54 protein-coding genes (2 of these 54 cut by a window edge) are annotated in these 56,057 nt (G+C 72.8%); 32 read left to right on the forward strand and 22 right to left on the reverse strand.

What is annotated here, in order from left to right:
• The 7 genes from IW245_RS15110 to IW245_RS15140 all read left to right on the forward strand — a co-directional run.
• On the forward strand, positions 1-1,037 hold the 3' portion of the coding sequence (locus IW245_RS15110; RefSeq protein ID WP_197003810.1) for a sensor histidine kinase. It extends 52 nt beyond the left edge of the window; only the last 1,037 of its 1,089 coding nucleotides appear in the window; its start codon lies off the left edge, out of view; the stop codon is at positions 1,035-1,037.
• Positions 1,007-1,681, forward strand: coding sequence for a response regulator (locus IW245_RS15115; RefSeq protein WP_197003811.1), 675 nt, complete (start codon positions 1,007-1,009; stop codon positions 1,679-1,681). The genes IW245_RS15110 and IW245_RS15115 overlap by 31 nt, the downstream gene beginning before the upstream one ends.
• Before the next feature lie 40 nt (positions 1,682-1,721).
• The gene (locus IW245_RS15120) at positions 1,722-2,702 is read left to right on the forward strand and encodes a TolB family protein (RefSeq protein ID WP_197003812.1); all 981 of its coding nucleotides are present in this window, start codon (positions 1,722-1,724) and stop codon (positions 2,700-2,702) included.
• Positions 2,703-2,704: 2 nt separating this feature from the next.
• Positions 2,705-2,935: a class I SAM-dependent methyltransferase gene (locus IW245_RS15125; protein WP_197003813.1), complete on the forward strand. Its 231-nt coding sequence runs from the start codon at positions 2,705-2,707 to the stop codon at positions 2,933-2,935.
• Positions 2,936-3,057: 122 nt separating this feature from the next.
• Positions 3,058-3,648, forward strand: a complete 591-nt coding sequence (locus IW245_RS15130) for a TetR/AcrR family transcriptional regulator (protein WP_197003814.1) — start codon at positions 3,058-3,060, stop codon at positions 3,646-3,648.
• A 73-nt stretch (positions 3,649-3,721) separates the two neighbouring features.
• Positions 3,722-4,456: an SDR family NAD(P)-dependent oxidoreductase gene (locus IW245_RS15135; RefSeq protein WP_197003815.1), complete on the forward strand. Its 735-nt coding sequence runs from the start codon at positions 3,722-3,724 to the stop codon at positions 4,454-4,456.
• Positions 4,456-4,671, forward strand: coding sequence for a tautomerase family protein (locus IW245_RS15140; RefSeq protein ID WP_197003816.1), 216 nt, complete (start codon positions 4,456-4,458; stop codon positions 4,669-4,671). Before IW245_RS15135 ends, IW245_RS15140 begins: the two co-directional genes overlap by 1 nt.
• Positions 4,672-4,741: 70 nt before the next feature.
• Here the strand turns inward: IW245_RS15140 and IW245_RS15145 are convergent, their stop codons facing one another.
• The 3 genes from IW245_RS15145 to IW245_RS15155 all read right to left on the reverse strand — a co-directional run bounded on the left by IW245_RS15145 (position 4,742) and on the right by IW245_RS15155 (position 8,407).
• On the reverse strand, positions 4,742-6,745 hold the full coding sequence (locus IW245_RS15145) for an FtsX-like permease family protein (RefSeq protein WP_197003817.1): 2,004 nt from the start codon (positions 6,743-6,745) through the stop codon (positions 4,742-4,744).
• On the reverse strand, positions 6,745-7,470 hold the full coding sequence (locus tag IW245_RS15150; protein WP_231398812.1) for an ABC transporter ATP-binding protein: 726 nt from the start codon (positions 7,468-7,470) through the stop codon (positions 6,745-6,747). Before IW245_RS15150 ends, IW245_RS15145 begins: the two co-directional genes overlap by 1 nt.
• A 265-nt stretch (positions 7,471-7,735) precedes the next feature.
• On the reverse strand, positions 7,736-8,407 hold the full coding sequence (locus tag IW245_RS15155; protein ID WP_197003819.1) for a GDSL-type esterase/lipase family protein: 672 nt from the start codon (positions 8,405-8,407) through the stop codon (positions 7,736-7,738).
• 117 nt (positions 8,408-8,524) lie between these two features.
• On the opposite strand from IW245_RS15155, the gene IW245_RS15160 reads away from it, so the two are divergent.
• Both IW245_RS15160 and IW245_RS15165 read left to right on the forward strand, forming a co-directional pair.
• Positions 8,525-9,679: an OmpA family protein gene (locus IW245_RS15160; RefSeq protein ID WP_197003820.1), complete on the forward strand. Its 1,155-nt coding sequence runs from the start codon at positions 8,525-8,527 to the stop codon at positions 9,677-9,679.
• Positions 9,680-9,741: 62 nt separating this feature from the next.
• The gene (locus IW245_RS15165; RefSeq protein WP_197003821.1) at positions 9,742-10,944 is read left to right on the forward strand and encodes a hypothetical protein; all 1,203 of its coding nucleotides are present in this window, start codon (positions 9,742-9,744) and stop codon (positions 10,942-10,944) included.
• Between the two features lie 114 nt (positions 10,945-11,058).
• Here IW245_RS15165 and IW245_RS15170 read toward each other — a convergent pair whose 3' ends face one another.
• Positions 11,059-12,312: a hypothetical protein gene (locus tag IW245_RS15170; RefSeq protein WP_197003822.1), complete on the reverse strand. Its 1,254-nt coding sequence runs from the start codon at positions 12,310-12,312 to the stop codon at positions 11,059-11,061.
• 179 nt (positions 12,313-12,491) lie between these two features.
• Between IW245_RS15170 and IW245_RS15175 the strand changes: the two genes are divergently transcribed.
• From IW245_RS15175 to IW245_RS15185, 3 genes are all read left to right on the forward strand, one after another.
• Entirely contained in the window at positions 12,492-13,133 is a 642-nt protein-coding gene (locus IW245_RS15175) for a GmrSD restriction endonuclease domain-containing protein (RefSeq protein WP_233473024.1), read from the forward strand.
• A 57-nt stretch (positions 13,134-13,190) separates the two neighbouring features.
• Positions 13,191-13,514, forward strand: a complete 324-nt coding sequence (locus IW245_RS15180) for a hypothetical protein (protein ID WP_197003823.1) — start codon at positions 13,191-13,193, stop codon at positions 13,512-13,514.
• Between the two features lie 186 nt (positions 13,515-13,700).
• A complete protein-coding gene (locus tag IW245_RS15185) occupies positions 13,701-14,342 on the forward strand; it encodes a tetratricopeptide repeat protein (protein ID WP_197003824.1) in 642 nt (213 codons plus the stop codon).
• Between the two features lie 119 nt (positions 14,343-14,461).
• Here IW245_RS15185 and IW245_RS15190 read toward each other — a convergent pair whose 3' ends face one another.
• From IW245_RS15190 to IW245_RS15200, 3 genes are all read right to left on the reverse strand, one after another.
• Entirely contained in the window at positions 14,462-15,406 is a 945-nt protein-coding gene (locus IW245_RS15190) for a hypothetical protein (RefSeq protein WP_197003825.1), read from the reverse strand.
• A gap of 81 nt (positions 15,407-15,487) precedes the next feature.
• On the reverse strand, positions 15,488-17,002 hold the full coding sequence (locus IW245_RS15195) for a GGDEF domain-containing protein (RefSeq protein ID WP_197003826.1): 1,515 nt from the start codon (positions 17,000-17,002) through the stop codon (positions 15,488-15,490).
• A gap of 52 nt (positions 17,003-17,054) precedes the next feature.
• Complete coding sequence (locus tag IW245_RS15200) at positions 17,055-17,792, reverse strand: Clp protease N-terminal domain-containing protein (RefSeq protein WP_197003827.1); 738 nt, start codon at positions 17,790-17,792, stop codon at positions 17,055-17,057.
• A gap of 250 nt (positions 17,793-18,042) precedes the next feature.
• On the opposite strand from IW245_RS15200, the gene IW245_RS42215 reads away from it, so the two are divergent.
• Entirely contained in the window at positions 18,043-18,426 is a 384-nt protein-coding gene (locus IW245_RS42215) for a VOC family protein (RefSeq protein ID WP_197003828.1), read from the forward strand.
• Between the two features lie 69 nt (positions 18,427-18,495).
• On the opposite strand, the gene IW245_RS15210 is transcribed toward IW245_RS42215, so the two are convergent.
• The 5 genes from IW245_RS15210 to IW245_RS15230 are packed head-to-tail and all read right to left on the reverse strand — an operon-like array spanning position 18,496 to position 22,751.
• A complete protein-coding gene (locus tag IW245_RS15210) occupies positions 18,496-19,878 on the reverse strand; it encodes an ISNCY family transposase (protein WP_197008518.1) in 1,383 nt (460 codons plus the stop codon).
• A gap of 48 nt (positions 19,879-19,926) precedes the next feature.
• The gene (locus IW245_RS15215) at positions 19,927-20,658 is read right to left on the reverse strand and encodes a hypothetical protein (protein ID WP_197003829.1); all 732 of its coding nucleotides are present in this window, start codon (positions 20,656-20,658) and stop codon (positions 19,927-19,929) included.
• Positions 20,659-20,690: 32 nt separating this feature from the next.
• Positions 20,691-21,296: an alpha/beta fold hydrolase gene (locus IW245_RS15220; protein ID WP_197003830.1), complete on the reverse strand. Its 606-nt coding sequence runs from the start codon at positions 21,294-21,296 to the stop codon at positions 20,691-20,693.
• A gap of 46 nt (positions 21,297-21,342) precedes the next feature.
• Positions 21,343-21,726 (reverse strand): VOC family protein, encoded by a 384-nt coding sequence (locus tag IW245_RS15225; RefSeq protein ID WP_231398813.1) that lies wholly within the window; start codon positions 21,724-21,726, stop codon positions 21,343-21,345.
• Positions 21,727-21,761: 35 nt separating this feature from the next.
• Positions 21,762-22,751 carry a LacI family DNA-binding transcriptional regulator gene (locus IW245_RS15230; RefSeq protein WP_197003831.1) on the reverse strand — a complete coding sequence of 330 codons (990 nt, stop codon included), beginning with the start codon at positions 22,749-22,751 and terminating at the stop codon, positions 21,762-21,764.
• 137 nt (positions 22,752-22,888) lie between these two features.
• On the opposite strand from IW245_RS15230, the gene IW245_RS15235 reads away from it, so the two are divergent.
• A complete protein-coding gene (locus tag IW245_RS15235; RefSeq protein ID WP_197003832.1) occupies positions 22,889-26,137 on the forward strand; it encodes a PQQ-dependent sugar dehydrogenase in 3,249 nt (1,082 codons plus the stop codon).
• 131 nt (positions 26,138-26,268) lie between these two features.
• Here the strand turns inward: IW245_RS15235 and IW245_RS15240 are convergent, their stop codons facing one another.
• Positions 26,269-27,045 carry a phosphotransferase family protein gene (locus IW245_RS15240; RefSeq protein WP_197003833.1) on the reverse strand — a complete coding sequence of 259 codons (777 nt, stop codon included), beginning with the start codon at positions 27,043-27,045 and terminating at the stop codon, positions 26,269-26,271.
• Positions 27,046-27,170: 125 nt separating this feature from the next.
• On the opposite strand from IW245_RS15240, the gene IW245_RS15245 reads away from it, so the two are divergent.
• A complete protein-coding gene (locus IW245_RS15245) occupies positions 27,171-28,046 on the forward strand; it encodes a sigma-70 family RNA polymerase sigma factor (RefSeq protein WP_197003834.1) in 876 nt (291 codons plus the stop codon).
• 64 nt (positions 28,047-28,110) lie between these two features.
• Here the strand turns inward: IW245_RS15245 and IW245_RS15250 are convergent, their stop codons facing one another.
• Positions 28,111-28,485 (reverse strand): hypothetical protein, encoded by a 375-nt coding sequence (locus IW245_RS15250; protein WP_197003835.1) that lies wholly within the window; start codon positions 28,483-28,485, stop codon positions 28,111-28,113.
• Between the two features lie 295 nt (positions 28,486-28,780).
• Between IW245_RS15250 and IW245_RS15255 the strand changes: the two genes are divergently transcribed.
• Together IW245_RS15255 and IW245_RS15260 are read left to right on the forward strand one after the other, a co-directional pair.
• Entirely contained in the window at positions 28,781-31,621 is a 2,841-nt protein-coding gene (locus tag IW245_RS15255; RefSeq protein ID WP_233473113.1) for a M36 family metallopeptidase, read from the forward strand.
• Positions 31,622-31,738: 117 nt separating this feature from the next.
• Entirely contained in the window at positions 31,739-33,220 is a 1,482-nt protein-coding gene (locus IW245_RS15260; protein WP_197003836.1) for an amidase, read from the forward strand.
• A gap of 7 nt (positions 33,221-33,227) precedes the next feature.
• Here the strand turns inward: IW245_RS15260 and IW245_RS15265 are convergent, their stop codons facing one another.
• The gene (locus tag IW245_RS15265) at positions 33,228-33,872 is read right to left on the reverse strand and encodes a hypothetical protein (RefSeq protein WP_197003837.1); all 645 of its coding nucleotides are present in this window, start codon (positions 33,870-33,872) and stop codon (positions 33,228-33,230) included.
• 112 nt (positions 33,873-33,984) lie between these two features.
• Between IW245_RS15265 and IW245_RS15270 the strand changes: the two genes are divergently transcribed.
• Positions 33,985-34,365: a nuclear transport factor 2 family protein gene (locus IW245_RS15270; protein WP_197003838.1), complete on the forward strand. Its 381-nt coding sequence runs from the start codon at positions 33,985-33,987 to the stop codon at positions 34,363-34,365.
• Positions 34,366-34,368: 3 nt separating this feature from the next.
• Here IW245_RS15270 and IW245_RS15275 read toward each other — a convergent pair whose 3' ends face one another.
• Entirely contained in the window at positions 34,369-34,683 is a 315-nt protein-coding gene (locus IW245_RS15275) for a peptidoglycan-binding domain-containing protein (protein ID WP_197003839.1), read from the reverse strand.
• Between the two features lie 157 nt (positions 34,684-34,840).
• A complete protein-coding gene (locus IW245_RS15280; protein ID WP_197003840.1) occupies positions 34,841-35,716 on the reverse strand; it encodes an aldo/keto reductase in 876 nt (291 codons plus the stop codon).
• 192 nt (positions 35,717-35,908) lie between these two features.
• Between IW245_RS15280 and IW245_RS40685 the strand changes: the two genes are divergently transcribed.
• Both IW245_RS40685 and IW245_RS15290 read left to right on the forward strand, forming a co-directional pair.
• Entirely contained in the window at positions 35,909-36,718 is an 810-nt protein-coding gene (locus tag IW245_RS40685) for a M48 family metallopeptidase (protein WP_197003841.1), read from the forward strand.
• A gap of 74 nt (positions 36,719-36,792) precedes the next feature.
• On the forward strand, positions 36,793-37,485 hold the full coding sequence (locus tag IW245_RS15290; RefSeq protein ID WP_197003842.1) for a response regulator transcription factor: 693 nt from the start codon (positions 36,793-36,795) through the stop codon (positions 37,483-37,485).
• 36 nt (positions 37,486-37,521) lie between these two features.
• Here IW245_RS15290 and IW245_RS15295 read toward each other — a convergent pair whose 3' ends face one another.
• Positions 37,522-39,762 carry a M9 family metallopeptidase gene (locus tag IW245_RS15295; RefSeq protein ID WP_197003843.1) on the reverse strand — a complete coding sequence of 747 codons (2,241 nt, stop codon included), beginning with the start codon at positions 39,760-39,762 and terminating at the stop codon, positions 37,522-37,524.
• Positions 39,763-39,927: 165 nt separating this feature from the next.
• On the opposite strand from IW245_RS15295, the gene IW245_RS15300 reads away from it, so the two are divergent.
• Genes IW245_RS15300 through IW245_RS15310 form a run of 3 tightly spaced genes read left to right on the forward strand, consistent with a single transcriptional unit; the run spans position 39,928 to position 42,206 of the window.
• Positions 39,928-40,875 (forward strand): LysR family transcriptional regulator, encoded by a 948-nt coding sequence (locus IW245_RS15300; protein WP_197003844.1) that lies wholly within the window; start codon positions 39,928-39,930, stop codon positions 40,873-40,875.
• 60 nt (positions 40,876-40,935) lie between these two features.
• Positions 40,936-41,733, forward strand: a complete 798-nt coding sequence (locus tag IW245_RS15305; protein ID WP_197003845.1) for a thymidylate synthase — start codon at positions 40,936-40,938, stop codon at positions 41,731-41,733.
• The gene (locus IW245_RS15310; RefSeq protein ID WP_197003846.1) at positions 41,730-42,206 is read left to right on the forward strand and encodes a dihydrofolate reductase; all 477 of its coding nucleotides are present in this window, start codon (positions 41,730-41,732) and stop codon (positions 42,204-42,206) included. Before IW245_RS15305 ends, IW245_RS15310 begins: the two co-directional genes overlap by 4 nt.
• Positions 42,207-42,249: 43 nt before the next feature.
• Here IW245_RS15310 and IW245_RS15315 read toward each other — a convergent pair whose 3' ends face one another.
• Positions 42,250-43,614: an FAD-dependent oxidoreductase gene (locus IW245_RS15315; RefSeq protein ID WP_197003847.1), complete on the reverse strand. Its 1,365-nt coding sequence runs from the start codon at positions 43,612-43,614 to the stop codon at positions 42,250-42,252.
• Between the two features lie 212 nt (positions 43,615-43,826).
• Here IW245_RS15315 and IW245_RS15320 point away from each other — a divergent pair, with 212 nt between their 5' ends.
• Together IW245_RS15320 and IW245_RS15325 are read left to right on the forward strand one after the other, a co-directional pair.
• The gene (locus IW245_RS15320) at positions 43,827-45,101 is read left to right on the forward strand and encodes an acyltransferase family protein (protein ID WP_197003848.1); all 1,275 of its coding nucleotides are present in this window, start codon (positions 43,827-43,829) and stop codon (positions 45,099-45,101) included.
• A gap of 125 nt (positions 45,102-45,226) precedes the next feature.
• Entirely contained in the window at positions 45,227-46,015 is a 789-nt protein-coding gene (locus IW245_RS15325) for a COG4705 family protein (protein WP_197003849.1), read from the forward strand.
• A gap of 59 nt (positions 46,016-46,074) precedes the next feature.
• On the opposite strand, the gene IW245_RS15330 is transcribed toward IW245_RS15325, so the two are convergent.
• Complete coding sequence (locus tag IW245_RS15330) at positions 46,075-46,473, reverse strand: hypothetical protein (protein ID WP_197003850.1); 399 nt, start codon at positions 46,471-46,473, stop codon at positions 46,075-46,077.
• A gap of 304 nt (positions 46,474-46,777) precedes the next feature.
• Between IW245_RS15330 and IW245_RS15335 the strand changes: the two genes are divergently transcribed.
• Complete coding sequence (locus tag IW245_RS15335; protein ID WP_197003851.1) at positions 46,778-48,088, forward strand: HAMP domain-containing sensor histidine kinase; 1,311 nt, start codon at positions 46,778-46,780, stop codon at positions 48,086-48,088.
• Here the strand turns inward: IW245_RS15335 and IW245_RS15340 are convergent.
• Positions 48,060-48,746, reverse strand: a complete 687-nt coding sequence (locus IW245_RS15340; RefSeq protein ID WP_197003852.1) for a response regulator transcription factor — start codon at positions 48,744-48,746, stop codon at positions 48,060-48,062. The genes IW245_RS15335 and IW245_RS15340 overlap by 29 nt on opposite strands.
• A gap of 55 nt (positions 48,747-48,801) precedes the next feature.
• Here IW245_RS15340 and IW245_RS15345 point away from each other — a divergent pair, with 55 nt between their 5' ends.
• The 6 genes from IW245_RS15345 (at position 48,802) to IW245_RS15370 (ending at position 54,587) form a co-directional block, all read left to right on the forward strand.
• Positions 48,802-49,305: a hypothetical protein gene (locus IW245_RS15345; protein WP_197003853.1), complete on the forward strand. Its 504-nt coding sequence runs from the start codon at positions 48,802-48,804 to the stop codon at positions 49,303-49,305.
• A 125-nt stretch (positions 49,306-49,430) separates the two neighbouring features.
• Complete coding sequence (locus IW245_RS15350; RefSeq protein ID WP_197003854.1) at positions 49,431-51,920, forward strand: HAMP domain-containing protein; 2,490 nt, start codon at positions 49,431-49,433, stop codon at positions 51,918-51,920.
• Between the two features lies 1 nt (position 51,921).
• Positions 51,922-53,124, forward strand: a complete 1,203-nt coding sequence (pgsB, locus tag IW245_RS15355; protein WP_197003855.1) for a poly-gamma-glutamate synthase PgsB — start codon at positions 51,922-51,924, stop codon at positions 53,122-53,124.
• Positions 53,121-53,603 (forward strand): poly-gamma-glutamate biosynthesis protein PgsC/CapC, encoded by a 483-nt coding sequence (locus tag IW245_RS15360; RefSeq protein ID WP_197003856.1) that lies wholly within the window; start codon positions 53,121-53,123, stop codon positions 53,601-53,603. The genes pgsB and IW245_RS15360 overlap by 4 nt, the downstream gene beginning before the upstream one ends.
• A 112-nt stretch (positions 53,604-53,715) precedes the next feature.
• Positions 53,716-54,360 carry a DUF2975 domain-containing protein gene (locus IW245_RS41650; protein WP_197003857.1) on the forward strand — a complete coding sequence of 215 codons (645 nt, stop codon included), beginning with the start codon at positions 53,716-53,718 and terminating at the stop codon, positions 54,358-54,360.
• Positions 54,360-54,587: a helix-turn-helix domain-containing protein gene (locus tag IW245_RS15370; protein WP_197003858.1), complete on the forward strand. Its 228-nt coding sequence runs from the start codon at positions 54,360-54,362 to the stop codon at positions 54,585-54,587. The genes IW245_RS41650 and IW245_RS15370 overlap by 1 nt, the downstream gene beginning before the upstream one ends.
• On the opposite strand, the gene IW245_RS15375 is transcribed toward IW245_RS15370, so the two are convergent.
• Positions 54,565-56,057 carry the 3' portion of a S9 family peptidase gene (locus tag IW245_RS15375; protein ID WP_197003859.1) on the reverse strand. It continues 238 nt past the right edge of the window, so the window shows 1,493 of its 1,731 coding nt (coding positions 239-1,731); the start codon falls outside the window, past its right edge; its stop codon occupies positions 54,565-54,567. The two genes, IW245_RS15370 and IW245_RS15375, sit on opposite strands and share 23 nt — an antisense overlap.

Here is a 56,057-nt window from a genome sequence, read left to right on the forward strand (position 1 = left end):
TGTGGATGCTCGGCGCGTACGACCTGCGGCTCGGTCCTTCGTGGTCGCTGCTCGCGCCGCTGGCCGTGATGGCGGTGGCCGTCGGCCTCGGCCGGGTCGCGCCGGTCACGGCGGTGCTGCTCGGCACCGTCGCGGCGGCCGCAGACCAGGCACTCGGCCCGTCCCTGGCCACGGTCCTCGCCTTCACCCAGGTGCTGTACGACGCGACCGTGCACGGCCCCCGCCGCCTCCCCCGCCTCCTGCTGTGGACCGGGGCCGCCGTCGCCGCCGGGACCGCCGTGGTCGCCGTCGCGGTCACCGGCGACATCAGGGCCTCGCTGGTCGGGTTGACCTCGGCGCTGGTCCTGGTGTTGCCGGTCGAGTCGGGGGTGATCGTGCGCCAGCACCGCGACGAGGCCGCCGCCGAACGGGACCGCACCGCCCAGGTCGCGCGGCTCGCCGAACTCGACCACCGCCAGGCCGTGCACGCCGAGCGGTCCCGGATGGCACGTGAGCTGCACGACGTCGTCGCCAACCACCTGTCGGTCATCGCCCTGCACGCCACCGGTGGCCTGGCCCTGCCCGCCGCCGACCCGGAAGCGACCCGCCGGGTACTGGGCGTCGTGCGGGAGAACGCCGTCGCCGGGCTCGCGGAGATGCGACACCTCGTCGCGGTCCTGCGAGAGGAGCCCGGGGACCTGGTCGTGCCGGGACTCGGCGGGCTGCCGGCGCTGCTCGACCGGGCCGGGGCGACCCTGCGCACCTCCGGGACCGTCCGGCGGGTGCCGGTGGCGGTGGACTTCGCGGCGTACCGGATCGTGCAGGAGTCCCTCACCAACGCGCTCAAGCACGCCGGGACGCCGCCGACCGTGACCGTGACGTACGAACCCGACGCCGTGCGGGTCGAGGTGGACAACCCGCTCGGGGCGTCGTCCGGGGTACCGTCCGGCGGCGCGGGTCTGGTCGGCATGCGCGAACGGGCCACACTGTTGGGAGCGACGTTCGAGGCGGGACCGGAGGGGGGCGCATGGCGGGTACTGGTCCGGCTGCCGACCTGATCCGGGTGGTGCTCGCCGACGACCAGCCGGCCGTGCGCGCCGGCCTGGCTCTCGTGCTGTCCGCCGCGCCGGACATCGAGGTGGTCGGCGAGGCCGGTGACGGCGAGGAGGCCGTGGCGCTGGCCACCCGGCTGTCCCCGGACGTGGTGGTCATGGACGTGCGGATGCCCCGCCTCGACGGCATCGCCGCGACCGGACGCCTGGCCGGGATCGCCGACGTCCTGGTCCTGACGACCTTCGACCTCGACGAGTACGTGTTCGGCGCGCTCCGGGCCGGCGCCGCCGGGTTCCTGCTCAAGGACACCGACGCCGACGGACTGATCGGGGCCGTGCGGCTCGTCGCGCGCGGCGAGGGCCTGATCGACCCCCAGGTGACCCGCGCCCTGATCGCCGCCTTCGCCCGCCGGCCGGCCCCGCCGCCGTCCACGGCGCTGGACGCGCTGACGGTCCGGGAGCGCGAGGTGCTGTCCGGACTCGCCGGCGGGCTGTCCAACGCCGAGATCGGGGCGCGGCTCGCGATCGCCGAGGCGACGACGAAGGTGCACGTGAGCCGGGTACTGGCCAAACTCGCTCTGCGCAGCCGGGTCCAAGCCGCAGTGCTGGCCCGGGAACTCGGCGTGCCGCCGCTCGCAATTCACCCGTAACCGCCCTCAGGTCGCCGGTGGCCTGGGAGAATCTCGTCTCATGCTGACGGGTGGCGGGGCCACGGGAAAACGCGCGCGGGCGACGTCGCGCAGGGAGTCGGGCCGGGTCGTCCGCCCGTTGGTCGGCGCGGCGGTCGCCGTGCTGGCCGCCCTCGGCACGGCCGGCCCCGTGGCGGGAGCGTCGGTCCCGCCGCCGAGGCCGATGGTCTTCGCCCAGGACGGGGACGTCTTCCTCACCGACCGGACCGGCACGTTCCGGATCACCACCGGAGGCGGCAATACGTGGCCCCGGATCTCGCCCGACCACGGCCGGATCGCCTACACCCACGCCGGCGACGTGTGGATCGCCGACGTGTCCGACCCTGGCGGACACATCTCCTTCCTCCAGGTCTCGCACGACGGGCGGGCCGGTGGCGCGGCGTGGAGTCCGCGCGGCGACCGGCTGGCCTACCGGACCGGTACGGCGCACCAGGGGACCGTCGTCCTGGCGAACGTGCCGGCCCCGACCCGGCGGGAACGCGGCACCGGCGCGCCGCGCGAGCAGGTGGCGGCCCGGGCCGGGGCCAGCCGCGCGGACGGCTGGTCGGAACTCCGGGAGGCCAACACGGTGGCGTGGTCGCCGGACGGCACGTCCCTCGCGTACCCCGGCGGCGAGTGTTCGGTCACCTTCGACGACTGCCTCAGCGTGCTGGACCTCGGCACCGGGGCGGAGTCCACTGTCGTGGGCTTCGGCGGGGCCCGGCAGGGGTTCGCCACCACGCCGTCGTGGTCGGCCGACTCCCACCGGCTGTACTTCACCCGGCAGGTCCAGGCCGGACCGGTGACCTCGATGGCGTACGACCTGGTCGGGCGGACGACGTGGCAGATCGGCGCGGACGGGGACGCCACGCCGGTTCCCCTCGGCAACGGCCGCTTCCTCGTCACCTCCGGCGCGGGCACCGTCACCTACCTGCCCGGCGACGGCAGCCGCCAGGCGCTCGCCCCCGGCTCCCAACCCGACTGGCGACCCAAGAGCACCTGAGCATGCCTACTCAGGCACCCCCTCGGGGATCCAACGGCACGCTCGCCGCCGCGCGCCGCTGGTGCGAGGTCACGTCCACCGACTACGTGCCGCGGCTGCTGGCCGGGAGCTTGGGCCGCGCCCAGGCGGAGGGCCTCGACGTGCTCCTCCAGCAGGCGGACGCGAAGAACCTGTCGCTCCGGCGTTCGCCGCCCTGGACGCCGTCGGGCAGATCGCGTTCACCCGCGACCTGACCGCGATGCTGGAGGACGGCAACCGGTCCGGGGACGGCACGCTGGTACTGCCGAGCGGGTATCTGGAAGTCGTCGTCGAGATCCGTTGACATTTCAAGACGACCGGTCGTAGTGTTTCACCCATGGCGCGACCGAGGCTCAGTGACGGCACCCGCACGCGGCTGCTCGAGGCGAGCACGTCGGCGTTCCTGGAGAACGGATACCACGGCACGGGGATCAAGCAGATCCTCGACGAGGTCAACGTCCCCAAGGGCTCCTTCTACAACTACTTCGCCAGCAAGGAGGAGCTCGGGGTCGCCGTGATCCGGTACTACGCGGAGTGCTCCGCCCAGAAGTTGACCGACGCCCTCGCGGACTCCGGCGACCCTCTGACCGGGCTGCGCACGTTCTTCGAGCGCCAGATGGCGGAGTTCGAGGAGGCCGCGTTCGTCGGCGGCTGCCTGCTGGCCAACCTGGCCGGCGAGCTGGACGGCAGCGAGGCCTGCCGCCGGGCTCTGGCGACGGCGTTCCGCGAGTGGCGCGACGGCGTGCGCGACGCGCTAGGCGACGCGCAGTCGCAGGGCACGGTGCGCGGGGACATCGACGCCACGGAATTGGCGGACATGCTGATCGAGGCATGGGAGGGCGCGGTGATCCGGATGAAGATCGACCAGACCCTCGCCCCGCTGGAGCGCTGCCTGCGGCGCCAGTTCGACGGGTACCTGCTGGCGTGAGCCAGCGGTACCGCTCTCTTTTTTTGCCCTCATTCCAAGACGACCGGTCGTATATTTCACAGGAGAAGCAACCATGTCCAGAACAGTCATCGTCACCGGCTCCTCCAGCGGCATCGGGCACGACATCGCCCGGGCGTTCCTCGACCAGGGCGCCAACGTCGTCCTCAACGGCCGCGACCCCGACAAGCTCAAGGCCGTCGCCGCCGAGTTCGGCCAGCCCGACCGCACAGCGGTGGTGGCCGGCGACATCAGCCTGCGTGGCACCCAGGAAGCCCTGGTCCGGGCAGCCGTCGAACGGTTCGGCCGGGTCGACGTCCTCGTCAACAACGCCGGCGTCTTCGGCGCCAAGCCCTTCCTCGACGTCACCGAGGACGAGTTGGACGGCTACCTGACCGGCAACCTGAAGAGCACGTACTTCACCACCCAGGCCGTGGTGCGCCAGATGGTGGCCCAGGGGTCCGGCGGCGCGATCGTCAACATCGGCACGGTCCTCATCGACCACGCCCTGGCCGGCCTGCCGGCGTCGGCGCCCCTGGTCAGCAAAGGCGGCGTGCACGCGCTGACCACCAGCCTGTCGGCGGAACTGGCCCCCGTCGGCATCCGGGTCAACGCCGTCGCCGCCGGCATCATCCGCACCCCGCTGCACGCCGCCGCCCCGAACGTCGACGGCTTCGGCGGACTCGCCCTGATGGACCGGATCGGGGAGGTCGCCGAGACGTCGGCGGCGGTGCTGTACCTGGCCGACGCCACCTTCACGACCGGGCACATCCTCCGGGTCGACGGCGGCTACGTCACCGGGCGGTCCTGATGCCCTACGTCAACATCCGGATCACCCGGGAGGGCGGCACCACCGCCGAGCAGAAGGCCGCGCTGATCGGCGGGGTGACCGACCTGCTGCGCGACGTGCTCGACAAGAACCCCGCGACCACGTTCGTCGTCATCGACGAGGTGGAGTTGGAGAACTGGGGGGTCGGCGGGCTACCGGTGGCCGACTACCGCCGCACCCAGGCCCCACCGGCCTGAACCGGCCGGCGACGTGCGGACACGTTCCGCACGTCGCCGGTCGGCGCTCCTGGTCAGATCCGGGGGCGGGTCACTCCCGGGAGCCGGCCAGGCGGACCGCCGGGATCCGGGTCGCCATCCACGTGGACGCCACACTCGCGGTGGCGACGAGCAGCACCGCGACCCCGACCAGCGCGCCGCCCAACGCCCACGGCGGCTCGGCCTGCCAGTGTCCGGTGAGGACGGCCAGCGAACGGGTGACGCCGTACACCGTGCCGGCGGCCGACAGCCCGCCGAGCAGCAGTCCGATCCCGACCACGGCGAGGCTCTCCGTCAGGGCCGTACGCACCACCTGTGCCCGGGTGAGTCCGGTCAGCCGGGCGGCGGCGAACTCCGCGCGGCGGTCGGCGGCCCCGATCACCACGGCGTTGACGACGGCGATGGCCGCGTACAGCGCCCCGGCCCCGAGCAGGGCCAGCAGCGCGGCCGTGTTGTTGCGGCGCTGGTCGCGGTCGAAGTCCGCCAGCCAGTCCGCGCGGGTGGTGACCTCACCGAGCCGGGCGTTCCCGATCGCGGCGGTGACCTGGTCGGGGCGGTCGGTCCGCAGCCAGTAGCTGGTGGGCGGGGCGGTCCCGCCGCTCGCCTGGCCGCCGGTGCCCTCGCCGGGCTCCGAACTCCCGGCGGGCACCGGCTTGCCCGCGCCGGGCCCGAAGACCTCCCGGGACACCAGCAGGCCGGGACCGCTGATCGCCCGGCGCAGGACGGCCACGATCCGCAGGGTGCCCTTCGGGGTCACCAGGTCCTCCCCCACCCGGAAGGTGTGCCCGGGCAGCGCGTTGGCCCGCGCGGCCACGGTCCCGGCGTCCAGGTGGGACAGGTCCCCGGAGATGACCTCGACGCGATGGGTGGCCTGGTAGGCGGCCGGGTCCACGGCGAGGCCGTCCGGGAAGTCCTTGCCCAGGTCGACCGGCGTCTCGGCGGACACGGTCCGCACCCCCGGCAGGGCGGCCAGCGCGATGGCGACCGGATCCGACAGTGCCACCACACCACCCGGCTGACCGGCCGGCGCGGAGCCCGGCTGGACGCCAGCCGGCCGTTCCCCACTGACCCGCAACTCGCCGACGATCGTCTCGGACGTCTCACGCAGGATCGACGCCGCCAGGGTGTCCACGGAGCCGGCCAGCCCGCCGACGATGGCGACGAGGACGAGGACCGGCGCGGCCGTGGAGGCGGTCCGCCGCACCCCCGCGCGCAGGTTCGCCATGGCCAGTTCGCCGAGCGGACCCCGGGCGAGCAGGCCGAGCAGCCGGCCGACCAGGGGTACGACCAGGGGCGCGACGGCGTTGAGGGCCACGGCGAGGGTCATGCACATCATCAGGTACAGGCCGATGGCGTCGTCGGGGCCCACGTTGGGGCCGGCGGCGGCGAGCGCGGTGGTGAACCCGAAGAAGAGCACGCCGAGCACCCAGCGGGACGCGGTCATCACCCGCCCAGCTTTGCCGGTCTCGCGCAGCGCCTCGAGGGGTTCGACCTTCGCGGCCCGCTGCGACGCGCCGAACACCCCGAACAGTCCGACGCCGACGCCGACCCCGACGGACACCCACAGCACCCAGCCCCGCCAGGGCGCCTCGAACGAGTCGGGGACGAAGCCGTAGGACCGCAGGACGGCCAGTTGGGCACTCCCCACGGGGCCGCCGAGCGCCACCCCGGTGGCCGAGCCGAGCAGGCCGAGGATAAGGGCCTCGCCGAGGAGCAGGCGGCGCAGCTGCCACCGGCTGCCGCCGTTGAGTCGCAGGGTGGCCAGTTCGGCGCGGCGCTGGGCGACCGTGAACGCGAACGTGGAGCCGACGACGAAGATCGCGAGGAACCCGGCGATGAACAACACCATGCCCAGTAGTGAGCCTGCCGCGCCGTAGCCGTCGCGCAGTGCGGCCTCGCGTTCCGGGGACAGGCCGGCAGGCAGCAGCGGATCCACGGAGGCCACGAGGGCCAGCAGCGAGGACTGCACGAGCGCCACCCCGAGGGCGACGGCGACGAACGCTCCGGCGAACAGCTGCCACCGGTCGCGGAACGTCTGCCAGGACATCCGCAGCATCAGGCGACCTCGAGCCCGGCAAGGCGGTCGGCGACCTGGTGCACGGTGGGCGCGGTCAGGTGGTCGACGATCCGGCCGTCGGACAGAAACACGACCTGGTCGGCGCTGGCGGCGGCGGCCGGGTCGTGGGTGACCATCACGATCGTCTGTCCGTCGTCGACGAGTTGGCGGAGCAGGCCGAGGACGACCCTGGCCGACTTGGTGTCCAGCGCTCCGGTGGGCTCGTCGCCGAACAGCACGGCCGGCCGGGTGACCATGGCCCGGGCGAGGGCGACCCGCTGCTGCTGGCCGCCGGACAGTTCCCGGGGCCGGTGGCCGAGCCGGTCGCCGAGCCCGACCCTGGTGAGGATCTCGCGGATCTCCTGCCGGCGCGGCCGCTTTCCGGCCATCCGGAGCGGGAGGGCCACGTTCTGCTCGGCGGTGAGGGCGCCCATCAGGTTGAAACTCTGAAAGACGAATCCGATCTGGGTACGCCGCAGCCGCGTCAGGTCACTGTCCGTCGCCTTGGTGATGTCCTGGCCGGCCACGGTGACCGTGCCGGAGGTGACCCGTTCGAGCCCGGCCGCGCAGTGCAGGAGGGTCGACTTGCCGGAGCCGGACGGGCCCATCACCGCAGTCCACGTGCCGGCGGGAAAGGCCAGGTCGACGCCGTCCAGGGCGCGTACGGTGGTGTCGCCCCGCCCGTACACCCGGTGCACGGCGCGGAGTTCGACTGCGTGTGTCATGGCCGACAGGATGCCAGCCCCATGAGCTGACATGGATCAGGGATAGCCCTGAGTCCACCCCTGATTAGTTCACTGACAGTGTTGGATGACCCGCACGGGGGCCTCCCGACGCGGAGCTGGGACGATGGCCCCCTGGACTCCTCGACGCGCCGCCGGGGCCCGACCCGCCGGCCGCCGCCGGCCAGGCCGACACCACCGCCCTCGACCGTCCCGGCGCACACCACCGGCGGGAACCGTTAGCACACTGTTACCGGACCCTGGACAGTCAGACCTGGGCGAACAGGTCCGTGACCGCGCCGGCGACCAGGGCGGCCACCACCGGGTGCGCGTCCCGGCTCAGGTGCATGCCGTCGTCGCCGACGCCCGCCACCGTGCCCACGTCGGCGTACCCGACGCCCCGCTCGGCCGCCAGGGCGCGGACCGCCGCCCGCAGCTCCTCCGCCTTCGCCACCAGCCCGGGCGCGAACTCCGGCGGGACGAACGCGAAGAAGTCCGGCCGGGTCGGGTCGACCGGCGTCGGGCCGAGCAGGAGGATCCGGGTCGGCCGGTCGGGCCGATAGGTCACCGTGCTCTCGACGTCGTCGATCAGCCGGCCCAACGCGGCGGCGATGTCCGCGGCCGACCGCCCGAACTGGGGCTTGAGATCGTTGCCGCCGAGCCACAGCACGAGAACGTCGACCGGCTGGTGGCTCTCCAGGCACGGGACGAGGTAGGCGCGACCGTTGCGGCCGACCCGGTCGGGGTAGTCCAGGTCCGTGGTGCGGCCGTTGAGGCCCTCCTCGATGACGGAGTAGCCGTCGCCGAGCAGGTTCTGCAGCAGGCCGGTCCAGCGCACGTCGATCGGCCAGCGCCCCTTGTCGACGTCCTCGGCGCGCTGGCCGAACGTGTTGGAGTCTCCGAAGCAGAGCACCGTGACGGCGTCCGGGTGGGTGTGCACCGACCGAGCGTATCCATGCCGGCGTCCCCGGTACCGGTCCGAAGGGGCATGATCTTGTGTCCGGGGCGCTGCTCCGCCGCCGTCCGGGGACACGGACGGCCCTGTCAGGGTGGGGTCGTGACACTTTCGACCGAAACGCCGCAGGGGGAACGTGCCGCGCGGGCGACCGCTGCGGCCCGCGCCACGCGCGCCGCAGGGGACGGCCGGGCCCCGCACGGGCTGTGGGGGCCGCTCACCCCCGCCGCGCTGCACCACGTGCAGCGGGGCGCTGGCAACGCGGCGGCCATGCGGTTGGCCGCCGGTCACACGCCGGCCCCAGGCTCCCAGGCCCGGACCTCAGCGCAACGGGCGACGGCCCCGGCAGCGGTCCAGCGTGCCAAAGCCCCGGCGGACGCCGCAGTCCAGCGCGCACCCGCCACCGTCGGCTACGAGCCCGGCGAGAAGGCCGCGTCATTGCGGTCCCCCGGCCACGTCGAACGCGTCCCCGACGGCATCCTGCTCTACGGCTTCCCTGTCAACAAGCAGTTCATCAAGCCGGAACACCGGGCGGCGCTGCGCGCGATGGTCGGCGACTTCGGCCTGGCCGACCCGGCCACCGTCACGCCACTGAAGCTGGTCGTCGGCTTCAGTGACGACGTCCGGCGCACCGGCGGCAACGTCGCGCTCCGCGAGGACCGCGCCGACGCCGTGTCCAGCATGCTCGGTGCGTTCGGGGCGGTCCCGGAGGTCCTGGGCCGTGACGTCGGCGCGCCGTCCGGCCAGTTCCTCGCGGACAACACCAGCCGGGCTGGGCGGGAGCGCAACCGCGCCGTCCTGCTCACGTTCGACGCGCGGTTCCCGGAGCCTCCGGACCGGCCGACGCCGCCGCCCACCCCGGCCGCGACGAAGAAGTGGACGATCCGCACCGCCCTGTCCGCCGCCACGCCCAAGCCGGGGATCGGCGTCAGCGGCACCCTGTTCGTCCTGAAGGACGTGGCCCGCGGCGAGCGGAAGCTGCTGCTGTTCGCGGCGGTCGGCCTCGGGGTCTCCGCCGGCCTCCCGGTGAGTTTCGGGCTCAGCGACACCGAGTTCGAGACGCCGACCCGGGTGGGCTTCAAGGACTTCGACGGACCCGGCGCGATCAGCCAGGTCGACGCCGGCCCGGGTTCCGCGGTCTGCCGGCTCTTCCTCCCGGCGGACACCATCCCCAAGCCGGTCGACGCCAGCGGGGTCAATCTCCAGCTGTCCGTCGGCGCGTCCGAGATGGTCGGGGAGTTCACTGTGGAGCCCTGAGCGGGACAGCGGACGGTGGCGCAGGCCCATTACGCTGGGTACACCCCGAGCGAAGGATGGGCATGACCGAAGTGGGCTCCCCGACCATGCTGACGAAGATGCGCGCGTTCCTGCACGGCGAGAAGGACACGGCGCTGCTGGAGGCGATGCGACAGGCGGGCAGGACGGCCTACGAGGAGCTGCTGACGGCCGAACGGCTCCGCGCCCAGCTCGCCGCGGAGGGCCTCACGGTCTGGCAGGCCACTCCGGCCGTCGAGTCGCAGTTCCTGGCCACGTGGAACGCGTACGTGCTGCAGATCCTGGGCGAGGCGTTCCTGGACGCCGACTACGCCGCGGACCCCGGCACCGTCGGGTATGTCCCCCCGGTCACGCTCGGTCAGGTGTCGGAGTGGTTCTCCGCCGTGGAGGGTTGGCTGAGCAGAGCCCGGCAGGCCCGGGTGAACCCGGACTACGACCTCGCCGCGGAGCTGGGCCTGCCGGCCGCGCTGCCGCCGTGGGTGGAGGTCACGCCGTGCCCGCCGGAACACCTGGCGGCGCTGCTTGCGGCGATCCCGCCGGTGCGCGAACACGCCGAGGTCGCCCTGCACGCGCTGGAGTCCGGCCCCGTCCCGAAGGAGAGCCGCAAGGCCGTCAACCGGCTGCGGCAGATGACGGCCGAGGCCGCGGCGGCCGTCGACTACGCGCTGGGGCTGCGCACCGCCCGGCACGACGCCCGGCTGCATGAGCTGATCGAGAACAACCTCAAGCAGGCCCTGGAGCTGTGGTTCGCCGTCGGGCAGCTGGCCGCCATGCCCCGCCTCCTCGACACCCACTACCGGCCGGCCGCCCGCCCCGACCTGGCCCGGCTGCCCGGCGGTCCCCGGTTCGACCCGTGGGCGCTCACCGACCCGGCGAGCCTGACGAGGTGGCAGCGCGACAGCAAGGCGGTCCAGGCGGTGCGGGAGATGTGGCAGTTCGACCCGGACCCGGCGGCGACCCTGGCGTTGAAGGACACCATCGACGCGGCCCTGAGGTCCGGCGACATCGCCTACTACCAGATCAGCGGCGGCGCGAGCTGCTACTTCGAGTGCCCCTGGCCGGCTCTGTTCGAGGTGCGGCGCCCGGTCCGGATCGGCGGGGTGAACATGAAGGTCCTGCAGCAGTTCACGATCCGGGTGTCCGCCGACGACGTGCCGAAGGGCAGGCCGTTCATCCGCAAGGTGGTCACCGGGCCGTTCCGCACCACCAACGAGATCGACTACTGCGACCCCGACGGCAGGCACTGACGAAGTGCCCGACGCCGGGCGGTCCCGTGGCCTGGCACCGGCGTTCCGGGCGGTGGAGCCGGTGATGCCCCAGGAGGAGAAGGACCACTGACGGTCGGGGAGGCCGGGAGCGGGTCACGGCAGGTGCCGGTCCGGGCCGAGCCGGTCGGGGGTCTGCGGGTCGAGCGCGTCGTAGGCGGCGTGCACGGCCAGGACACTCTCCAGCTCGGCGACCGTGGGGGCGAAGAACTCCTCCCGCTCGTCGGCGTTGTTCATCGAGTGCACGACGTAGTACATGCCGCCGAAGCCGGCGAGGAGCACGGCGAGCCGGAACATGGCGGCCGGCTGTCCGGGGAACCACGCCGAGTACTGGATCGGGGCCCCGATCCACTGCCGCGCCAGCGACGGGTACAGCACGAGCCAGCCGAGCAGGGTGAACAGGCAGAACAGTCCGAACCCGACGACGGCGCCCTGGGTCAGTTGCCGGATCGCCAGCGCGAACAGCAGATTGGCCTGCTGGCGGGGCCGCAGCGCCGCCCCGACCGCCCGGGACGCCAGGTGCGGGGCGAGCCGGGCCAGCGGCGTGCCCGCGCAGGCGGCCAGTACGTCGGCGGGGCTCATGTCCCGTTCGATCCGGCCGAGCTCGGTGCGCAGCCGGGTGGCCACGGCCAGGACCGAGATGGCGGCCAGCACCGCGACCAGGACGAAGATCCGCACCCACGGCAGCCGGTTGCACAGCTGCCACAACTCGCCGGTGAAGAACAGGAACAGGGTGACGAACAGCAGCACCGGCAGCGCGCGGCCCTGCAACCGGGCGCTGTGCCGCAGGTCGGTGACGGCGTGCCGCAGTGCACGCGCGGACAGCGCGACCAGGCCGTTGGCGGCGACCAGGTAGCCGGCGGCGACGAGGAGGACGTCCGCGGCGATCCACAGGCCCACCACCTGGCCGATGATGCCGAACACCTGACGAGTGCTGAGATCGTCCGGCTCGTCGAGCACCACCTCGACCAGGCCGTGCACGCTGAGGTGGAAGTCGAGCCAGCCGAGGGCGGCCATGCCCACGGCGACGACCGGTGGCCCGAGCACGTGCGCGAGCAGCACCGCGACGGCGGTACCCGTCGGCAGTCTCGGCGGCGGTCTGGTGCCCAGCCGGGTCAGCCACGCCCAGGTGGCCGCGGCTCCGACGGCGGCGATCGGCAGGACCTGCGCCGGGCTGAACCCGGTGAACATGTCCAGCCACAGCAACGCGGTGAACACCAGGTAGGGCACCATGCGGGAGACGACCTGACGGAAGCCGTACCCGGTGATCAGCTGCGGCATGCCCTGCCGGATGAACCAGCTCTCCGTCCGCCACAGCACCCGCCGGACCGGAGAGGTTTGACTACTCATGGTCACAAGTGTCGACCACGGTCGCCGACCGGTCCGGCACCCGAGGCCCCGTGTCCCGTGCGGACACCCGCGTCGCCACGGCGCTGATGGCGGTGTCCCAGCGTGTCGAGCCACCATCTTAGACAGTTCCCGAATTACCATCTGCCCGAATCATACGCATTCCATACGGGGAGATGACTGTGCCAGTACTCATGAGAGGTCTGCTCGCGGCCCTGGCCGCCGCGACGGTGCTGCTGTCCGGCGCCGCGCCCGCCCAGGCCGGCACGGAGGCCATGCCCACGCCGCCCCCGGCGGACAAGGTACGCGCCGAGCTGGAGACGCTGCACGTGGAGGCCCCGCACCCGATGGCGGGATACTCTCGGGAGAAGTTCCCGCACTGGGCGCGGCAGTACGGCAAGTGCGACACCCGGGAGGTCGTGCTCGCCCGCGACGGCGAGGGCGTGGAGCAGGACACCGAGTGCCGGGCGGTGAGCGGCACCTGGTACAGCGAGTACGACGGGCGGACCTTCGACTCCGCCGGCCAGATCGACGTGGACCACATGGTGCCGCTGGCCAACGCGTGGCGTTCCGGGGCCGACACCTGGGACACGCCCCGGCGCAAGGAGTTCGCCAACGACCTGACCCGCTCGCAGCTGATCGGCGTGTCCGCGTCCTCCAACCGAGCCAAGGGCGACCAGTCGCCTGACCTGTGGCGCCCGCCGCTGCGGTCCTACTGGTGCACGTACGCGCGGGCGTGGGGCAGTGTCAAGTACCACTATGACCTCAACGTGACCGCCACCGAGAAGGTCGCGCTGACCGAGATGCTCGACACCTGCGTCTGACCTGCGGGGATACCCCTTGTCACAGGTGGCGGGCAGGATGGGGGGATGGACTCCGGCATGATCGCACAGTTCACCTCCGTGGTCGCCGCGCTGTGGCGGCAGTTCGCGCGCGGGGAGAACGCCCGGCTGCGCGAGACCGGCGTCGTGCACGCCGTGGCGCCGGTGCGGCTGCTGGGCGACCTCGTCGTGCCGGGCGCGCGCTGCCACACCGGCGTCGCCGGCGGCGAGCTCGGCGCGATCGCGGCCACGACCGACCCGGTCACCTGCCGGACGTGCCTGGACATCCTGCGGGCGCGGGGCGAGCTGGAGGGCGTGCACGGCGAACTCCAGCTCACCCTCTTCGACCTGGACACCGCCCCGGCGACCGACGCTGGACACTGAGCCGGAGCCGTGCGGCGCTGGCCGGCCAGGACCGGGGAACCGCGCCGGGTCCCCGTGACCGGGGTGGGACGGCCAGCCGGCGCGGATCGGGGCCGCCCTGCCACCCGGGACTCCGTTAGGCTCACGGCTCCGACATGGATCACGGGAGCCGGCCACCGGTCGGCCCACGACACACGGGGGGCGACGATGAGCACGGCGGACCGCATCGAGAAGGCCAGGCTGCACTACGAGCGCGCCGTCTTCGGCGGCGACCACGGCGGTCTGTCCACAGCCGACGCCGAACTGGACGCTGTCGAGGCGGACCTGACCCTGGCCCGGGGTCGGATCACGCACGCGCGGTACCTCGCCGACCGCGTCGAGGACCCAGCCGAGCTGGGGCTGTTCGAACGCGCCGCCGAGCTGTACCGGCGGGCCGGCGACCCGCGCGGCGAGGGCGAGGCGCTGTTCTGCATCGGATGCTTCCACCAGGTGGTCCGCGACGACCACGACACGGCGGTCCCCCTCCTGGAGGCCTCCCTGGCGCTCGCCGAGGAGGCCGGCGACCTGCGGACGGCGTCCTACGCGCTGCGGCACCTGGGCATCGCCGACCACGTCGCCGGTCGGCTGGACCGCGCGCGGGCCCGGCTGGAGGAGTCGGTGCGGCTGCGCCGCGGGCTCGGGTTCACCGCCGGAGTGGCCGCGAACCTGGTGGGGCTCGCCTACGTAGCCGCCGCCCAGAGCCGCCGGGAGGACGCGCTGGCCCTGCTCCGGGAGGCCGGCGAACTCGCCACGGCCGCCGAGGCCCTGGCGATCGTGCGACAGGTCGAGGAGGCCGCCGCCCGCCTGTAGCCGATCCGCGACCTCAGCTGCGAGCCTGCCACCCGGCCCGCAACGCCGCGGTGACCCGGCCACCCGGTCCGTCGGCGTGTCCGCCACTGCGGCGACGCGTCCGGATCAGGGTCGACCGTTCACCCGACCGGCAGCAGCGGCGCGACGACCTGGACCTGCGAGGACTGGGTGCCGCCGTCGTCGAGCGCGTCCGCCACGGCCACCTGGGGGGCCGTCGTGAAGCGGCAGCCGAGCACGAGCACGGCGCACGGCGGCGAGCCCAGCGGCAGGCGGTAGCGGACGAGTGCCGTGGCCGTCCGTCCCGCGCGGACGGTACCCAGCGTCTGGGGCAAGGGTCCGAGCTCGACGACGCTGGCAGGGGTCGGCGCGGCGTCGAGCAGTTTCACCCCGAAGGCGTCGCCGGGACCGGCGTTGGCGATCCGGTACTCGACGGTCAGGATCCGCGACGTGTAGTCCAGGCCCAGGTTGCCCCAGCGGGCGCGGGTCGACACGGTGACGTCGGGTTGTTCGACCGTGATGAAACCGCTGAGGGCGAGCGTCCACGGATTGGCGGCACCCGCGCCGAGATCGGCGTTGAGGGCGAAGGTGCCCGCGCCGGTGGCTCCCCGGTAGGCGTTGGTCGCGGTGTTGTCGGTCACCACGGTCCACGTCCCGTTGCCCTTCACGGTGTCCCCCGACAGCATGAGGGTCGGCGACGCGCAGCTGCCCGCCGACAGGGCGAGGACGACGCTACCGCGTGCGTTGGTCAGGGTCACCCGGCTGTCGGTGCCGCGCAACGCCGCCTGGGTCGTACCCGTCAGGACCTGGAGGTCGACGCTCTCCTGCCCGGTGAGGGACGAGAAGGCGCCGGAGGCCAGGGACGCACCGGCGGTGAAGTGCCGGGTCAGGTCGAGGGTTCCCGAGGGACAGTCCATGCTGGTGCCCACGACCGTGCCGTTCGCCGCGGAGGTGTTGATCGACAGCGGATGGGCCGCCAGCGCCGCGGCCGGGGAGGCGAGCATGCCCTGCCCGGCGAGGAGGACTCCCGCCGCGAACATCCACAGACGTACCCGTGTGACCCTCATGGACAGCCCTCCACCCGTCAGCGGCCGATCGTGCATCAGCAACATACGCTGACAAACCACTTCATGAAGGCGATATGGGTACTAACGTTGGTGCGCACCCTTCATCGCGTACATCGCCCGGTCCGCCGCCCGGATCCCGCCCGCCGGATCGCGCGGGTCGAGCGGCGACCAGCCGATGCTCGCGGTGAGCATGCTGCCCGGCACCAGGGTCGCCCAGTCCTCGGCGGCGATCGCCGCCAGCAGCCGCTCGCCGATCTCGCCGGCCTGTTCGGGGCCGGTCGCCGGCAGGATCAGCACGAACTCGTCGCCGCCGTACCGGGCCACCAGGTCGTGCCGGCGGACGATCCTGGCCATGATGGCGGCGACCCGCTCGAGGACGAGGTCGCCGACGGTGTGGCCGTGGATGTCGTTGACGGCCTTGAAACCGTCGAGGTCGCACAGCCCGAGCATCGCCGGCGTGCCGTGCAGCGCGAGGTCCTCCAGGTAGTGGTGCAGGAACCGGCGGTTCGGCAGGCCGGTCAGCGGGTCGGTGCGGGCGTCGCCGGCGTACCGGACCGCCTTGTGCCGCAGGTGTTCGTGGTCGATCCGGGCGGCCATCCCGTCGACGAACAGGTCGCTGTAGCGTTCCAGGCGGTCGCACACGAGCCGCAGCATCGTGTTCTGCGCGTCCAGCGCCGCGCCGACGTCGCCGCGCAGCGTGTGGGCGAGCACCCGCAGCCGGTGCGGTTCGGCCGCCCCGAACGTCTGCTCGGACAGCCGCACCCCGGCCAGCAGGTCCAGCGCGCCGTCGCCGTCGCCCCGCGCCAGCGCCTCGCAGACGGCGACCATGGCCCGGATCTCCTGCTCCTCCGCGCCGGGGCCGAGGTCCGCGTCGTAGCCGGACACGTCGACGGTGCTCGGTTCGCCCATCGCGGCGCGGCGGGCCACGGCGTAGGCGACGTAGGCCCAGTCGACGGGCGGGAACGGGTGGGCGCCCCGGCTCCGGCGCGCGGCGGCGTCGGCCACCAGGTCGGCCAGTACCCGCAGGCAGCCGGCCGGGTCGCCCCGGTGGTCGCGGGCGAGGGCGTAGCGCAGTGGCACCTCGGGACTGATGCTGTCGTACTGGTTGCCCGCCCGCGACTCCGCCCGGCGGACCTGTTCGATCGCGGCGAGCGCGTGCTCGTGCAGGCCCAGGTAGGAGAAGGTCAGGGCCACGTCGTGCCAGCCGTCGAGCACGCCGAGCCCGGCCGGATCCGCGCGCTCGAAGATCCGCCGGGCGAGGATGACGTGCCGCACGCTGAGGTCGACGGCCCCGCGCTGGAACGCCAGCCAGCCGGCGAGGACGTGCAGCTCACCGGCGATGGCGGCGTCCCAACGTGCGTCGACGGCCGCGAACGCCCTGCCGAGCAGCCGCACGCAGTCGGAGGTGCGGCGCAGGTTGACGGCGGCGATCACCTGGTACGTCAGGGCCTGGAGCGCCACCTCGGGGTCGGTCGCGCCGTCGGCGATCCGGGCCGCTTCCTCCAACGCCACGATGTGGTTGCCGCGGTTGACGAGGGCGCGCAGGTGCTCGTACACGTCCGTGCGGGTGGTGAGGTCTGGTTTCTCCACGTTCATGATGGCGCGATCCTATTTCCCCGGGGACCTTCGCGCCTCGTGAACGCGAAGGTCAGGCTGTTCCGCGCGCCGCGACGATGGCCGTGATGATGGCGGTGATCACGTCCTCGGCCGCCGCCTTGTCCACCCCGAGACCGGCGAGCACCCCGGAGCCGTCCTCGACCTCGAGGAGGGCGAGCAGGACGTGCTCGGTGCCGACGTAGTTGTGGCCGAGCCGGAGCGCCTCGCGGAACGTGAGTTCCAACGCCTTCTTGGCCTGTGCGTCGAACGGGATCAGCGCCGGCGCGCCCCCCTCCGCCGCCGCCGGCAGGCTGGCGGTGACCGCCTGCCGGACGGTGTCCAGCGACACTCCCAGGGTGACGAGCGTCCGCGAGGCCACCGACTCGGGGTCGTTGAGGATCCCGAGCACCAGGTGCCCGGGTCCGATCTCGGAGTTGCCGGCGGCGTGGGCCTCGTTCTGCGAACCGATCACGACGTTGCGGGCCCGGTCAGTGAACCGGCTGAACCCCTGGGAGGGGTCGAGGTCGATGGCGTCGCCCTTCGGCACGAAGCGCTTCTGGGCCGCCTGCTTGCTGACGCCCATGCTCCGGCCGATGTCGGTCCAGGACGCGCCGGAGCGGCGGGCCTGGTCGACGAAGTGGCCGATCAGGTGGTCGGCCACGTCGCCGAGGTGGTCGGCGGCGATGACGGCGTCGGAGAGTTGTTCGAGGACGTCGGAGTGCACCTTCTTGATGGCGTCGATGAGGTCGTCGAGGCGGACGGGGTTCGTCGTGCGGTCGGGGTTCGTCATGCGTCAACCATAGGTTGACGCTCGTCCAATCGTCAACCCCGGGTTGACGGACGTCTCGACCATCGGGCGGCCGGGCGGCCACGCTCCGCGGCCACCCGACGCCCGCGTGGCGGCCCAGCCGGTGGCGCTCCGGTCGTCGCCGGTGGCCGAGGTCGGTGGCCGGAGTGTCGCCGGGTCGTGGACTCGGGGAAATGTCAGACCGGTCGGCTACCGTGCGGCTGTTGACTCCAGGACAGGAAGAGGTGCCGCAGTGGACTCGTGGCCGAAGGGCGTCGGTGCCATCACGTTGTTCGTCGAGGATCTCGGGGCCGCCAAGCGGTTCTACCAGGAGGTCTTCGACCTGCCGGTGATGTTCGAGGACGAGCACTCCGCCGTGTTCCACTTCGGGAACACCCTGATCAACCTCCTCGACGTCGCGGAGGCGCCCGGGCTCATCGGGCCCGCCACGGTCGCCGGGCCGGAGGCCGGGTCCCGGGTGCAGTTCACCATCGAGGTGGAGGACGTGGACAAGACCTGCGCGGAGCTGGTCGGCCGTGGCGTGGAGCTGTTGAACGGGCCGATGGACCGGCCCTGGGGCGTCCGGACCGCCAGCTTCCGGGATCCCGCCGGGCACATCTGGGAGATCGCCAGCTAGCTACTTGCCCCTGAAAAACTCATGAGTTCGGGTGGTGCCTTCGGGTGTTGTCTGGGCCTTTTGGGTTGTTCAGGCTGTCAGGGCGCTGATTTTGATGAGGTTGTGGGTGAAGACGCCGTGTCCGCACCAGGTGCGGGCGCCTGCGAGGCCGTCGTGGAGGGCGCGGTCCCATCCGGATCGGCGTTTGAGGTGGCTGATGCGTCCTTCGCAGCCGGTGCGCCACTTGATGAGGTCGCGGAAACCGCGTCGTTTCTGGACGGCTTGGCGGGCAGGGCCGGGCTGGCCCTTGCGGGGAATCGCGACGATGCGGACTCCGAGGTCGTGCAGCGCGGCCTCGACGCGGGCTTCTCCGTAGCCGCGGTCAGCGGCGACCGCGCGAGGCACCCGCCCGGCTCTGGCCGCGATGCGGGCGATGGCGGGTGCCAGTTGCGGGGCGTCGGCAGGGTTGCCGAGCTCGATGGTGTGGTCGAGGATGATGCCGTCTTCGTTGTCGACGACCTGGGCTTTGAAGCCGAACTCCACGGGTTTTCCCAGACGCCCTCGGACGATCGGGCGGGCGTCGACGTCGTGCAGGCTGATGACGCGGGTAGCCGAGTCGGGCATGACGCCGGCCAGCCTGGAGCGGGTCTGGGTGATGATCTGGCCAGTGCGGGCCAGGAGGGACGCGAGTTCGTCGGCTGCCCGGCGAAGTCTGCCTGCCACCGGCCCACGGGCCTTGCTGAGGGCCCGGAAAGCGTTGCGTAGCACTGCATCGGCGTCTGCGCTGACGTGCTCGGCGAGGTCGGCCAGTTCTCCGGTGATGCGCCGCACGATCTGCTGGGCCTCGTCCTTGCCGACCCGTAATCGCAGCCGAGAGGCGATCTGGCGGGCTCGGCGCCCAGCCGCCCTGGAGCGGTCAGGACAGCGGGTCCGAGGTGCGCCACCAGCCGCCTTGATCCGCCTGACCAGCCGGCTCGTCTTGGTGACCGCCTTGGCCAACAGGCCGGAATCGGTGGGGTGCTCAACGTTGGCCGACACCACGGTGGTGTCGGCCCGCACTTTTCCCACCCGCAGCACCTTGCCCTCCACCGCCTTGTCCAGCAGCGCCTCGTTCAACCGAACCACCGCCGCGTCCCCGCACCGGGTGGTGATCTTCATGAGCGTGGTCGGATGCGGCACCCGCTCACACAGTCCAAGGTGGCAGAACCTGCGCCAGGAGATCGAATCCGCCACCTCCCGACACAGCGACTCATAACCCAGCCCGTAGCGGAACTTCAAGAACATCAACCGCAAATACGTGTCGATCGGGGTCGACGGACGACCCCTCGAGGAATCGAAGTACGGCCGGAACGGCTCGACGAACCGCGCATCATCCAGCAGACCGTCGACCTGCGCTAACTCCACTGGCAACCGCAGCAGCTCCTGCGGCAACCCATCCCACGATGCTGACCAGGCGGTCGTTGACCTCAACATGCCCAGAACAACGACCGCCCAGCCCACGAGTTTTTCAGGGGCAAGTAGCTAGGCGACCGCGGCCAGCAGCAGCCGTAGCCGGGCGGCGAGCGACGGGTCGCACAACTCGACCTCGTGATCGAGCGCTCCGATGACGACGGCCAGGGCACGGCGTAGTTCCGCCGGTTCCAGGGATCCGGCGATGCTCCCGACGAGGGGTGCGGTCGCCTCCTCGGGCAACGCGTCCTCCTTCGGCGTGAAGCCGTCCGGCGCGCCCAGTCGCAGGTCGATCAGCCCGAACACCTTGCCCCGGGCCTCGTTGAGCCAGCGCAACGCCTGCCACGGCCGGCCGCGCTCGACACAGGTGCTGACGTGCAGCACGTGGTGCCAGGCCATGCCGATCAGGGTGTCCCGGTCGGCCGGGCGGGCGTGCTCCAGCACCACCGGCGTCCCGAACAGCAGGCGCCAGGCCGGCCCCCGCGGGCCGAATCCGGCGGCCGGCGCGAAGCCGAGGTCGACCTCCAGCCCGTTCTGTAGCAGGAACACCCGGTACACCGACGCGCCGACGGGCAGGTCCCAGTGGTGCACGACCCCCCACTCACCGACGAGGACCGCCGTCCACCGCTCCAGCGCGGCCCCGAGGTCGCCCTCGACGCCGAGCATCAGGTCGATGTCGGACCACCGGTCCCCGCCCGAGCCGGCGAACGAGCCGATCACCGCCGCGCCGCTGATCCCCGGGTCAGCCTCGGCGAGCGCGATCAGCCTGGTCCTGACGGCGTCCCTGTCGTCTGCTGCGAACACCGCCCCAGGCTAGTCGCCCCGCGCGAGCCCGCTCACCTGGACGACGCCACCCGCGGTGGCCGGAGGCCGTCCTGCTCGCCCGGCCACACGACCCCGTCGAGGAACTCCTCGATGGCGGACGCGACCCGGCCGAGCACGGCCGCGGAGTCCGCCAACGGCCCGGGCACCAGCATGTCGTGTCCGGCGTCCTCGATCTCCAGGATGTGTCCGGTCAGTCCCCGGGCCACGTCTCCGGCCCAGAACCGGTCGGCCGTGCCGCCGACCAGCAGGAACGGCGCGGCCGCCCGGCGGAGTGCCGACAGGTCGTCCGGGTGGGACAGCACTGGGGTCAGCCATACCGCGGGCAGCTCCCGGTCGGCGGCCAGCGCGGCGGCGAACACCCCGAGGGACTTTCCGATGAGTACCGGGCGCGGGGCGCTGAGGGCGTCGAGGTGCGGCGCGGCCTGCGCGTACGCCTGGCGCTCGCGGTCGGCGGGCGGGAGCCGGACCAGCTCGTCAGCACCGGTCCAGCGGACCGTGCCGATCTCCGCACCGCGGCGTTCGGCGGCCGATCGGGCGTAGCTGAGCAGCGGGCCGTCCGGGCCGTAGCCCCGACCAGGGAGGATGAGTGCCGCGCGGTCCGGTCTCGGTTCCGTCATGGGAGGTGAGAATACCCAGCTGGCCGGAGTCGCACGGCCCCCGCGATCAGCCGTCGTCGCGGCAGAGGCAGAAGGGGTGGCCGGCCGGGTCGACGAGCACCCTGACGTTGTCCCGCAGCTGGGTCGCGGCGACCGAGGCTCCGAGAGCGAGGGCCTCGGCGACCGCCGAGTCGAGGTCGGCGACCTGGAAGTCGAAGTGCATCATCGGGCGCTGCCGGCCCTCGACGGGGGGCCACACCGGGGGCTGGTAATCCGTCGCTTCCTGAAAGACGACGTACATGTTTCCCTCAGGAACGGCGAGGATCGTCGTTCCCGGTTCCTCGTGACCGATGGGCCACCCGAGCAGCTCGGAGTAGAACCTCGCCAGCGCGCCGGGGTCGGGCGCCTCGACAGTGGTTCCCCACCACATTCCCGTCACGCGGGACCGCATCCTCGCACCTTCCGTCGGAGAACCGTATCGGCATCCTATGACCCGGTGCTGGTGCTGTCGCGGATGACGAGTCGGGTGGGGATGGTGACCGTGCGGGAGGGACCGTCCTCCGCCAGCGCGAGATGGAGTGCCTGGCTGCCCATGTCGGCGAGCGGCAATGCCACGGTGGTCAGTGCCGGATGCAGGTCGCGGATGACCGGGATGTCGTCGAAGCCGGCGACGGCGATGTCCTCGGGGATGCGCAGGCCGCGTTCGCGCAGACCCGTGCACAGGCCGGTGGCCATCACGTCGGACGTGACGAACACTGCCGTGGTGCCGTCGGGGATGTGGGCGGCCGCCCCGTAGCCGCCGTCGCGGCTGAACTCCGCCGACACCAGGGTCGTCTCCGGGTGGCCGAGGCCGGCGCGGAATCCGGCGACCCGGTCGCGCACGGTGCGGAGCCGGTCGGGGCCGGCGACGATCGCGACCCGGGCGTGGCCGGACAGGTGGGCGCCCAGGGCGCGGGCCCCGCCCCGGTTGTCGGGGACCACGGTGTCCCCGGGCAGGCCCGGTTGTCCCACGCACACCATCCGGGCGCCGGCGGCGGTGAACTGACCGATCGCCTCCGCGAGGCGTTTCTCCCCCGCCCGGTCGGTGGTGCGGCTGCCGACCAGGATCGCCGCCCTGGCCCGTTCCCCGCGCAGCGCGGACAGGTGGGCGACGGCGGCGTCGGGGTCGGCGCCGGTGTCGGCGATCACGACCCGCAGGTCGCGCGCCACCGCCGCCGACAGGACTCCCGAGGCGATGCCCGAGAAGTACGGGTCGGCGATGTCGTGCAGCAGCAGGCCCACCAGCGCCGTCGAGCGGCGGGCGAGGGCCTGGGCCTGCGCGTTGGCCGTGTAGTGCAGGGCCTGGGCCGCCGCCATGACCCGGTCGTGCAGCGTCGCCGACACCTTGCGGTCGGACCCGTTGAGCACCCGCGACGCCGTCGCCAGCGACACCCCGGCGGCGACAGCCACATCATTGAGGGTCGGCTGACGAGTCACGCGGCCAGGTTACGCCACGGTGCCGGGTCGGTCATGGACGCTCGCGGTCTTCGGCGAATGGATCACCTGTACCACGCCCACATGCGACCATCTTCTCTGTTACGCACCGGTATGCACCGTAAAGGGGGCTCGACCCGATGGTGGTTCCGCCGAAGAGCGCGTTCCTGGCCAGTACCCGTCGGGGCGTTGTCGCTCTGGTTCTGGGGGTTGTGCTGGTCCTGGCCTGGTTGCCCCGGCCGGCGTCGGCTGCCGTGCCCGCCGGCTTCTCCGAGGCCGTCATCGCCTCCCCCACCGCGCCGACGGCGATGGAGTTCGCCCCCGACGGCCGGCTGTTCGTGTCCGAGCAGGCCGGCACCCTCCGGGTGATCAAGAACGGCACGATGCTGCCGACGCCGTTCCTGACCGTGGACCCCGACGCGCGCAGCGAGCGTGGACTGCTGGGCATCGCCTTCGACCCGGCGTTCGCCACCAACCACTTCCTCTACGTGTACTACACATCCAAGGTGCCGGCCAGCCACAACCGGGTCAGCCGGTTCACGGCCGACGGCGACGTCGCGGTGCCCGGCAGCGAACAGGTCATCGTGGAGCTGCCGACCCTCGGCGCGGCCCTGGTGCACAACGGCGGCGACATCCACTTCGGCACAGACGGCAAGCTCTACGTCCCGACCGGCGACAACGCCTCGCCGCCCCTGGCGCAGCAGCTGACCAGCCCCCTCGGCAAGGTCCTGCGGTTCAATCCCGACGGCACCATCCCGGCGGACAACCCGTTCTACGCGCAGACCACGGGCATCAACAAGGCCATCTGGGCCCTCGGCTTCCGCAACCCGTTCACCTCCGCCGTGCAGCCCGGGACGGGCCGGTACTACGTCAACGACGTCGGCGAGCACACCTGGGAGGAGGTCAACGAGGTCACCGCCGGGGGCAACTACGGCTGGCCGACCGTCGAGGGTCCCGTCGTCGACGCCCGCTTCACCCCGCCGGTGTTCGCCTACGGGCACGGCACCACCGCCACCACCGGCTGCGCCATCACCGCCGGCGTGTTCTACGACCCGCACACCGCCCGGTTCCCGGCGCAGTACGTGGGCCAGTACTTCTTCGGGGACTACTGCGGCTCCTGGGTCCACCAGCTCAGCCCCGCCTCGCACGCCATGACGCCGTTCGGGACCGGGTTCCGGTTCGTGGTCGACCTCGCGGTGTCCGACGACGGCCACCTGTGGGTCCTCACCCGCGCCGACCGCGAGCCCGCCCAGGTCCGGCGGGTCGCGTACGAGGCGGCCGTCGCGCCGACCGTGACCACCGACCCGGCGCCGCAGACCGTGTCGGTCGGCGATCCGGTGTCCTTCAGCGTGTCGGCCGACGGGACCCCGCCCCTGGCGTACCAGTGGCAGCGCGACGGGGTGGACATCGCCGGGGCGACGGCGGCGACGTACTCGAAGGCCTCCACCACGCTCGCCGACGACCACGCGGTGTTCCGGGCCAGGGTGACCAACCCGTACGGCAGCGACGTGAGCGCCGGGGCCGAGCTGCGGGTACTCGCCAACGACCGGCCGGTGGCCAGCATCGACCAGCCGCCGTCGGGCGCGCACTACAACGCCGGGGACACCATCACCTACTCGGGGAGCGCGACGGACACCGAGGACGGCGCGCTGCCGCCGTCGGCGTTCACCTGGGAGGTGGTCTTCCACCACGCCGACCACGTGCACCCGTTCCTCGGGCCGGTGACCGGCCAGTCGTCCGGGTCCTTCGTGGTCCCGACGTCCGGCGAGGTGTCCGCCGACGTGTTCTTCCGGATCCACCTGACAGTCACCGACTCCACGCACCTCACCCACCACGTCGTGCGGGACGTGCTGCCGAACACCACGCAGGTCCACCTGGCGTCGGATCCGGGCGGCCTGCGGGTCACGCTCGACGGGCAGCCGGTCACCACCCCGGCCACCGTGACCGGGGTGGTGGGCATGACCAGGGAACTGGGCGTGGTCTCCCCGCAGGACGCCGCCGGCCACAGCTGGGAGTTCTCCACCTGGTCGGACGGCGGGGCCGCCACCCACACCGTGACGCTGCCGGCGACGGAGGTCACCTACACCGCGGCGTTCGTCGAGTCCGCCGGGATCAGGTTCCGGTCCTCGGCCGCCAACGCCGACCCGACCGGACGGACCAGCATCACCATCGCCCGGCCGACGGGTACCGCGGCCGGTGACGTGCTGGTCGCCTCGATCGCCGTCAACGACACCGCACCGGCACTCGGCACCCCGGCGGGCTGGACACTGGTCCGCGACGACGTGATCGCCTCGACCCTGCGCCAGTCCGTCTTCACCCGGGTGGCGGGAACCGCGGAGCCCGCCACCTACACCTGGGCGCTGGCGTCGGACTACCGCCGACTCGCCGGGGGCGTCTCCGCCTACCAGGGGGTCGACGTCACCCAACCGGTGGACGTGTCCGGGGCGCTGGTCGACACCACACCCGACACGGCCGTCGAGGCGCCCTCGGTGACCACGACCGTGCCCGGCACCCGGCTGGTCGCACTCGCCGCCGTGAACGCCGAGGGCGTGGTCACCCCGGCGGCGGTGATGGCCGAACGGTACGAGGCGTCCTCGCCCAACCCGGACAACGCCCGCGACGTGCTCGTCGAGGCCTCCGACGCCGCCCAGCCAGCCGCCGGGGCCACCGGGGTGCGCACCGCGACGGCCAGTGTCGCCGGCGCGCACATCGGGGCGGTGCTGGCGCTGCGCCCGGCCGGGTCGGCACCGCCGTCCGGGACGATCAGCTTCGTCGGCTCGGCCTCGTCGGGCTCGAACGTCGGACGGTCCTCGGTCACCGTCGCCCGGCCGGCCGGCACCGCCAGCGGGGACGTCCTGGTGGCGTCCGTCGTGGTGAACAGCGACGACGCGCCCCTCACCGTGCCGTCGGGCTGGACGGAGGTCCGGCAGGGCACCGTCGCGGGGGCGCTGCGGCACGCGGTGTACGTGCACACCGCCGGGGCCGCCGAGCCGACCGGGTACACGTGGACGACGACGCAGTTCCGGCGGCTGGCCGCTGGGGTGTCCGCGTACCGGGGGGTCTCGGCCGCCAACCCGGTCGACGTCTCCGGGATGACCGTGGACTCCACGGCCGACACCGCCGTCGAGGGGCCCTCGGTGACGACCACGGTGGCCGGTACCCGGCTGATCCTGCTCGTCGGGGTCAACGCCGAGGGTGCGGTCACCCCGCCGGCCGGCGGCACCGAGCGGTACGACGTGTCCTCGCCCAACGTGGACCTGCCGCGCGACGCACTGGCCGAGGCGTCCGATGTCGGCCTGGGCGCGCCCGGGCCGAGCGGGATGCGGACCGCGACGGCCGCGTCCGGGGTGCACATCGGGATCCAGGTGGCGCTGCGGCCCGCGCCCTGAGGTATCCGCCCGGGTCGGCGCGGCCGGCCCGGGCGCTGAGGGCCTCCGGTCCGGAAGCCGGGACTTCCGCACGCGCAGGCCCGGAGGCTGCCAGATCCCGCCGCGCCGCGCCGGCCGGGAGCCGGGTCGGGTCAGCCGAGCAGGTCCAGGACCCGGCCCGCCTGGGCCTCGAGCACCTCCGGCGGATTACGCTCCGCCGACCGTCCGCCCGGAACCAGCATGTGCAGCCAGAACGTCGTCCAGATCCGCCGCGCCGCCAGCAGCCGCCCGGCGTCCACGTCGAACCGGGCGCTGAACCCGTCCCAGTCGGTGTCCCGCGCGGACAGGTGCTCGACCAGAGCCGCCAGCTCCAGGGCGACGTCGCTGCGGGTGGCGTCCTCGAAGTCGACGATCCGGATCCGGGTGCCGTCCCACAGGTAGTTGGGCAGGTTCGGGTCGCCGTGGCCGATCACGGGCTCCGGGTGCGGGGTGCGGAACTGGTCGAGATCCGGGCCGTCCCACCAGGCCAGCGCCGCGTCGTAGGCGAGCGCCGGGGTGCCGCCGGGTGGGCGGGGCACCGACGTCAGCAGCTCCCGGCAGTACGCGACGTCGGCGTCGGAGGCCGGTCGTCGGGGCGGCAGGTCCGCCGCCGGTAGGGACCACAGCTCGCGCAGGGCCGTCTCCAGCGCGTCGAGCTGCCGGCCGGTCAGCGGGCCCGCGCCCAGGGGTTCGCCGGGCAGCAGGCTCATCGTGATCAACGGCGGGTCGGCGTCGAGGTCGGCCGACAGCGGGCGCGGCACCAGGTCGGGGGCGTGCGCGTGCACCCGGGTCAGGATCGTCCACTCCCTGCGGTGCTCGCCCCGCCGCCAGGAGGTGTAGCTCTTCGTCAGGACGCCGTCGCGCACGCTCAGGTCGTGGGTCTGGGACACCGGGACAGGGTCGCACGGGCCACCGGTACCCCGCAGCCCCCGATATGATCTTGAACTGTCACACCGGTCGGGTTCCGTTCGTCATAGGGGTGACCGGACGCGACGAGAAGACGGAGAACCATCCGATGGACGAACACGACGTGCTGGCGGAACGCTTCGAGGCCAACCGGACCCACCTGCGGGCGGTGGCGTACAGGATGCTCGGTTCGCAGGCCGAGGCCGACGACGCCGTGCAGGAGGCCTGGATCCGGCTCAGCAGGACCGACGCCGCCGAGGTGGACAACCTGGGCGGCTGGCTGACCACCGTCGTCGGCCGGGTGTGCCTGGACATGCTGCGGTCGCGCCGCACCCGCCGGGAGGAGTCCCTGGAGACGCACGTCGTCGAGCCGGTCGTCGCCGCGGCGGACACTGTGGACCCGGAACACGAGGCGGTGCAGGCTGACTCGGTCGGGCTCGCGCTGCTCGTGGTGCTCGACGCCCTCGCGCCGGCCGAACGGCTCGCGTTCGTGCTGCACGACCTGTTCGCCGTCCCGTTCGAGGAGATCGCGCCCATCGTGGGCCGCACGCCGGCCGCCGCGCGCCAGCTCGCCAGCCGGGCCCGCCGCCGGGTGCAGGGCGCCGGCCCGAACCCGGAGGCCGACGTCAGCCGGCAGCGCGAGGTCGTCGAGGCGTTCCTGGCCGCCTCGCGCGGCGGCGACTTCGAGGCGCTGCTGGCGGTGCTCGACCCGGACGTCGTGGTGCGCGCGGACGCCGCGGCGGTGCGGATGGGCGGCAACGCCGTGGTCCGCGGGGCGCACGAGGTGGCCGGCTCGTTCCTGGGCCGGGCCCAGGCGGTCCGGCCGGCACTGGTCGACGGGTCGGTCGGCGGTCTGGCGATCGTGGACGGCACGCCGCGGATCGTGCTGCGGTTCACGATCGTCGACGGCAGGATCCTCGCCATCGACGTGGTGGCCGACCCCGACGGCATGGCCGAGCTGGACCTCGTCGCCCTGGAGGACTGACCGGGGCCGGCGGACGCCACAGGGCCGCACCGGCTGGCCGGCCCTGGGCGGTGGCCAGCCGGGTTCAGAGGGGCAACGGGCCGTGGTCGGCCGGGTCGATCCGGCGGATCTGGGTGTTGTGCCAGGTCACGGCCCGCTCGATCTGTTCGTGGCTGAGCGATGTCGCCCGGGCCAGCTCGGCCCGGCCGACCTGGTCCGGGGCCGCGTCGGCCAGCGCCCGGACGATCTGGCCGGCCCACAGCTCCTCGTCGGCCCAGTCCCGGGTCCGCAGTTCGACGGTGACGGCGGCGAGGTGGTCCGGGCCGCACGCCGTGACCGGGCGCAGGCCGTCGAGGTCGCGCCGGGTCGGGTGCACGGCGGAGGAGTCCGGCAGCAGCACGGCCCGAACCTCCTCGGCGGCGAGGACCCGGCCACACACGTCACACAGGGTCGCTTCCACGCCTGGATCATGGGGTCACGCTGGGCTTTCTTCAACCCGAAACCACGATCCAAGGGGGTACGCGAGGGGCCGGCCGCTTCCCACCCCACGCCGGCCACCCGTTCCCGGTCCTGCTGGTGACCCGGAATGGACTGGCGTGGGTCGATACCCGTGTTCGGGTTCAGTCAACATGACGACTGTGACGAATGGATCGGCCGGCCACGCGAATCACTGAAACGCCTATTTAGCGGACAAATAGTGAATAGAGTCCCCGCTGGTGCGGTAGCACTCCGCCACCGCCAGACGAGGAGGCTCTGTGCGTACACCTATCGCGTTGTTCTCGCGGCGACAAGCCGCGACCGGCGTCGCCGTGCTGGCGGTGCTGGGCGCCTGGCTGCAGCCCACGGCCGCCCAGGCCGACCCGCCCACACCACCGGGCGCAGCCAGCCGGGGCGAACGCCCGCCGGACTACGACGCCCGAACCGGTGCCGGCCCGGCCAACCTGGCCCGCGCCGCGGGGAACACACAGGTCCGGGCCCTGCGCGACGCCCTCGGCACCCAGGGCATCGTGGACATCGACCCGCTGACCGGCACCCCGAGGCTCGTCGCCAAGCTGGACGGCTTCCTCACCGGCCCGGTGCGCGCCGACGCCGGGACGGTCGCGCTGGGCTATCTCCGCGCGCACCCGGACGTGTTCGGACTGGGCCCGGCCGCTGTCGCCGGGCTCACGCTCCGCAAGGACTACGTGGACGTCGCCGGCACCCACCACCTGCACTACGTCCAGCGGGTCGGCGGGGTGCCGGTCTACGGCAACGGCGTCAAGGCGCACGTCACGAAGGCCGGCGAGCTGATCCAGGTCGACGGCTCCCCGGTGGCGAACCTGCCGGCCACGCTCGCGGCGGCCACCATGTCGGCCGCCGACGCCCGGGCCGCCGCGTCCCGGGACGTGCACGGCACGACGGTCGCCGGCAACGCCGACGAGTCGGCCGGCCCCGAGCGGTCCACCCGGTTCGGCAACGGCGACCGGGCCCAGCTCGTGGTGTTCCAGTCCGCCGCCGGTCCCCGGCTCGGCTGGCAGACGACGCTGCGCGACGCGGCGTACCTGCACGTGATCGACGCGCGGACCGGGTGGGTGCTGCTGCGCCGCAACCTTGCCCAGCGCGACACCGGCACCACCTGGGAGAACTACCCGGGCGCGGCCAAGGGCGGCAAGCAGCAGTCCCGGGACCTGACCGGGCCGGGCTGGTTGCCGGCCGGGGCGCAGACCCTCGACGGCAACGTCGCGCACGTCTACCTCGACGTCAACGACAACGCCAAGCCGGATGACGGCGAGGAGGTCGGGCCGAGCGCGCCCGGCAAGTGGAACTACCCGTTCACGAACTTCAACGCGGCGGTCGGGCCGCCGTGCGCGGCGCAGTACCCGTGTTCGTGGAATCCGGCCGTGGCCAACTCGTGGAAGACGAACGCGAAGCAGAACGCCGTGCAGCTGCTGCACTTCGCCGGCGCGTTCCACGACCACCTGGCCGGCGCGCCGATCGGGTTCACCTCCAACGCCGGCAACTTCGAGAAGAAGGACGGCGACGCCGTGCAGGTCCGGGGCCTCGACGGCGCGGACACCGCCGCCGGCCTGCCCGACGGGGACCACATCGACAACGCGAACATGGCCACCTTCCCCGACGGCACGCCGCCGCAGATGCGGATGTACCTGTTCCACAGCCCCACCGACCCGGCCGACCCGTTCATCGCCGGCAACTCCGGGGACGTGGCCGACGTGGTCTACCACGAATACACCCACGGGTTGTCCAACCGGCTCGTCGTGGACGCCAACGGGGTCTCCACCCTCGCCGGGATCCAGTCCGGGTCGATGGGCGAGGCGTGGAGCGACTGGTACGCGATGGACTTCCTGGTCGGCAAGGGGCTGTTCGCCGACACGTCGGCCGACGGGGAGATCCAGCTGGGCAGGTACCTGGGCGCGGGGGCGAACCTGCTGCGCACCCAGCCGATGGACTGCCCCGTGGGCACCACCTCCCCGAAGTGCCCGGCCGGCGGGTACACCTACGGGGCGTTCGGGAAGATCGCCGGCGGACCCGAGGTGCACGCCGACGGCGAGATCTGGGGCGAGACCCTGTGGGACCTGCGCACGGTACTCGGCAGCCAGCTGACCGAGAACCTGCTCACCCGCGCGATGGAGCTGTCCCCGGCCAACCCGTCCTTCCTCGACCAGCGCAACGCGATCCTGCGCGCCGACAACATCGTGGGCGGCGGCAAGCACCAGGCCGCGATCTGGAAGGTGTTCGCGACCCGGGGCATGGGCTGGTTCGCCGGCACCCTCGACGGTGACGACACCGTCCCGGCCGAGGACTTCAGCCTGCCGCCGACCGCGAGCACGCCGCGCGGCTCCCTCACCGGCACCGTCACCGACATCGTGACGGGCAAGCCGATCGGCGGGGCGGTCGTCGTGTTCGGCGGGCACAAGTCGAGCTTCGCCGGCAGCTACACCGCCGTCACCGACAACACCGGCGCGTACACGATCAACAACATCACGGCGGGTACCTACCCGAAGGTGTCGGCCACCGCGGCCGGCTACGACCAGAAGAGTTCCGCGGTGTCGGTCAACTCCGGCGGCAACGCCCTGGACTGGTCGTTGAGCCGGAACTGGGCGTCGCGTTCCGGCGGCGGCGCGGTGTTCGCGTCCACCGGGCACGACTTCACCTCCGACGGCTGCGGTCCGGGCAACCTGATCGACCAGTCCCCCGGCAACGCCTGGGTGAGCGACGTCGAGGCCCAGGGCGGCGGCATGGCCCCGCGCAGCGTCACGGTGAAGCTGCCCGACACGGTGGACGTCGAGGAGTTCTCCGTGGACCCGGCCTCCGGGTGCGGGCTCGGCGGCAGCGCCTCGGTCGGCGACTACACGGTGGAGACCTCCGCCGACGGGGTCGCGTGGCAGACCGCAGCCACCGGCCACTTCGCGCCGGCCGACCGGCACCGGATGAACCCGGTGACCCCGTCGGCCGGCACCGGCACCGGCGTGCGCTACATCCGGTTCACCGCCGTCGGCACCCAGGTCGGCGACATCGGCGGCACGTGCCCGGGCAACTTCGCCGCCTGCACGTACGTCTCCGCGAGCGAGTTCGCCGTGCACGGGGCGCTCGGGTAGCCCCGGCCCCGCCGGGCTCAGTGGTCCTCCTGAGCCCGGCGGGACGCCCCACATGCTTCCACGGCGGGTTACCGGGCGGTAGGGTGCTGACACCATACTTTCAGGTGGGGGTTGCAGGTGGAGTACACGGAATACCGCGCCCACGACGCGGTCGGCCTCGCCGAACTGGTCTCCAGTGGACAAGTGTCCGCCGCCGAGCTGCTCGACACCGCGATCGCCCGCGCCGAGGCCGTCAACGGCGCGGTGAACGCCATCGTCCGCCCGATGCACGGGCTGGCCCGCGAGCGCGCCGCCGGCACCCTGTCCGGCCCGTTCGCCGGCGTGCCGTTCCTGATCAAGGACCTGTTGCAGGACTACGCCGGCCAGCCCACCGCCAGCGGCAGCCGCGCACTGACCACCCTCTCCGCCGCCGAGCACAGCGCCGTCGTGCACCGCTGGCTCGACGCGGGCCTCGTGGTGTTCGGCAAGACCGGCACCCCGGAGTTCGGCACGAAGAGCATCACCGAGGCCGAGGTGTACGGCCCCACCCGCAACCCGTGGAACCTCGGCCACACCCCCGGCGGCTCCTCCGGCGGCTCCGCCGCGGCCGTGGCTGCCGGCATCGTGCCCATGGCCGGCGCGAGCGACGGGGGCGGCTCGATCCGGATCCCGGCGGCCTGCTGCGGACTGTTCGGGCTCAAGGCAGGGCGGGGCCTGGTCCCGACGGGACCGCACTTCGCCGAGTACCTGCACGGGGCGGCCACCGACGGCGTCGTCTCCCGCAGCGTGCGCGACTCGGCGGCGATGCTCGACGTGCTCACGGCCGGGCACGACCCGGGCGGCCCGTACCTGCACGCGCGGACCGAGGTGCGCTACGCCGACCTCGCCCGGCGCGACCCCGGCACCCTGCGGATCGGGTTCGCCACCCGCTCCCCGATCGACACCGAGGTGCACCCCGACGCCGTCGCCGCCGTGGAGGACGCCGCGGCGCTGCTCACGAAGCTCGGGCACGACGTGGGGCCCGCCGAGACCGGCGTCGACGAGCGCCAGCTCGCCCTCGACTTCCTCACCATGTGGTGCGGGCAGGTCGCGCACACCGTCGACTACGCCCGCCAGGCCACCGGCGCGCCCGCCAGCGACTTCGAGCTCGACACCCGGCTGCTCGCCGCCGTCGGCCGGTCGACCCGCGCGCACGAGTACGTCGCCGCCCACCACCGGTGGAACGCGTACAGCAGGGCGCTCGCGGTGTTCCACAGCCGCTACGACCTGCTGCTCACCCCGACGCTGGCCCGGCCGCCGGTCCGGATCGGGGAGCTGGACACGCCCCGGGCGGTCCGCGCGGCCGGCCACGTCCTGCTGAGACTGGGGCTCGCCGGGAAACTCGCGTCGACGCCCATGTGGGACACCGTGATGCGGACCAATCTCGCGCCGAACCCGTACACCCAGCTGGCGAACATCACCGGGCGGCCGGCGATGAGCGTGCCGACGTACCGCACCGCCGACGGGTTGCCGCTCGGAGTGCAGTTCGTCGGCGGGCTCGGGAGCGAGGGGACGCTGCTGGCGCTGGCCGCCCAGCTGGAGGCGGCCCGGCCGTGGGCGCACCTGGAGCCGGCACTCTAGCCGGCGGTCACGCCGCGGCCGGGCGGGTCCGCCACAGCGACAGCGCCAACCAGACCGAGCCCACGGCCACCAGCACGCCGTGCGCGATCCGGCCGGCCGGCGGCGCGTAGAACTGCGGGATGAACAGGGCGAAGCCGACCGCGAACACGACGGCCGCCGTCCGCGACAGCGTGCCGGCCCGCGAGACCGCCACGGCGACGAGCACCGCGCCCACGCCGAGGAGCAGCAGGCCAACCAGGAAGATCGTGATCGCGACCGGCTGGAACCGGACGGCCTTGACCAGTTCGAGCACGTCGAGTCCCCCGGTCGCGTTGCCGGCGACCGCGTGCAGGCCGAAGTCCTCGGCGCCGTAGTACGGCAGGGTCAGACCGGCGCCGATCCAGTACGTGACCGCTCCCGCGAGGGCCGGTCCGGCGCCCCGGGTGGCCCGGAGCGCGTCGCGGACGGCGAGCAGGCCGAGGGGTACCAGAATGAAGCCGAGCATCGCGAACAGGTGCGCGGCGACCCAGTTGCCCGAGGACATGGCCGCGGTCGCGCCCTCCGCCGTGGTCTCGTCCTCCCAGGGCCGGACCGCCGGGTAGAGGATGAAGAGCACACCGGCGAGGGCCAGTGCGACGGATCCGAGCCGGATCCTGAGGTTGGACGAAGGCATCGCGGAACTCCTCTGTGCTGGGGGCTACAGGGTGCGCGCCCCCGCTGGCAGTCCGCTGTACGTCCGCTGTCGCCGGGTAGTGTTCGACTCCGCCGACCACGCAGGAGTGACCATGAGTGACCCCACCGCCGAGCTGCGCGCCGCCGAGCGCCGGCTCCAGGCCGCCCAGCTCGCCGGGGACGCCGACGCCCTCGACCAGCTCCTCGACGACCGGCTGATCTTCACCCTCGGGGTCCACGGGCGGACGTACACCAAGCGGGACGACCTGGAGCTGCAGCGTTCCGGCGCCCAGTCGCTCACCCGGGTCGACGAGGAGGAGCTGCGGGTCCTCGTGGAGGGCGCCACCGGCGTGACCTGGTTCCTCGGCACCCTCGCCGGCACCTTCGGCGACGACTCCTTCCACGCCCGGATGCGCTACACCCGCACCTGGATCAGGGACGACGCGCGGGGCTGGCGGGTCGTGGCCGCCCACGCCAGCACGGTGCCCGAGTAGCCCCTACACGCAGGCCCGGTCGAGGAGACCGGCCCAGGTCCTGGGACCGACGAGGCCGTCGACCTCGCGGCCCCGGTACCCGCACAGGTACTGGAAGTCCCTCACCGCCCTCGTGGTCCTGGGTCCGAAGACCCCGTCGGCGGTGACGCCCAGCTTCGCCTGCAGGAACGGCACGCAGCCGCCCCGGTCCCCTTCGGACAGGAACGGCCGGGTCTGCGCGCAGGAGGCCGCCGCCCAGGCCGGGGCCGTCACGAACACCGTGCCGACGACCACCGCCCCGACGGTGAGCATCGTCGTCATCATCCGCAGTCTGGTCATCGTCGGTCCTCGATTCTCGCAGCGACTGGTACGCCAGCAATCTACGGTCGTCGGACCCGCCGGGCATCCGACGACCGATGTAGATCGGCCGCAACCCTGGCGGTAGCCGGCGGCGGCCGTCCACCCGGGGCGGTAGCCACGCGTCGGAGGTCCGGGGCTATTCGAGGAAGGCGAGTTCCTCGTCGGTGAGGCGGAGCGCCGCGGCGGCCACGTTCTCGGCGAGGTGGTCGGGGTCGCCGGTGCCGGGGATGGCCAGGACGTGCGGCCCGCGGCTGAGCGTCCAGGCCGTCCTGACCTGCGCCGCGGAGACGCCCCGGTCCCGGGCCACGGTGGCGATCCGGTCGTCGGCCAGCACCCCGCCCTCCTCGCGCCCGTTGCCGGTGATCGCGAAGAACGGCACGAACGCCACGCCCTGTTCCCCGCAGGCGCGCAGGACGACGTCGCCGTTGCGGGTGTCGTGGCCGTACCTGTTCTGCACGCACACCACCGGCGCGATCGCCCGGGCCTGCGCGAGGTGCTCCACCCGGACGTTGGACAGGCCCAGGTGCCGGATCAGGCCGGCGTCGCGGAGTTCGGCCAGCGCGCCGAAGTGCTCGCTGACGGAGTCGAGGCCGTGGGTGCGCAGGTTCACCACGTCCAGGTGGTCGCGGCCGAGCTGGCGCAGGTTCTCCTCGACCTGGCCGCGCAGCTGGTCGGGGCGGGCCAGCCCGAGCCACTCACCGGCGGCGTCGCGGATCGGCCCGACCTTGGTGGTGATGACCAGGTCGTCGGCGTAGGGGGCCAGTGCCCGGTTGATGAGCTCGTTGGCCGACCGCAGCGGGGAGAAGTAGAAGCCGGCGGTGTCGATGTGGTTCACGCCGAGTTCGACGGCGCGGCGCAGTACGCCGATCGACCGGTCGCGGTCGCTCGGGACGCCCAGGTCGAACGCCGCGCTGCCGGTCAGGCGCATCGCGCCGAAACCGAGCCGGTTGACGGTGAGGTCGCCGAGGGTCCAGGTGCCCGCGGCGGCCGCGGTGATCTCGTGTGTGGGCATCGGCAGAATCTAACCAACCGTCCCTATCGGGCGCAGTCGGACACCTGGCCGATAGTGCTCCGTCAAGATCCCTGTTACGTTGTTACCGTCGGAGGAGCCGCCCGCCCCGACTCCCCCCGGATCGCCCACTTCGGGCAGGTCGCTGCGCTAGTCTCTCGATCAAACCATCACATTTCTGTACAGAGGTGGCGCGTGTCCGAGGCGAGCGTGGTGAGCGGACCCATCCCCCGGCCCCGGCGGCACCCGTGGGAGATCCCCATGGTGGTGCTCGGGGTGCTGTTCTCCGTCGGCGCCGTGGTCACGGTGTTCGTGCTCCTCGTCAGCGGGGCCTCCGTGGACGAGGAACTGGCGGCCACGGTGTTCGCCCTGCCCATCCTGATCTACCTCGCGCGTGGTCGGCTGTTCGCGACCCAGCGGGTCAACGGGGTGCGGATCACCCCGACCCAGTTCCCCCAGGCGCACGCCATCATCGTCGACGCCGCCCGCGCGATGGGACTGGCCACGACCCCGGACGCGTACGTGGTCCTCGGCAACGGCGTGATCAACGCGTTCGCCTCCGGGCACGGCTTCCGCCGGTACCTGGCGTTCCACAGTGACCTGTTCGAGGTCGGCGGACGCCTCGGCGACCCGGACACGTTCGCGTTCGTCGCCGGCCACGAACTCGGACACATCCGCGCCGGCCACGCCTCGTACTGGCGGCAGATCGGCACCGCCGTGATGAACACCGTCCCGGCGATCGGCGCGACGCTGTCGCGGGCGCAGGAGTACACGGCCGACAACCACGGCTACGCGGTCTGCCCGCAGGGGCACCGGGGCATGACAGTGCTGGCCGCGGGAAAGTACCTGTACCCGCAGGTCGACTTCGACGCCATGGCCGACCGGGGCGCCACCGACCGGGGCTTCTTCGTGTTCCTCGTCAACCTGCTGTCCAGCCACCCGGTCAACATCAAGCGGTTCGCGGCGCTGCGCGACCGTACCCGTCCGGGCCGGATGTTCTTCTGACGCACCCGCCGGGGGTCGGCGCACGGTAGCCTCGGGCCCCTGAGTGTCCGCCCCGCAGCGCAGGCAGGTGACCCGTGGCCAGGATCCTGATCGCCGAGGACGCCGCCGACGTGCGCGACGCCCTCGAACGCGCCCTCGTCGCCGCCGGGCACCAGGTCTGCGCCCGCGAGTCGGGCATGGCGATGCTGCGGGAGGTGACCCGCTGGAAGCCCGAACTCGTCGTCCTCGACCTCGGCCTGCCCGACCTGGACGGCGGCCTCGTCCTGGACATGGTGCGCAGCATGTCCGAGGTGCCGGTCGTCATCGCCAGCGGACGCGGCCACGACAAGGACGTGACGCGACTGCTGCTGGCGGGCGCCGACGACTACCTGGTCAAGCCGTACTCCGCGGCCGAGCTCGACGCCCGGATCCGCGCCGTCCTGCGCCGCACCCAACCGGAACCACCGGCCCTGCTGGTCGTGGGCGGCCTGCGGATCGACCCGGTCGGCCGGCAGGCGACCATCGACGGCCGCGACCTGCGCCTCACCCGGCTGGAGTTCGAGCTGCTCAGCCACCTCGCCGAACGCCGCGACCGCACCGTCCCGCGGGCCGAACTCACCCGACGGCTACGGCCGCACGTCCCGGCCGGCGGGCGCGACACGATCGACACCCACGTGTACGCGGTGCGCCGCAAGCTCGGCGAGTCCGCCGCGCGGCCCGCCTACCTGCACACGGTGCGCGGCGTCGGCTACCAGCTCGGCGCCCCGCCACAGGTCGACGGGGCCTGACCGGGTTCCGGGTGCCCGGAACCCGGTCAGCTGGACCTAGTAGTGCACGGTCACGGTCACGCCGGTGAAGGTCGAGACCGCGTACAGGCTGATGTAGCGGTAGCCGGCCGTCGTGTTCGACACGGTGAGCGTCTCCGTGGTGCCGGCGTTCGTCGACCGCGCGGTGTACGCCGACGGGGTCGCCCACCCGGCCGGGTTGTAGTACAGGTCGGGGTTCCCGGTGCCGCCGGAGGTGCTGACGGTCAGGGTCGTGCTGCCGGCCGGCAGGTAGAGGAACAGGTAGTCCAGGTTGCCGGTGGTGGCCGACCGGTCGGCGCGCGAGCAGTCCCGGCCGAGCGCGCGGATGTCCGGGTCGGTGCAGGCCGGGGGCGGGACGTCGGCCGAGGCGCACGCCCCGGCGTTGCACGCGGTCAGCCAGCCGTCGAAGTCGGCGTCGTAGCGGGTGCCGATGGTGCTGTTGTAGTACGCGTACCCGCCTGCGTAGTCGCCGACCCGGAACTTCGCGAGGCTGGCCAGCACGTCGGAGCGGTGTTTCTCCAGCATGTAGCGGACCGCGAGGTAGCCCCAGTTGTAGGTGCGGGTCTGGTTGGTGTTGGCGTAGGTGGTCTGCCACAGGGTGCTCAGCGCGTACGTGTGGTTGCCGGCCTGGGTGATCGCAGCGGTGTAGTCCACGTGACGGTAGCTGTAGGAGACGTACTCGGCGAAGCCCTCGACCCACCAGATGTCCGGGACGACCTGGCCGGCGGAGAAGTCCCCGGACATGTCGAAGCGGCCGTCGAGGTAGTGGGTGTACTCGTGGTTGAGGTTCCAGATCCCCGGGATCACCGGCAGCGCGCGCGGGTCCTCGAACGCCAGGAACCGGGGCTGGTTGCCGGCCGCCGACGGGGTGCCCTCCAGGTACATGCCGCCGTTGTTGATGTCGATGCCGAAGATGGGGTACGCGTACGCCTGGTAGTTCGCGGAGTTGTCGAAGATGACCAGTTCGATGTTCGTGTTCAGGTCGCCGGCGACCGGGCCGCTGTCGGCGACGACGGTGTGGAAGTACGCGTCCTGGTCCCGCACGCTGGTGCACGTGCCGGTCAGCTGCGCCGGGGTGAGGTCCTGGGCCCGGACCGTGTGCCCGGCGTCGCAGGCGTGCGTGGTCGGCAGCGCGGTGGCGGCCAGCCGGGTGGCGTAGTCGCACGTGCCGTAGTAGGCGCAGTTGCCGCCGTCGAACCAGTCGATCGACTTGGCGATCATCCCCCACACCCCGGCGCCGGCGGCGATGGAGTTCAGCGATGTGGCGTCGACCAGGCCCTTGGCCAGCGGCCGGGTCCTGGACCGCGAGGCGGTCTGGTCGAGGAGCCGGGACAGCTCCCGCGCGGCGTTGATGACCCGCAGCGCGGACGCGCCGCCCCCGGCGAGCACGGGCCGGTTGTTGTACGCCAGGTTGCGCAGCCCGTCGGCCACGCCCGGGTCCGCGTTGAACGCCGCGAGGAACGCCGGCTGGGAATGGGCGCGCCACAGGTTGCCGTACAGGTCATCGACGGTCTTCCTCAGCCACGCACCGGCGGCGGCTTCGGCGTACCCGTTGAGGATCCGCTGGTAGGCGCCCTGGTAGCGGCCCGACTCCTGGGCCCAGTCGACGATGATCAGCCACTCGTCGAGGACCTGCGCGTGGGCCTCGGCCGCGTCGGAGAAGTGCCCGTTGGCGACGAACGCGTCCAGGCCGGCGTCGAGGGCCGTCCGCAGGGCGGTGCCGTAGGAGCCGACGGAGGCGTTGCGGGACTGGACCCAGTACCCGCCGTGCAGGAAGTACTGGAGCTGCAGGACGTTGGTCGAGTTGTCGCCCGGGTAGGCCGTCGCGGCGTCCCGGTAGGCGGTGGCGACGGTGACCATCTGCGCCTCGCGGAAGATGTTGTACGCGTCGGCGCCGGTGACGTCGAACAGCTTGCCGAGGCAGGTGAGGTCGGCGGCCCTGACGAAGCTGACCAGCGCCGCGTCGGTCTTCGAACCGAAGTCGGCCGGCACGCAGGGAGCCGCGGCCATCCTGGACGCGCCGGCGACACCCCCGAAACCCGGTCGCGGGGGTACGTCCGCCGGCGTCAACGGCCGGCTCTGGTGCCCCGGCGCGTCGAGGTCCGCGACCGGCGGAGCGGACGGCGGGGCCGACGGGGCCGGCCGGGCCGGGGCGGGCCTGGCCGGTGCCGCGACGGCCGGGCCGGCGACCAGGCCGACCATGGCCACGGCCGCCACGGCGACGGAGACGAGTTTGGGCACAGCGAGGGTTCTGTACATCGTGGATCCTCTGAGGGGAGGGGTGAGGTGTGATGCGAAGAATTTCATGCCGTACCGCCGGGAACAACGCGCCGAGGGGATGCGAAAACCGCAGGCGGGGCATAACATCGGCGTCCCGTGACCACCCGGCGGGTACCGTGGCCCGTCCCGAGAGAGGACCCGCCGATGGAGCTGGAACTACGGCATCTGCGGATCCTGTGCGCCCTCGCCGACCTGGGCAGCGTCGGCCGGGCCGCCGTCGCGGTGGGAGCCACCCAGCCGGCGATGAGCACCCAGCTGCGGCGGATCGAGCGGATGTTCGGCGAGCCGCTGTTCCTGCGCAGCGGCACCGGAGTGGAACTGACCCCGCACGGCCTGGAGGTCGTCGCCCAGGCCCGCGAGGTGCTGGCCCGCGCGGACAACCTGGGCCGCCGGCCCGCCACCCCGCCCGTGCGCACCCTGCGCCTCGGCGCGATCAACACCCCGGCCCTGCCCGGCCTCCTCGCCCGGCTGCGGGGCGCGATGCCGGACCTGCGCGTGGTGGTGATCAACGAGTACGCCACCGGCGACCTCGTCACCCTGCTCGAGAACGACCAGCTCGACGTGGCCCTCGGCGCGGACTACCCCGGCCGGGAACTCGCGCTCTCCCCCGGTCTGGCCCACCGCGCCATCGTCACCGAGCCGACGTTCGTGGCACTGCCCCCCGACCACCGGCTCGCGCACCACACCGAGGTACCGCTCAGCGAACTGTCCGGCGACGCCTGGTTCGTCACCCCGGACGACGGGGCCGGCTGGCCCGGCGTCTTCTACGCCGCGTGCCGGGCGGCGGGCTTCACGCCGGACACGGTGCACGAGGTCATGGCACTCGACCAGCTGGAGGCGATGATCTTCCAGGGGATGGGCGTGACGGCGGTGCAGCCGACCCACCGGGCAAGCGACCGGATGCTGATCAGACCACTGGCCGGCACGCCGATCTGGTTCCGGCACCTGCTGCTGTGGCGCACGGACAGCCCGTGCGGGGACGTGGCCGACGCGCTGCACCACTACGTCACCGGCGCGTACCGGGACCTGATCGCGCACGCGCCGCACTACCAGGCATGGGCCACCCGCCACTACGCGGCACCACGCCCCTAGCCTCCACCACCGGCGCACCGTCCCCGTGGAGGGCGCCGCCAGCCGTTATACGCTGAGCGGATGCCGGACACCCAGTACGAGGACCTCCTGCGGCACGTGTTGTCGACGGGGACCCGCAAGGAAGACCGCACGGGCACGGGGACGCGCTCGGTGTTCGGGTACCAGATGAGGTTCGCCCTGGATCGCGGATTCCCGCTGGTCACGACCAAGCGGGTGCACTTCCGGTCCGTCGCCTACGAGCTGCTGTGGTTCCTGCGCGGCGACCGCAACGTCGGCTGGCTGCGCGAGAACCGGGTCACGATCTGGGACGAGTGGGCGGCCCCCGACGGCGACCTCGGCCCGGTCTACGGGGTCCAGTGGCGCTCCTGGCCGACCCCGGACGGCGGCCACATCGACCAGATCAGTGAGCTCCTGACGACTCTGCGTGAGAATCCGGACTCCCGGCGCATGATCGTGTCGGCCTGGAACGTCGGGGAGATCCCCCAGATGGCGCTGCCGCCGTGCCACGCGTTCTTCCAGTTCCACGTGGCCGACGGCAGGCTGTCCTGCCAGCTCTACCAGCGCAGCGCCGACCTGTTCCTGGGCGTGCCGTTCAACATCGCCAGCTACGCGCTGCTGACCCACATGATCGCCGCGCAGGTCGGCCTGGAGGTCGGCGACTTCATCTGGACGGGCGGGGACTGCCACATCTACGACAACCACGTCGACCAGGTGACCGAACAGCTCAGCCGGGAGGCCTACGAGTTCCCCCGCCTGACCCTGCATAAGGCCGACTCGCTGTTCGACTACGCCTACGAGGACTTCGAGATCGTCGGCTACCGGCACCACCCGGCGATCAAGGCCCCGGTGGCGGTATGACCCTCGGGCTGATCTGGGCACAGGCCGCCAACGGCGTGATCGGCCTGGACGGCGCCCTGCCGTGGCACCTGCCGGAGGACATGGCGCACTTCCGGACCCTGACCGCCGGCGCCACGATGATCATGGGTCGCAAGACGTGGGACTCGTTGCCGGCCCGGTTCCGGCCGCTGCCCGGCCGGCGCAACCTGGTGCTGACCCGGCAGACCGGCTGGCGGGCCGAGGGCGCCGAGGTGTTCGCCTCCCTCGCCGAGGCCCTGGCGGCGGCGGCCGGCGCGGACGTCTGGGTGATGGGCGGTGCCGCGGTCTACGCAGAGGCGCTGCCGCTCGCCGACCGGGTGGTGGTGACAGAGCTGGCCGAGGCGTTCGACGGCGACGTGTCCGCGCCGGAGGTGCACCGGCCGGTGCTCGCCGCGACCGACTGGGCCGAGTCGAGCACCGGGCTGCACTATCGGTGGGTCACCTACGGCGGATAGCCGCCGTCAGGCATCGCCATCGCGCGACATGTCGGCGCCGCCGTCAGGCGCCGCTGTGGTGGAGCATGTCCTCACGGTCGACGACCTTCACCCGTTCGCGGCCCTCGGCGGTGCCCAGGTCACGCTCGTGGGCGTCGAGCTGGTTCCAGCCGGCCCACGTGGTGTACCGGACGCCCTGGTCGCGCAGGTGGGCGACGACGGCGTCGGGCTCCGGGGCCGCCGCGCCGGGCAGGTCGCCGGCCGCGTGGTCGGCGAGCAGGCAGGCGACCGTCTCGTTGGCGTCGCCCTTGGTGTGGCCGATCAGGCCGACGGGGCCGCGCTTGATCCAGCCGGTGACGTACGTGCCGGTCTGGTGGGAGCCGTCTGCGGCGAGGACCCGGCCGGACCGGTGCGGGACGGTGCCGGAGATCGGGTCGAAGGGGAGCTTGGGCAGCTCGTCGGAGTAGTAGCCGACGGCGCGGTAGACGGCTCGCACGTCCCAGTCGGTGAACCGGCCGGTGCCCCGGACATTGCCGGTGCCGTCGAGTTCGGTTCGCTCGGTGCGCAGGCCGCTCACCCGGCCGTCGGCGCCGAGCACCTCGACCGGGGACTCGAAGAAGTGCAGGTGCACCCGGTGCCGGCGGTCGCCGACATCGCGGATGGCCCAGTTCTCGATGGTCGAGGCGACCATGTCGACGTGCTTGCTGGCCCGGCGCTCGGCGGCCGAGCCCTCGTCGTACTCGATGTCCTCCGGGTCGACGATGACCTCGATGTTCGGAGAGTGGTCGAGTTCGCGCAGCTCCATGGGGCTGAACTTGGCCTGGGCCGGGCCTCGACGGGCGAAGACGTGCACCTCCCGGGCCCGGTTGCCGCGCAGGCCGGCGTGCACGTTCGGCGGGATCTCGGTGGGCAGCAGCTCCTCGGCGGTCTTGGCCAGGATCCGGGCCACGTCCAGGGCGACGTTGCCGGCGCCGAGGACGGCGACCTTCTCCGCGTCCAGCGGCCACGTGCGCGGCACGTCGGGGTGCCCGTCGTACCAGGAGACGAAGTCCGCCGCGCCGTAGGAGCCGTCCAGGCCGACGCCGGGGATGTCCAGCGCCCGGTCGGCGGTCGCGCCGGTGGCGAAGACCGTGGCGTCGTAGAACCGGTGCAGGTCGTCGAGGGTGAGGTCGTTCGGGTAGTCGACGTTGCCGAACAGCCGGATCTGCGGCTTGTCCAGCACCTTGTGCAGGGCGGTCACGATGCCCTTGATCCGCGGGTGGTCGGGGGCCACGCCGTAGCGGATCAGCCCGAAGGGGGCCGGCATCCGTTCGAACAGGTCGATCGAGACCCCGGGCTCGGCGGCGGCGTCGGACTTCAGCAGGGCATCGGCGGCGTAGACCCCGGCGGGGCCGGCTCCGACGATCGCGATCCGGATCGGGCGGGACATGACAGGACGCTCCTCCGAGCAGACGGGTCGGCGGGCGGACCGATGGTTGCTTGCAGTAAACCCGGGCCGCGCGCGGTCGGGTAGGCGGCCAGCGCCGATAGGGTCATAGGTCACACCTATGAGTCCTGGCGGCGGAGGTACCGCTAGCCGTACCCCGAAGAGGAGTGGCTGCGGGATCGTGCGGGGCCGGCCGGTTGGGGAGGCTCGATGGCATGCAAACGAGGGACCGGTTCGTTGACGCGCTGCGGGCGCTGGGCACCGTGGCGGTGGTACTGCTGCACTGGCTCATGCCGGTCGTGGCCTGGGACGGCCACCGGCTGGACATCGGCAACGCGCTGTCGGGCACCGGCGGTTGGGCGGTGACCTGGGTGGCCCAGATCATGCCGCTGATGTTCTTCGCCGCCGGGTGCGCCACGTACGGCTCGCTGCGCCGGTCGACCGACGGCTGGTCGTTCCTGCGCCGCCGGCTCGGACGGCTGCTGTGGCCGATCGGCGTGTTCCTCGCGGTGTGGGCCGTGGCCGGGCCGGCGCTCGTCGCCGCCGGGGTGCCGTGGGCCGCCGTCCGGCGCGCGGCCGGCACCGCCCCGCAACTGCTGTGGTTCATCGCCGTGTACCTGCTGGTGCTCGCCTGCGCCCCGCTGTTCGGCCGGCTGCACGGCCGGTACCGGTGGAAGGTGCTGGTCGGGCTCGCCGGGTGCGCCGTCGCGGTGGACGTGGCCCGGTTCGCCACCGGCGTCACCGAACTCGGCTACCTCAACGCCGTGGTCGTCTGGCTCATCCCGCACCAGCTCGGCTTCTTCCACGCCGACGGCACCCTCGCCGGCTGGTCACGCCGCCGACTGGGGGCGGTCGCCGGGGCCGGAGTGGCGGTGCTGGCCGGCCTCGTGGCGCTCGGCCCGTACCCGGCGAGCATGATCGGGATGCCCGGGGCCGCGATGTCCAACATGAATCCGCCGACGGTGTGCCTGGTGGCGCTCACCGGGTACCAGATAGCGCTCGTCCTGCTCCTGCGACCGCTGATCCTGCGGCTGCCGGACCGGCCGGTGCGGTGGGTCCAGCGGCACAGCATGACCGTGTACCTGTGGCACCTGACCGCCGCCTTCCTGGTCTTCGGGGTGCTCCTGCTCGGCCTCGGCGTCACGCCGCCGGCCCCCGGCACCGCGACCTGGTGGTGGACCCGCCCGCTGTGGCTCGCCGGCCTCGGGCTGCTGCTCGCGGTGTTCGTCGGTGCGTTCCGGTGGGCGGAGCAGCGCGACATGCGGCTGCCCCGGCCGCGGGTCGGACTGCTCGGCTACGTCGGGCTGGCCTGCCTGCTCGGGGCGCTACTGCTGGTCATCACCGGTGGCACGCTGCCGCCGCTGGACCGGGGCCTGGACGGGGTGCTGCGCAGCGACCAGGCCCTGGCCGTGCTGCTCGGCGCGCTCGGCGTGGCACTGGGCGTCCTGGCCCGCCGACCGGCGGCGGGCGCGGTCTCCTCGACCACCTGAGCGGCGCCGGGCAAGGGCGCGACAAGGGGCCCGGAGTGTTGACTCTCATCCGCATAGCCGCGATTGTCGGATAGAGGATGAGATCGCCACTCCGTACCCGGGTGTCTCGTTAGGAAGAAGTGCGCATGAAGAAGCTCCCACAGGTCACCCTGATCTTCTGGATCATGAAGATAGCCGCGACGACACTCGGCGAGACGGCCGGTGACCTCCTCGCGCAGACCATGAAGGTGGGCTACGCGGTCAGCTCGCTCGTCCTGGTGGGCCTGTTCCTCGTCAGCCTGGTGACCCAACTGCGGGCGAAGCGCTTCCACCCGGCGCTGTACTGGACGGTGATCCTGTCGACCAGCACCGCCGGCACCACAATGTCGGACTTCATGAACCGCACCGCCGGCCTCGGCTACGCCACCGGCGCGGTCGTGCTGATCACCCTGTTGGCCGTGGTGTTCTCGATCTGGTACCTGAGCGGGCACACCTTCGCCGTCGACGACATCAGCACGTTCCGCGGCGAGGTGCTGTACTGGGCGGCGATCCTGATCTCCAACACCCTCGGCACGTCCCTGGGCGACTACCTCGCCGACGACACCGGGCTCGGGTTCCTCGGCGGCGCGGTCGTGGTCAGCGGCGCGATCACCCTGACGGTCCTCGCGCGCTACCTCACTCCGGTCTCCACCACACTGTTGTTCTGGGTCGCCTTCGTTCTCACCCGGCCGCTCGGCGCGACGGCCGGCGACTTCTTCAGCAAGCCGACGGTCAAGGGCGGGCTCGGCTACGGCACGGTCGGCGCGTCGCTCATCCTCGGGGGCGTCCTCGTCGCGCTGATCGGGTACTCCCTGTACCAGCAGCGGCGTGCGGCCGTCGCCGACGTACCGCACGACGGGGTACTGCCACCTCTGGAATCCCGGGTCATCACCTGAGCGGGGTTCGGGCGGTGGTGACCGGCGCCGGCCACCACCGCCCGAACACTCTCAGGTCCTTACAGGTTCGGGCCGCTGACCGGGGTCACCGCGACGAGCGAGGACGAGCCCTGGTACGTGCCGTCCACCGTGAAGCCCCAGTTCGGGGTGCTCGGCGCGTAGTACAGCGTGACGGACACGGTGCTGGCGTTGGTCCGGGTGTTGGTGACGTCGAGGAAGTTCCCCGTCTTCGACGCGTCCCAGCCGTGGACGTTGACCGTGAGCGCGCGGTGGCTGTGCAGGCAGGTGATGGTGCCGGTGTAGGCCACGTACGCGGGGTTGATGCCGCCGTTCGCGGGCTGGAACGAGGCGACGCACTCCGGAGTGGCGGCCTGCGCGGAACCGGCGGCGGCCAGGGACAGACCGGCGCCGAGGGTAACGGCGGCCACGGCGGTCACGAGACGCTTGATGTTGCTCAACTCTGCTCCTAAAGCATGTGGATGGACTTCGCCGCCCTCTGACGGGATCACCACGGAAGGCGACGCCGCAGACGCTAACAGGAAATCTTGTGCCCACTTGTCGGCTCAACTGCAACCCTTGTTACCCGGAAGCGACCAGAAAGCAAATTCTTCTGACATGCGGGTACGAGGGGATCGAGCGCTCCGTACAGAGTGGACGGTCTGAGCTGGAGGATCGGCGCACCGGCCAGGTGAACGCATCGACGCCCTTCGGTCACCGTGTGCTCAAGGTCATGTGCGAAACGTCACATGGTTCGATGGGGGCGTGAGACGCAGGTTCATGTGGGTGACGCTGGCCGCCACCGCGCTCGTGATCGTCGTGTTCGCCGTGCCCATGGCCTGGTTCGCGCACCACACCGCCGGGGAGCGCGCGCTGGGCGACGCGCGCCGCGACGCCGACGCGATCGCGGCGGTCCTGCGGGTCACCACCGACCCGAAGGAGGTCTCCGAGGCGCTCGCCGCGATGCCCGCCGGCAGCGAACGGCGGGTCGTGGTGCTGCTGCCCAGCGGCATGTCCATCGGCGCGAGGTCGAGCCCGATGGTGGACCCGGCGCTGGCGGGGGCCGCCGCGCGCGGCCGGCCCGCGACCGTCGCCGTCGAGGGCGGGTACGTGCTGCTGCGGCCAGTCACCGTGGCCGACGGCGGGGTCGCGGTCGCCGAGGTCTACGTGCCCGACGCCGACGCGGCGTGGCGCGTGCGGACCGCGTGGCTCGGGCTCCTCGGGCTGGGCACGCTGCTGCTGGCCGCCTCGGCGCTGCTGGCCGACCGGCTCGCCCGACAGGTCGTCCGGTCCAGCGTGGACCTGGCGCTGGCCGCCGAGCGGCTCGGGGCCGGCGACCTGGAGGTGCGGGTGGACCCGGCCGGGCCGCCGGAGATCCACACGGCCGGGGTGGCGTTCAACGCGATGGCCGCGCGGATCACGGCGTTGCTGGCCATGGAGCGCGAGCTGGTCGCCGACCTGTCGCACCGGCTGCGTACCCCTCTGACGGTGTTGCGGTTGAATGCCGAGTCGCTGCCCGCCGGGTCCGCCCGCGACCGGGTCGTGGAGGCGACCGCCAGCCTGGGGCGCGAGGTCGACGCGATCGTCGCCCGGGCCCGCCGGCCGCTCGTCGTCGAGGAGTCCGGCTCGTGCGACCTCGCCGGGGTGGTGGCCGACCGGATCGCGTTCTGGGCGGTGCTCGCCGAGGACCAGGGCCGACGCCGGCACGAGTCCGGACTCGACACCCCCCTGTACGTGCCGGTGCCCGCCAGCACCGTGCAGGAGGTCCTCGACGTCGTGCTCGGCAACGTCTTCCACCACACCCCGCCGGGGACCACCTACCACGTCGGCCTGCGCCGGATCGGCGACGCCGTCGAACTCGCCGTCGAGGACGCCGGCCCCGGCATCCGCGCGCCGGAACTGGCCCTGGTGCGCGGGAACAGCGGGGCGCACTCAACCGGACTGGGGCTCGACATCGCGCAGCGGTTGGCCGGTACGTGCGGCGGGCGCCTGACCGTGACGTCCTCCGCCCTGGGCGGGGCGCGGGTGGCCCTCACCCTGCCGACGGTCAGCCGGCCGGCGGCCGGACCAGCTTGATGCCGACCCCGCGCACCGTGTGCAGGTACCGGGGCCGGGCCGCCGTCTCGCCCAGCTTGCGGCGCAGCCAGGACACGTGCACGTCGACCGTGCGGTCGTCCCCGCCGTACGGCGAACGCCACACGTCGGCCAGGAGCTGCGGACGGGTCACGACCTGGCCGACGCGGGCCGCGAGATACGCAAGCAGCTCGAACTCCCGCTTGCTCAGGCGCAGCGGCGCGTCGTCCAGCCAGGCCTCACGCGCCGTCAGGTCGACCGTGAGCGTGCCCAGCACGATCGGGGCCGGTGGCCCGGCCTGCTTCGTGCGCCGGAGCACGGCGGCCACCCGGGCGGCGATCTGGGCCACCGAGAACGGTTTGACCACATAGTCGTCGGCGCCCTTGCCGAGCAGCCGGACGATGTCGCGTTCGTCGTCGCGCGCCGTGGCCACGATCACCGGCACCTGGGTCGCGGCCCGGATCATGGTGAGCAGCACCGCGCCGTCGAGGTCCGGCAGGCCGAGATCGAGCAGCACGACGTCTGGGTCACCCTGCGTGACGGCCCGAAGCCCGTCCATCGCCTTGCCCACGGCCTGGACACTGTGGCCATAAGGCGCCAGCTCGCGCACCAGGGTATGGCGGATACCCGGTTCATCCTCGATGACAAGTACGCGGGCCATGACTGGCAACATACCGGAACCACCGACGGCAGTGGGATTCGTGAATAATGCGGGCATGCGTCGTACCACCGTCATGGCCGTCGCCTGGCCCGCCGCCGCCGCAGTGGTCGGCGGCACGGTCTGGCTGAGCGTGTACCCGGCGTTCGTGGCCGATGCCGGCGGCGACCCCGGCCGGCCGCTCCCCCCCGCCCGCAGCGCCGCCCCCTCGCCGAGCGCCTACACCCTGGCCCAGGTGCGCCACCGGGAGCCCTCGCCGACCCCGTCGCCCACCCCGAAGCACTCCCCCACCTCGGTGATCAGGTCGGACGGCGCGGACACGGTCGTGCGGGTCGTGTACACCGACGGCGGCAGCGTCACGCTGTCCTATTCCAAGGACCGGGTCGACATGACCGGGGTGGAACCCATCGACGAGTACGTCGAGGTGGTGGTCGACCGCAAGAGCCCGACCCGGATCGTCGTCCGGCTGCAGTCGCCGGGGCACGTGAGCACGGTCGAGGCCTTCTGGGAGAGGCCCGGCGTGTCCAAGGCGAACGTGCACGAGGACGACGAGGAATGGTGACTCCGACCGTCTGGTCCGGATTGTCGTTCTTAGAGGGATGTTAGTGAACATTTAGGAACCCCTTAACGCACCGAACTTTACGCTCCGTCATGTCTGGGTTGTGTCAGGCGGGCATCGGAGGCGACATGGGTTCACAGGAGTGGCGACGCATCTGTCTGGACCGGCAGCTGCCCCGCCCGCGTCTGCCCGCCGGGGTCGCCGTGCCGTCGCGGGTCTGTGCCCTCGCGCTCGTCCTGGTCGCGGTGGCCGGCGTGGTGGGCCTCGCCGGGCCGGCGCACCCCTCGGTGCCGGGGGCCGTCGTCGAGGCGCAGACCCGGACGACGGAACTGGTCGCCGGGGGCATCCGCACCACGGCGATCACCGGCCTGCAAAGCCTCCTCGCCGCCGCGGAGGGCTACGCGCACAACGAGGCCGGACGGGACCCGCGGCACCTCGCGGAATCGGTCGTGGGTGGACGATCGACGTGGCGGGGCAGCGTGGTACTCGACCACGGCGGAACCGTCCAGGCCTACGGCGGACCGGTCCCCGTCGGAAGCCTCGCCGCCGGCTCCACGGCGGCGGGGGTGACGTCGGTGCGCGACGCCGCCGGGGTGCACCTCGTGGGGTTCGTGCCCCTGGCCGACGGCCGGGAGCTGGTCGCGTCGACGACGCTGCGGCCGCACCTGGCGCGGGTCGACGCCGGGCAGAGTCTCGTGCTCGTGCCGCGGGTCGGCGGATGGGCGGTCGCCCAGGGGGCCGCCGTCAGCTCCGACGATCCGGTGCTGTCGCCCCTGGTGGCGCGCGCGGCGGCCGACGCGGCGGGGCGCGGCGCGGCGAGCGTGGTCGGGACCGCGGCGCGAGCCGGTGCCGCTCCCGGGCCTACGGGTACCGCGCCTGGACCGGGTGCCACGGCCGGAGCCGGGCCTGGGCCACATGCCACGGGCGGAGCGGGGCCTGCGGGGGCCGGGGGCGCGACCGCAGGGGGTGGTTCCGCGGTCGGTACGACGGTGCCGGTCGTCAGTGCCGTGTCCACCGGGGACTCCGGGCTCACCGTCGTCTCGGTAGCGCACGTCGCCCTCCAGCCGCAGGGCTCGCCCTGGAGCGGCCTTCCCCTCGCACTCAGCCTGTGCGGGGTCGCCGTGGTGTGCCTGGTCCTGGGCCACATCGGCATCGTCGCCCCGCTCCGCCGGCTGCGTACCCACTGCTCGGCGGCGGCGATCGGCGACGGCGGCACCCACGCACCCCGGTGGCGGACCCGGGAGGTGGCCCGGATCGCCGACAGCGTCCGACGGCTCCGACGCCCGGGGCAACCACGGCCGACCCGTCCGGCCCTGAGCACCTGGCTGGTCGCCGTGCTGTGCGCCGCCGCGCCGATCGGGTGGGCCGTGGCCGCGGTCGCCCCCGACCAGGGCCACGAGCCTCCGGTGCCGGCGCAGGTGGCCGTCGACCTGCAGAACCAGGTCGACATCGTCGGGCGGACAGTGCAGCAGGCCCTCGACAGCGGACTGGCCCAGGTCAGCACCGCGGCCGGGGCCGGTGCGCCCGGGGTCGGGGCAGGCGCGGCCGGGGCGGCCGGGGCCGGGCCGGCCGGAGCCGGAGCCGCCGGGCCCGGGGCGGCTGGAGCCGGGGCGTCCGGGGCGGGGGCAGGCTCGGCCGGGATACGCGCGCAGCTCGACGCCCTCGCGGCGAACGGCCGTTTCCGCAGCGTCTACGTCGTCGACGCCACCGGCCGGGTGACCGCCGGTCCCGCCGGACGTGAGCCGCTGCGTCCCGCCGGACCTGTCCCGCCGGGCAGCGGGGTGGTCGTCGACGAGCGGGTCACCCGGGTCCCAGCCCTCTACGCGCACGCCCGGCTGGCCCCGGGTTCGGACCTCGTCGCCGAGTACGACATCCGCTACCTCTCGGCGCTGCTCGGTCGGGCGGACGGCCGGTTGCGGCTGGTGGACGAGCGGTTCCGCACCTGGGTGGACACGGAGGGCTACCAGGCGTTCGGCACGGTCCGCAACCAGCGGCTGCGGGACGCTGGCACCGCGGCGTTCGCCGGGCGGAGTTCCGTCGGCACCGTCACCGTCGCGGGTAGCCGGGCCGTGGTCACGGCCGTCGCCCTCGACTCGGAGAGCGCGACCCGGCACCTCGGACTGGCCGTGATCGCCGAGCGGCGCACCGGTGACCTGGACCTCGTCGAGCGGCGCGAACGCCACCGGCGGCTCCTGGTCGCCCTGGCCGCGGTGACGGTCGGGCTCGGCGGGCTGGGCTGGCACCTGTTCCTGGTCGCGCTGCCGCTGCGCCGGCTGGCGGGGGCGGCGGGGCGGCTGGCGGACGGGGACACGCGTACCCCGATATCGCTGGCCCGGCAGGACGAGATCGGCGCGATCGCCCTGTGCCTGGACATCTGCCGCCAGGTCGCGCTGTACGGCCCGGAACGGCTCGGTGGCGCCACCCGGCTGCGCGGGGCCGTCGGGGTGCCCACCATGGTGCTGCCGATCATCCCGGGCCCGCGCGGACCGGACCCGGTCGGGGCCACCGCGCCCGTCCCGAGAGCCAGGGCTGTCGTTCCCGTGCCGCGGGCCGGGGCCGTCGTTCCCGCGCCGCGCGCCGCGTCCGCCGCGCCCGTGTCGCGGGTCGGGAGGCGCTGACATGTCGGTCCTCGCCCTCGCGTTCCTGGCCCTGTGCGTCGCGCTGCTGGTCGCCGGCGTCGTCGAACAACGCCACCACCACCGCCACCTGCGCGGCATTCCGACCCGGGTGCTCGTCAACGGCATCCGGGGCAAGAGCTCCATCACCCGGCTGTGCGCCGGAGCGCTGCGCGGCGGCGGGCAGGTGGTGGTGGCCAAGACAACGGGTACCGCCGCCCGGTTCATCTACCCCGACGCCACCGAGGAGCCGGTGTACCGCAAGTTCGGGATCGCCAACGTCGTCGAGCAGATCGGGATCGTCCGGCGCGCGGCGGCGTTCCACCCCGACGTACTCGTCATCGAGTGCATGGCCGTGATGCCGGCGTTGCAGGAGATCAACCAGTCCAAGCTCATCGAGTCCACGATCGGCGTGCTGTGCAACGTGCGGGAGGACCACCTCGCCGAGATGGGGCCCACGCTCGACGACGTGGCCCGGTCCCTGTCGCGGTCGATGCCCGTCGGCGGGATCTGCGTCACGGCGGAGCGGGACCGGGTGGAGATCCTCCGCGCGGAGGCCCGGCGGCGCGACTGCCGGCTGATCGAGGTCGACCCCGAGGGCGTCACCGACGAGGAGATGCGCGCGTTCGGCTGGATCACGTTCAAGGACAACGTGGCCATCGCCCTCGCGGTCGCCGAGCTGTGCGGCGTGCGGCGCGAGGACGCCTTCGCCGGCATGTGGGCCGCGCCGCCCGATCCGGGGGTGCTGACCGTCGAACGGTTCCGCGTCCCCGGCGGCGAACTGGCCGTCGCGAACGTGTTCGCCGCGAACGACCCGGAGTCCACCCTCCTCAACATCCGCCGCCTGCACGAACAGGACATGATCCGCCGCCCCCTGCACGTGGTGATCAACTGCCGGCCGGACCGGGTGGAGCGCAACGGGCAGATGGGCGCCCTGATCGGCGACATCGACCCGGAGCGGGTGATCCTGATCGGCGAGCCCACCCGCAGCGCCCGCGGCACGGTTCCCGCCGGCTGGCAGGACCGGATCTTCGACCTCGGTGGCCGGCGCTCCCCGCGCGACCTCCTCGACCAGATCACCGCCGGGGTCGACGGACACGTCTCCCTCGTCACGGTCGGCAACATCCACGGCCAGGGCGAGCTCCTCCTGGAGGAGTTGGCGACACTGCCCCGGGTCGACCACGCCACCCCCGGAAGGCCCTCATGATCACCGTCGAACTCGCCCCGGAGACCGCCACCCTCGCCCTCGGGGCCGGCCTCGTGTTCTCCCTGCTGTGCTACCTGATGACGAACCTGTCCCCCGGCGGCATGATCACCCCGGGCTGGCTCGCGCTGTCCCTGCTGCAGGACTACCGGCAGGCCGCCCTCGTGGTGGTGATGACGGCGGTCACCTACGGGGCGACGGTGCTGCTGCAGAAGGTCGTCATCCTGTACGGCAAACGCCTCTTCGCCGCGGTGGTGCTGCTCAGCGTTGTCCTGCAACTGTGCCTGTTCGCGCTGATCCAGCACGACTTCCCGCTGCTGTTCGTGCACGAGACGCTCGGCTTCGTCGCCCCGGGGCTCATCGCCTACCAACTGGTCCGCCAGCCGCCGCTCACGACGATCCTGGCGACAGTCACGGTGTCGGCGGCCGCGTACGCGGTGATGATCAGCGGTGTGCTCGCCGGGGTCGTGCCGTCCGTGTGAGAGCGGTCGTCCCCGTCCTCCGTCCACCACCGGAACAGGACCGGCACGGCTTGACAACCTCCGCTCCCATAGCGATTATCGATGCATCGAATATCGATAAGTGGAGGACGCTGTGGATACCGCCGCACGGACGCGCACGGGCTGGTTGGCCCGGACGCACAAGCTGCTCACCGCCATCCTGGTGTTCGACGTCATCGCGGCCCTCCTGGGCCTGACGGACCTGTTCCACTCCGACTGGGTCAGGGACGTCTCGATCAGGGTGTACCTGTCCGACATCTACCCGGACCTCGGCGACGCGTACGACCGGACCGCGCAGGACCTGCCGCACAGCCCCGCCGTCAACGTCCCTGACACCTTTTCCCTCGTCACCGTCCGGGTCACGCACCCCAGCGCGTTCCAGGCGGTCCTGTACGACCTCGGCCTGGGCTGGTTGACGGTCCTCGCCCTGATCCCGATCCTGCTCTTCGCCCGCCGGCTGGTCCGCGAGGCCTACCACCACGACCCGTTCACCCCGGAGATGATCCGCCGGGTCCGGAAGCTGGGGCTCCTCGTCCTGGGCTGCGGCGGCGGCGCGGAACTCGTCGCGCTGGCCGCGCGGGTCGCGTTGCAGAAGAGCGTGCTCCGCGACAGCGGCACGATCATGGCGGACTCCCCCAGCGTGCCCTGGTGGCTGTTGACCGGCCTGCTCGTGCTGGCGTTCGGCGAGATCCTCAGGCGCGGCGGCCAGCTCCGCGCGGAACTCGACGGGGTGATCTGATGCCCCCGGAGGACGAGCACCGCGTCGACGTCCACATCGACCGCCTCCTCGCCGAGCGCGGCATGACGGTGTCGGAGCTGGCCCGCCGGATGAACATCTCCCTGCCGAACCTGTCCATCCTGAAGAACGGCCGGGCCCGCGCCATCCGGTTCTCCACCCTCACCGCGCTGTGCGAGGCTCTGGACTGCCAGCCGGGCGACCTGTTCACGGTGCGGCGGGAACCGTAGGGAGGTGCCGGGCGAGGAAGTCCAACTCGCGCAGCTGGTCGGCGATCCGCTCGGCGACGACGACGCTGCCGTGCCCGGCGTCGAACCGGTGCAGCTCGTAGTGCTTGCCGAGCGCGTCGAGCCGGGCCACGTAGGTGTCGACCTGCCGGGCCGGGCAGCGCGGGTCGTTCTCGCCGACCGTGATCAGCACCGGCACCCGGACGTGCTCGACGTACGTGATCGGCGAGGACCGGGCCCACACCTCGGGGATCTCGTGCGGGGTGCCGCCGAACAGCGCCTGGTCGTACTCGCGGACCGGCTCCATCTCGTCCTCCCACAGGCCGACGACGTCGCCGATCGGCACGATGGCCAGCCCGGCGGCCCAGCGGTCCGGCTGGGTGCCGAGCCCGAGCAGGGTCAGGTACCCGCCCCAGGAGGCGCCGCCGATCACGCACCGGGCCGGGTCGACGATGCCCTCGGCGACCGCCCAGTCGTACACGGCGGCGGTGTCCTCCAGCTCGGGGAGGCCGGGGCGGCCGATCAGCGCGTCGCGCCAGGCGGTGCCGTAGCCGAGGGAGCCGCGGTAGTTGACGTGGATGACGCAGTACCCGGCGTCGACGTAGGCCGCGCGGCCCGGGTAGAACTGGTCGATGTCCTGGGCGTCGGGCCCACCGTGCAGCAGGAACACCGTCGGGTACGGTCCGGGCCCCTCCGGCCGGGCGATCAGGGCGTGCACGTCGCCGACCCAGGCGTCGGTCAACGGCACCGAACCGGGCGCCTCCGAGGCGAGCACGACCGTGCCGTCCAGCCGGCGGATCGCCGGGGCGTGCGCGGCCGAGGACCACCGGTACTCGACCGTCCCGTCCGGGCGGACCGCCGCGGCCATGATGGTGCCGCGCGGGGTGTCCAGCCGGGTCAGCTCGCCGGTGTCCAGGTCGTGCCGGTAGAGCTCGTCGCGCGCGTGGTGGCGGTGCCGCAGCAGAAGGGCCCGACCGTCCGGGTACCAGTCGGCGAAGACCTCCCCCGGCAGGTCCACCTCCGGCGCGTGTTCCGCGCCGGTGACCGGGTCCCAGATCAGCGGCCCCGGCCGGTCGTCGCGGTCCCGGGTGAGCAGCAGCCGGGTGCCGTCCGGCGCGAAGTCCACCACCCGCAGGCCGTGCTCGTCGACCAGCTCGCCGACCACCGTCCCGTCGGCGACGCGGAGCACCCGCACGGCCCGGTGCCGGGCGTCGGCGTACTCGGCGTGCTCGACGGCCAGCAGCGTCTCGTCGACGCTGAGCGCGCCGACCGAGGCGTCGACCCGACTGGAGTGCAGCAGCCGGCCGCCGACGTGGATCGTGACGCCCTCCTCGGTGGACAACCCGACGGCCTGGGTCGAGCGGCCGAGCACGAGCCCGACCGGCCAGCCGGGACCCAGCTCCGGGGTGGCCGGGACCGCCGGGGTCGCACCGTCGAACGGCTGGCGCATCCAGCGGCCGCGCTCGTCACCGG

Origin of the sequence: Longispora fulva (genome assembly GCF_015751905.1) — a bacterium.
Lineage (GTDB): Bacteria > Actinomycetota > Actinomycetes > Mycobacteriales > Micromonosporaceae > Longispora > Longispora fulva.

What these genes read in the sequence shown, in the direction of transcription:
- IW245_RS15115 (WP_197003811.1), top strand. Translation starts at nt 1,007, where the DNA reads ATGGCGGGTACTGGTCCGGCTGCCGACCTGATCCGGGTGGTGCTCGCC.
- IW245_RS15120 (WP_197003812.1), top strand. Translation starts at nt 1,722, where the DNA reads ATGCTGACGGGTGGCGGGGCCACGGGAAAACGCGCGCGGGCGACGTCG.
- IW245_RS15125 (WP_197003813.1), top strand. Translation starts at nt 2,705, where the DNA reads ATGCCTACTCAGGCACCCCCTCGGGGATCCAACGGCACGCTCGCCGCC.
- IW245_RS15130 (WP_197003814.1), top strand. Translation starts at nt 3,058, where the DNA reads ATGGCGCGACCGAGGCTCAGTGACGGCACCCGCACGCGGCTGCTCGAG.
- IW245_RS15135 (WP_197003815.1), top strand. Translation starts at nt 3,722, where the DNA reads ATGTCCAGAACAGTCATCGTCACCGGCTCCTCCAGCGGCATCGGGCAC.
- IW245_RS15140 (WP_197003816.1), top strand. Translation starts at nt 4,456, where the DNA reads ATGCCCTACGTCAACATCCGGATCACCCGGGAGGGCGGCACCACCGCC.
- IW245_RS15145 (WP_197003817.1), bottom strand. Translation starts at nt 6,745, where the DNA reads ATGCTGCGGATGTCCTGGCAGACGTTCCGCGACCGGTGGCAGCTGTTC.
- IW245_RS15150 (WP_231398812.1), bottom strand. Translation starts at nt 7,470, where the DNA reads ATGACACACGCAGTCGAACTCCGCGCCGTGCACCGGGTGTACGGGCGG.
- IW245_RS15165 (WP_197003821.1), top strand. Translation starts at nt 9,742, where the DNA reads ATGACCGAAGTGGGCTCCCCGACCATGCTGACGAAGATGCGCGCGTTC.
- IW245_RS15170 (WP_197003822.1), bottom strand. Translation starts at nt 12,312, where the DNA reads ATGAGTAGTCAAACCTCTCCGGTCCGGCGGGTGCTGTGGCGGACGGAG.
- IW245_RS15180 (WP_197003823.1), top strand. Translation starts at nt 13,191, where the DNA reads ATGATCGCACAGTTCACCTCCGTGGTCGCCGCGCTGTGGCGGCAGTTC.
- IW245_RS15185 (WP_197003824.1), top strand. Translation starts at nt 13,701, where the DNA reads ATGAGCACGGCGGACCGCATCGAGAAGGCCAGGCTGCACTACGAGCGC.
- IW245_RS15190 (WP_197003825.1), bottom strand. Translation starts at nt 15,406, where the DNA reads ATGAGGGTCACACGGGTACGTCTGTGGATGTTCGCGGCGGGAGTCCTC.
- IW245_RS15195 (WP_197003826.1), bottom strand. Translation starts at nt 17,002, where the DNA reads ATGAACGTGGAGAAACCAGACCTCACCACCCGCACGGACGTGTACGAG.
- IW245_RS15200 (WP_197003827.1), bottom strand. Translation starts at nt 17,792, where the DNA reads ATGACGAACCCCGACCGCACGACGAACCCCGTCCGCCTCGACGACCTC.
- IW245_RS15210 (WP_197008518.1), bottom strand. Translation starts at nt 19,878, where the DNA reads ATGTTGAGGTCAACGACCGCCTGGTCAGCATCGTGGGATGGGTTGCCG.
- IW245_RS15220 (WP_197003830.1), bottom strand. Translation starts at nt 21,296, where the DNA reads ATGACGGAACCGAGACCGGACCGCGCGGCACTCATCCTCCCTGGTCGG.
- IW245_RS15225 (WP_231398813.1), bottom strand. Translation starts at nt 21,726, where the DNA reads ATGCGGTCCCGCGTGACGGGAATGTGGTGGGGAACCACTGTCGAGGCG.
- IW245_RS15235 (WP_197003832.1), top strand. Translation starts at nt 22,889, where the DNA reads ATGGTGGTTCCGCCGAAGAGCGCGTTCCTGGCCAGTACCCGTCGGGGC.
- IW245_RS15245 (WP_197003834.1), top strand. Translation starts at nt 27,171, where the DNA reads ATGGACGAACACGACGTGCTGGCGGAACGCTTCGAGGCCAACCGGACC.
- IW245_RS15265 (WP_197003837.1), bottom strand. Translation starts at nt 33,872, where the DNA reads ATGCCTTCGTCCAACCTCAGGATCCGGCTCGGATCCGTCGCACTGGCC.
- IW245_RS15270 (WP_197003838.1), top strand. Translation starts at nt 33,985, where the DNA reads ATGAGTGACCCCACCGCCGAGCTGCGCGCCGCCGAGCGCCGGCTCCAG.
- IW245_RS15275 (WP_197003839.1), bottom strand. Translation starts at nt 34,683, where the DNA reads ATGACCAGACTGCGGATGATGACGACGATGCTCACCGTCGGGGCGGTG.
- IW245_RS15280 (WP_197003840.1), bottom strand. Translation starts at nt 35,716, where the DNA reads ATGCCCACACACGAGATCACCGCGGCCGCCGCGGGCACCTGGACCCTC.
- IW245_RS15295 (WP_197003843.1), bottom strand. Translation starts at nt 39,762, where the DNA reads ATGTACAGAACCCTCGCTGTGCCCAAACTCGTCTCCGTCGCCGTGGCG.
- IW245_RS15300 (WP_197003844.1), top strand. Translation starts at nt 39,928, where the DNA reads ATGGAGCTGGAACTACGGCATCTGCGGATCCTGTGCGCCCTCGCCGAC.
- IW245_RS15305 (WP_197003845.1), top strand. Translation starts at nt 40,936, where the DNA reads ATGCCGGACACCCAGTACGAGGACCTCCTGCGGCACGTGTTGTCGACG.
- IW245_RS15310 (WP_197003846.1), top strand. Translation starts at nt 41,730, where the DNA reads ATGACCCTCGGGCTGATCTGGGCACAGGCCGCCAACGGCGTGATCGGC.
- IW245_RS15315 (WP_197003847.1), bottom strand. Translation starts at nt 43,614, where the DNA reads ATGTCCCGCCCGATCCGGATCGCGATCGTCGGAGCCGGCCCCGCCGGG.
- IW245_RS15320 (WP_197003848.1), top strand. Translation starts at nt 43,827, where the DNA reads ATGCAAACGAGGGACCGGTTCGTTGACGCGCTGCGGGCGCTGGGCACC.
- IW245_RS15325 (WP_197003849.1), top strand. Translation starts at nt 45,227, where the DNA reads ATGAAGAAGCTCCCACAGGTCACCCTGATCTTCTGGATCATGAAGATA.
- IW245_RS15340 (WP_197003852.1), bottom strand. Translation starts at nt 48,746, where the DNA reads ATGGCCCGCGTACTTGTCATCGAGGATGAACCGGGTATCCGCCATACC.
- IW245_RS15345 (WP_197003853.1), top strand. Translation starts at nt 48,802, where the DNA reads ATGCGTCGTACCACCGTCATGGCCGTCGCCTGGCCCGCCGCCGCCGCA.
- IW245_RS15350 (WP_197003854.1), top strand. Translation starts at nt 49,431, where the DNA reads ATGGGTTCACAGGAGTGGCGACGCATCTGTCTGGACCGGCAGCTGCCC.
- pgsB (WP_197003855.1), top strand. Translation starts at nt 51,922, where the DNA reads ATGTCGGTCCTCGCCCTCGCGTTCCTGGCCCTGTGCGTCGCGCTGCTG.
- IW245_RS15360 (WP_197003856.1), top strand. Translation starts at nt 53,121, where the DNA reads ATGATCACCGTCGAACTCGCCCCGGAGACCGCCACCCTCGCCCTCGGG.
- IW245_RS15370 (WP_197003858.1), top strand. Translation starts at nt 54,360, where the DNA reads ATGCCCCCGGAGGACGAGCACCGCGTCGACGTCCACATCGACCGCCTC.